The organism is Bradyrhizobium niftali (assembly GCF_004571025.1).
Lineage (GTDB): Bacteria > Pseudomonadota > Alphaproteobacteria > Rhizobiales > Xanthobacteraceae > Bradyrhizobium > Bradyrhizobium niftali.
The window spans coordinates 1-55,821 of sequence record NZ_SPQT01000033.1; the positions used below are offsets into that span (position 1 = coordinate 1).

55 protein-coding genes and 2 tRNA genes (1 of these 57 only partly in view) are annotated in these 55,821 nt (G+C 65.4%); 23 read left to right on the forward strand and 34 right to left on the reverse strand.

Annotated features, from left to right (window positions below; all coding sequences use genetic code 11):
- The coding region (locus E4K65_RS49095; RefSeq protein WP_235885918.1) for an OmpA family protein at positions 1-1,874 on the forward strand (1,874 nt) is incomplete at its 5' end.
- 67 nt (positions 1,875-1,941) lie between these two features.
- Here E4K65_RS49095 and E4K65_RS38550 read toward each other — a convergent pair.
- The 7 genes from E4K65_RS38550 to E4K65_RS38580 all read right to left on the reverse strand — a co-directional run bounded on the left by E4K65_RS38550 (position 1,942) and on the right by E4K65_RS38580 (position 9,814).
- Entirely contained in the window at positions 1,942-3,699 is a 1,758-nt protein-coding gene (locus E4K65_RS38550) for an alkaline phosphatase (protein WP_135178547.1), read from the reverse strand.
- A gap of 104 nt (positions 3,700-3,803) precedes the next feature.
- Positions 3,804-5,141 carry an argininosuccinate synthase gene (argG, locus tag E4K65_RS38555; RefSeq protein ID WP_135178548.1) on the reverse strand — a complete coding sequence of 446 codons (1,338 nt, stop codon included), beginning with the start codon at positions 5,139-5,141 and terminating at the stop codon, positions 3,804-3,806.
- A gap of 93 nt (positions 5,142-5,234) precedes the next feature.
- Positions 5,235-6,011, reverse strand: a complete 777-nt coding sequence (locus E4K65_RS38560; protein WP_167771497.1) for a phosphatase PAP2 family protein — start codon at positions 6,009-6,011, stop codon at positions 5,235-5,237.
- Positions 6,012-6,167: 156 nt separating this feature from the next.
- A complete protein-coding gene (locus E4K65_RS38565; protein WP_135178550.1) occupies positions 6,168-6,662 on the reverse strand; it encodes a hypothetical protein in 495 nt (164 codons plus the stop codon).
- A gap of 151 nt (positions 6,663-6,813) precedes the next feature.
- Positions 6,814-8,016 (reverse strand): dual-specificity RNA methyltransferase RlmN, encoded by a 1,203-nt coding sequence (rlmN, locus tag E4K65_RS38570; RefSeq protein ID WP_027543888.1) that lies wholly within the window; start codon positions 8,014-8,016, stop codon positions 6,814-6,816.
- Between the two features lie 179 nt (positions 8,017-8,195).
- Positions 8,196-8,858 (reverse strand): invasion associated locus B family protein, encoded by a 663-nt coding sequence (locus tag E4K65_RS38575; protein WP_135178551.1) that lies wholly within the window; start codon positions 8,856-8,858, stop codon positions 8,196-8,198.
- A 116-nt stretch (positions 8,859-8,974) separates the two neighbouring features.
- Positions 8,975-9,814 (reverse strand): SDR family oxidoreductase, encoded by an 840-nt coding sequence (locus tag E4K65_RS38580; RefSeq protein WP_135178552.1) that lies wholly within the window; start codon positions 9,812-9,814, stop codon positions 8,975-8,977.
- A gap of 219 nt (positions 9,815-10,033) precedes the next feature.
- Here E4K65_RS38580 and E4K65_RS38585 point away from each other — a divergent pair, with 219 nt between their 5' ends.
- From E4K65_RS38585 to E4K65_RS38595, 3 genes are all read left to right on the forward strand, one after another.
- On the forward strand, positions 10,034-11,008 hold the full coding sequence (locus E4K65_RS38585) for an NADPH:quinone oxidoreductase family protein (protein WP_135178553.1): 975 nt from the start codon (positions 10,034-10,036) through the stop codon (positions 11,006-11,008).
- Positions 11,009-11,583: 575 nt separating this feature from the next.
- A complete protein-coding gene (locus E4K65_RS38590) occupies positions 11,584-12,306 on the forward strand; it encodes a hypothetical protein (protein WP_235885919.1) in 723 nt (240 codons plus the stop codon).
- A gap of 18 nt (positions 12,307-12,324) precedes the next feature.
- Entirely contained in the window at positions 12,325-13,485 is a 1,161-nt protein-coding gene (locus E4K65_RS38595) for a TAXI family TRAP transporter solute-binding subunit (protein ID WP_135178554.1), read from the forward strand.
- 208 nt (positions 13,486-13,693) lie between these two features.
- Here E4K65_RS38595 and E4K65_RS38600 read toward each other — a convergent pair whose 3' ends face one another.
- Positions 13,694-14,083 carry a YkvA family protein gene (locus tag E4K65_RS38600; protein WP_135178555.1) on the reverse strand — a complete coding sequence of 130 codons (390 nt, stop codon included), beginning with the start codon at positions 14,081-14,083 and terminating at the stop codon, positions 13,694-13,696.
- Between the two features lie 90 nt (positions 14,084-14,173).
- On the reverse strand, positions 14,174-14,476 hold the full coding sequence (locus tag E4K65_RS38605; RefSeq protein WP_011083363.1) for a 4a-hydroxytetrahydrobiopterin dehydratase: 303 nt from the start codon (positions 14,474-14,476) through the stop codon (positions 14,174-14,176).
- Between the two features lie 151 nt (positions 14,477-14,627).
- Between E4K65_RS38605 and E4K65_RS38610 the strand changes: the two genes are divergently transcribed.
- Positions 14,628-16,073, forward strand: a complete 1,446-nt coding sequence (locus tag E4K65_RS38610; protein WP_135178556.1) for a TAXI family TRAP transporter solute-binding subunit — start codon at positions 14,628-14,630, stop codon at positions 16,071-16,073.
- A gap of 165 nt (positions 16,074-16,238) precedes the next feature.
- Entirely contained in the window at positions 16,239-17,780 is a 1,542-nt protein-coding gene (locus tag E4K65_RS38615; RefSeq protein WP_167771507.1) for an alkaline phosphatase D family protein, read from the forward strand.
- 24 nt (positions 17,781-17,804) lie between these two features.
- Here the strand turns inward: E4K65_RS38615 and E4K65_RS38620 are convergent, their stop codons facing one another.
- Positions 17,805-18,188 carry a response regulator gene (locus E4K65_RS38620; RefSeq protein ID WP_235885921.1) on the reverse strand — a complete coding sequence of 128 codons (384 nt, stop codon included), beginning with the start codon at positions 18,186-18,188 and terminating at the stop codon, positions 17,805-17,807.
- A gap of 187 nt (positions 18,189-18,375) precedes the next feature.
- Between E4K65_RS38620 and E4K65_RS38625 the strand changes: the two genes are divergently transcribed.
- The 7 genes from E4K65_RS38625 to E4K65_RS38655 all read left to right on the forward strand — a co-directional run bounded on the left by E4K65_RS38625 (position 18,376) and on the right by E4K65_RS38655 (position 25,409).
- Complete coding sequence (locus E4K65_RS38625) at positions 18,376-19,143, forward strand: Crp/Fnr family transcriptional regulator (protein ID WP_135178559.1); 768 nt, start codon at positions 18,376-18,378, stop codon at positions 19,141-19,143.
- Between the two features lie 89 nt (positions 19,144-19,232).
- Positions 19,233-19,949 carry a prolipoprotein diacylglyceryl transferase gene (locus E4K65_RS38630; protein WP_167771509.1) on the forward strand — a complete coding sequence of 239 codons (717 nt, stop codon included), beginning with the start codon at positions 19,233-19,235 and terminating at the stop codon, positions 19,947-19,949.
- Entirely contained in the window at positions 19,930-21,375 is a 1,446-nt protein-coding gene (locus E4K65_RS38635) for a radical SAM protein (RefSeq protein ID WP_135178561.1), read from the forward strand. The genes E4K65_RS38630 and E4K65_RS38635 overlap by 20 nt, the downstream gene beginning before the upstream one ends.
- A 98-nt stretch (positions 21,376-21,473) precedes the next feature.
- The gene (locus E4K65_RS49865; RefSeq protein ID WP_347340982.1) at positions 21,474-21,629 is read left to right on the forward strand and encodes a hypothetical protein; all 156 of its coding nucleotides are present in this window, start codon (positions 21,474-21,476) and stop codon (positions 21,627-21,629) included.
- A 12-nt stretch (positions 21,630-21,641) separates the two neighbouring features.
- Positions 21,642-21,917 carry a hypothetical protein gene (locus tag E4K65_RS38645; RefSeq protein WP_135178563.1) on the forward strand — a complete coding sequence of 92 codons (276 nt, stop codon included), beginning with the start codon at positions 21,642-21,644 and terminating at the stop codon, positions 21,915-21,917.
- A 245-nt stretch (positions 21,918-22,162) separates the two neighbouring features.
- On the forward strand, positions 22,163-23,989 hold the full coding sequence (gene typA / locus E4K65_RS38650) for a translational GTPase TypA (protein WP_135178564.1): 1,827 nt from the start codon (positions 22,163-22,165) through the stop codon (positions 23,987-23,989).
- Positions 23,990-24,161: 172 nt separating this feature from the next.
- On the forward strand, positions 24,162-25,409 hold the full coding sequence (locus E4K65_RS38655; RefSeq protein WP_135178565.1) for a flavin monoamine oxidase family protein: 1,248 nt from the start codon (positions 24,162-24,164) through the stop codon (positions 25,407-25,409).
- Here the strand turns inward: E4K65_RS38655 and E4K65_RS38660 are convergent.
- The 5 genes from E4K65_RS38660 to E4K65_RS38680 form a co-directional block, all read right to left on the reverse strand.
- Positions 25,406-26,104: an HNH endonuclease gene (locus E4K65_RS38660; protein WP_235885922.1), complete on the reverse strand. Its 699-nt coding sequence runs from the start codon at positions 26,102-26,104 to the stop codon at positions 25,406-25,408. The genes E4K65_RS38655 and E4K65_RS38660 overlap by 4 nt on opposite strands.
- Positions 26,105-26,375: 271 nt before the next feature.
- Positions 26,376-26,783: a thiol-disulfide oxidoreductase DCC family protein gene (locus tag E4K65_RS38665; protein ID WP_135178567.1), complete on the reverse strand. Its 408-nt coding sequence runs from the start codon at positions 26,781-26,783 to the stop codon at positions 26,376-26,378.
- Positions 26,783-28,102: an SDR family oxidoreductase gene (locus E4K65_RS38670; protein WP_167771499.1), complete on the reverse strand. Its 1,320-nt coding sequence runs from the start codon at positions 28,100-28,102 to the stop codon at positions 26,783-26,785. The genes E4K65_RS38665 and E4K65_RS38670 overlap by 1 nt, the downstream gene beginning before the upstream one ends.
- 7 nt (positions 28,103-28,109) lie before the next feature.
- On the reverse strand, positions 28,110-28,577 hold the full coding sequence (locus tag E4K65_RS38675) for a DUF2269 family protein (RefSeq protein ID WP_135178569.1): 468 nt from the start codon (positions 28,575-28,577) through the stop codon (positions 28,110-28,112).
- Positions 28,574-29,464 carry a dienelactone hydrolase family protein gene (locus tag E4K65_RS38680; RefSeq protein WP_135178570.1) on the reverse strand — a complete coding sequence of 297 codons (891 nt, stop codon included), beginning with the start codon at positions 29,462-29,464 and terminating at the stop codon, positions 28,574-28,576. The genes E4K65_RS38675 and E4K65_RS38680 overlap by 4 nt, the downstream gene beginning before the upstream one ends.
- Before the next feature lie 266 nt (positions 29,465-29,730).
- On the opposite strand from E4K65_RS38680, the gene E4K65_RS38685 reads away from it, so the two are divergent.
- Together E4K65_RS38685 and ppa are read left to right on the forward strand one after the other, a co-directional pair.
- On the forward strand, positions 29,731-30,240 hold the full coding sequence (locus tag E4K65_RS38685) for a GNAT family N-acetyltransferase (protein WP_008136728.1): 510 nt from the start codon (positions 29,731-29,733) through the stop codon (positions 30,238-30,240).
- Between the two features lie 179 nt (positions 30,241-30,419).
- The gene (ppa, locus tag E4K65_RS38690; RefSeq protein ID WP_092189393.1) at positions 30,420-30,956 is read left to right on the forward strand and encodes an inorganic diphosphatase; all 537 of its coding nucleotides are present in this window, start codon (positions 30,420-30,422) and stop codon (positions 30,954-30,956) included.
- Positions 30,957-31,044: 88 nt separating this feature from the next.
- Here ppa and folD read toward each other — a convergent pair whose 3' ends face one another.
- The 3 genes from folD to E4K65_RS38705 are packed head-to-tail and all read right to left on the reverse strand — an operon-like array spanning position 31,045 to position 32,590.
- A complete protein-coding gene (gene folD, locus E4K65_RS38695; RefSeq protein ID WP_135178571.1) occupies positions 31,045-31,929 on the reverse strand; it encodes a bifunctional methylenetetrahydrofolate dehydrogenase/methenyltetrahydrofolate cyclohydrolase FolD in 885 nt (294 codons plus the stop codon).
- Between the two features lies 1 nt (position 31,930).
- Positions 31,931-32,284, reverse strand: a complete 354-nt coding sequence (locus tag E4K65_RS38700) for a DUF167 domain-containing protein (protein WP_135178572.1) — start codon at positions 32,282-32,284, stop codon at positions 31,931-31,933.
- Positions 32,285-32,299: 15 nt separating this feature from the next.
- Complete coding sequence (locus tag E4K65_RS38705; protein WP_008539240.1) at positions 32,300-32,590, reverse strand: YggT family protein; 291 nt, start codon at positions 32,588-32,590, stop codon at positions 32,300-32,302.
- A 206-nt stretch (positions 32,591-32,796) separates the two neighbouring features.
- On the opposite strand from E4K65_RS38705, the gene E4K65_RS38710 reads away from it, so the two are divergent.
- A tRNA-Ala gene (locus E4K65_RS38710) sits at positions 32,797-32,872 on the forward strand.
- Between the two features lie 339 nt (positions 32,873-33,211).
- Here the strand turns inward: E4K65_RS38710 and E4K65_RS38715 are convergent.
- From E4K65_RS38715 to E4K65_RS38745, 7 genes are all read right to left on the reverse strand, one after another.
- Entirely contained in the window at positions 33,212-34,024 is an 813-nt protein-coding gene (locus E4K65_RS38715; RefSeq protein WP_135178573.1) for an enoyl-CoA hydratase, read from the reverse strand.
- Between the two features lie 101 nt (positions 34,025-34,125).
- The gene (locus E4K65_RS38720; protein WP_135178574.1) at positions 34,126-34,929 is read right to left on the reverse strand and encodes a glutamine amidotransferase; all 804 of its coding nucleotides are present in this window, start codon (positions 34,927-34,929) and stop codon (positions 34,126-34,128) included.
- Positions 34,930-35,061: 132 nt separating this feature from the next.
- Positions 35,062-35,841: an SDR family NAD(P)-dependent oxidoreductase gene (locus E4K65_RS38725; RefSeq protein ID WP_027543863.1), complete on the reverse strand. Its 780-nt coding sequence runs from the start codon at positions 35,839-35,841 to the stop codon at positions 35,062-35,064.
- Positions 35,842-36,068: 227 nt separating this feature from the next.
- Positions 36,069-36,557 carry a tellurite resistance TerB family protein gene (locus tag E4K65_RS38730; RefSeq protein WP_135178575.1) on the reverse strand — a complete coding sequence of 163 codons (489 nt, stop codon included), beginning with the start codon at positions 36,555-36,557 and terminating at the stop codon, positions 36,069-36,071.
- 292 nt (positions 36,558-36,849) lie between these two features.
- Positions 36,850-38,259, reverse strand: coding sequence for an adenylate/guanylate cyclase domain-containing protein (locus tag E4K65_RS38735; protein ID WP_135178576.1), 1,410 nt, complete (start codon positions 38,257-38,259; stop codon positions 36,850-36,852).
- A 50-nt stretch (positions 38,260-38,309) separates the two neighbouring features.
- Entirely contained in the window at positions 38,310-39,677 is a 1,368-nt protein-coding gene (locus E4K65_RS38740) for a cytochrome P450 (protein WP_135178577.1), read from the reverse strand.
- 34 nt (positions 39,678-39,711) lie between these two features.
- Positions 39,712-41,082 carry a hydrolase gene (locus tag E4K65_RS38745; RefSeq protein ID WP_167771500.1) on the reverse strand — a complete coding sequence of 457 codons (1,371 nt, stop codon included), beginning with the start codon at positions 41,080-41,082 and terminating at the stop codon, positions 39,712-39,714.
- Positions 41,083-41,218: 136 nt separating this feature from the next.
- Here E4K65_RS38745 and E4K65_RS38750 point away from each other — a divergent pair, with 136 nt between their 5' ends.
- Positions 41,219-42,901 carry an MFS transporter gene (locus E4K65_RS38750; RefSeq protein WP_135178579.1) on the forward strand — a complete coding sequence of 561 codons (1,683 nt, stop codon included), beginning with the start codon at positions 41,219-41,221 and terminating at the stop codon, positions 42,899-42,901.
- A gap of 109 nt (positions 42,902-43,010) precedes the next feature.
- On the opposite strand, the gene E4K65_RS38755 is transcribed toward E4K65_RS38750, so the two are convergent.
- Both E4K65_RS38755 and E4K65_RS38760 read right to left on the reverse strand, forming a co-directional pair.
- Positions 43,011-43,226, reverse strand: a complete 216-nt coding sequence (locus E4K65_RS38755; RefSeq protein WP_027543857.1) for a hypothetical protein — start codon at positions 43,224-43,226, stop codon at positions 43,011-43,013.
- 168 nt (positions 43,227-43,394) lie between these two features.
- Positions 43,395-43,703 carry a hypothetical protein gene (locus tag E4K65_RS38760; RefSeq protein WP_135178580.1) on the reverse strand — a complete coding sequence of 103 codons (309 nt, stop codon included), beginning with the start codon at positions 43,701-43,703 and terminating at the stop codon, positions 43,395-43,397.
- 252 nt (positions 43,704-43,955) lie between these two features.
- On the opposite strand from E4K65_RS38760, the gene E4K65_RS38765 reads away from it, so the two are divergent.
- Complete coding sequence (locus E4K65_RS38765; RefSeq protein ID WP_135178581.1) at positions 43,956-45,005, forward strand: polysaccharide deacetylase family protein; 1,050 nt, start codon at positions 43,956-43,958, stop codon at positions 45,003-45,005.
- Positions 45,006-45,168: 163 nt separating this feature from the next.
- On the opposite strand, the gene E4K65_RS38770 is transcribed toward E4K65_RS38765, so the two are convergent.
- From E4K65_RS38770 to E4K65_RS38790, 5 genes are all read right to left on the reverse strand, one after another.
- Positions 45,169-45,540, reverse strand: a complete 372-nt coding sequence (locus E4K65_RS38770; protein WP_135178582.1) for a hypothetical protein — start codon at positions 45,538-45,540, stop codon at positions 45,169-45,171.
- Between the two features lie 169 nt (positions 45,541-45,709).
- Positions 45,710-45,785, reverse strand: a tRNA-Thr gene (locus E4K65_RS38775).
- 100 nt (positions 45,786-45,885) lie between these two features.
- A complete protein-coding gene (locus E4K65_RS38780; protein ID WP_135178583.1) occupies positions 45,886-47,628 on the reverse strand; it encodes a heme biosynthesis protein HemY in 1,743 nt (580 codons plus the stop codon).
- A gap of 36 nt (positions 47,629-47,664) precedes the next feature.
- Complete coding sequence (locus E4K65_RS38785) at positions 47,665-48,870, reverse strand: COG4223 family protein (protein ID WP_135178584.1); 1,206 nt, start codon at positions 48,868-48,870, stop codon at positions 47,665-47,667.
- 90 nt (positions 48,871-48,960) lie between these two features.
- Positions 48,961-49,707: a uroporphyrinogen-III synthase gene (locus E4K65_RS38790; protein WP_135178585.1), complete on the reverse strand. Its 747-nt coding sequence runs from the start codon at positions 49,705-49,707 to the stop codon at positions 48,961-48,963.
- Between the two features lie 151 nt (positions 49,708-49,858).
- Here E4K65_RS38790 and tsaD point away from each other — a divergent pair, with 151 nt between their 5' ends.
- The 3 genes from tsaD (at position 49,859) to E4K65_RS38805 (ending at position 52,480) form a co-directional block, all read left to right on the forward strand.
- Entirely contained in the window at positions 49,859-50,932 is a 1,074-nt protein-coding gene (gene tsaD / locus E4K65_RS38795) for a tRNA (adenosine(37)-N6)-threonylcarbamoyltransferase complex transferase subunit TsaD (RefSeq protein ID WP_135178586.1), read from the forward strand.
- A 2-nt stretch (positions 50,933-50,934) separates the two neighbouring features.
- The gene (locus tag E4K65_RS38800) at positions 50,935-51,915 is read left to right on the forward strand and encodes an NAD(P)H-dependent glycerol-3-phosphate dehydrogenase (RefSeq protein ID WP_135178587.1); all 981 of its coding nucleotides are present in this window, start codon (positions 50,935-50,937) and stop codon (positions 51,913-51,915) included.
- Between the two features lie 151 nt (positions 51,916-52,066).
- A complete protein-coding gene (locus E4K65_RS38805; RefSeq protein WP_167771510.1) occupies positions 52,067-52,480 on the forward strand; it encodes an EVE domain-containing protein in 414 nt (137 codons plus the stop codon).
- 102 nt (positions 52,481-52,582) lie between these two features.
- On the opposite strand, the gene E4K65_RS38810 is transcribed toward E4K65_RS38805, so the two are convergent.
- Entirely contained in the window at positions 52,583-53,662 is a 1,080-nt protein-coding gene (locus tag E4K65_RS38810) for an adenylate/guanylate cyclase domain-containing protein (protein ID WP_167771501.1), read from the reverse strand.
- A 103-nt stretch (positions 53,663-53,765) separates the two neighbouring features.
- On the opposite strand from E4K65_RS38810, the gene E4K65_RS38815 reads away from it, so the two are divergent.
- Positions 53,766-54,221, forward strand: a complete 456-nt coding sequence (locus E4K65_RS38815) for an SRPBCC family protein (protein ID WP_135178590.1) — start codon at positions 53,766-53,768, stop codon at positions 54,219-54,221.
- Between the two features lie 11 nt (positions 54,222-54,232).
- Here the strand turns inward: E4K65_RS38815 and E4K65_RS38820 are convergent, their stop codons facing one another.
- Positions 54,233-55,402 carry a DNA topoisomerase IB gene (locus tag E4K65_RS38820; protein WP_135178591.1) on the reverse strand — a complete coding sequence of 390 codons (1,170 nt, stop codon included), beginning with the start codon at positions 55,400-55,402 and terminating at the stop codon, positions 54,233-54,235.
- Positions 55,403-55,804: 402 nt separating this feature from the next.
- Between E4K65_RS38820 and acs the strand changes: the two genes are divergently transcribed.
- Positions 55,805-55,821, forward strand: partial view of an acetate--CoA ligase gene (acs, locus tag E4K65_RS38825; protein ID WP_135178592.1) — the 5' portion only. Its footprint extends 1,930 nt past the window's final position; the window shows 17 of its 1,947 coding nt (coding positions 1-17); the start codon lies at positions 55,805-55,807; its stop codon lies beyond the right edge, outside the window.

Here is a 55,821-nt window from a genome sequence, read left to right on the forward strand (position 1 = left end):
CCCCTGCGGCACGCCCCGCGCCGCCGCCGCCACCGCCGCCGCCTGCTGCTCCGAAGCAGCCGTCGCCGCCTCCGGCTGCGGCCCCGCAGCAGCACGCCCCGACACCGCCGCCTCCCGCACCACCTGCGGCACGTCCGGCGCCGACTCCGCCTCCTCCCGCGGCACGTCCGACTCCGACGCCTCCGCCGCCGCCTCCTGCGGGCCCCGCGGCGCGGCCCGCGCCTGCGCCCACGGCGACGCCCGCGGCTCCTCCGCCCGCAGCGCCGACGGCCCGCCCCGGCTCGCCTGCGCCGGCAGCCACTCCCGCTCCGACGCCGACACCCGCACCGACAGCAACACCTGCGCCGACCGCGACGCCGGCTCCGGGCAGCACACCCGGCGCTCCGCCGGTTGGACGCCCCGGTGCACCGCCGCCCGGCGTACGTCCCGGTTCGCCTCCGGCGGCAGGATCGCCGCCAGCTCCAGGCGCTACGCCGGCTCCAACGACCACGCCGGCACCCGGTGGCGCGACGCCGCCATCCGGACGTCCGGGTCCTGCACCGACGCCCGCGCCCGGCGCGGCGACCCCGGCTCCGACGGCAACGCCGGCCCCCGGCGGCGCTCTGACACCGCCGCCCGGACGTCCCGGTGCAGGACCGACGCCCGGACCCCAGGGTGGAACGCCTCCTGCTGGCGCGCCCGCGGCCGGAACTCCGGCTGCCCCGCCCCAGGCCGGCGGCCTCCCGGCCCGGCCCGCGGCCGGTGCCGCAACGCCGAGCACAGTGCCGGGTTCGGCGGCCGCAACGCCGCCACCCAACAGGGCGCAATTCGCAGCACCGACGGTTACGCCTGCCTTCCAGGCCGCGCCGACAGTCGTCGCACCGCTGCCACCTCCGCCGCGGCCGCCGCAGCGTGACCTGACACCGCTCGCGATCGGTGCAGGCGTCGTGGCTGGCGCCGTGATCGGCGCGACCATCGCCGACTACCGCAACCAGCGACACGAGAGCATCGAGGGTGGCCGCACCATCTACACCGAACCGGATCGCATCATCATCCGCGATCCGGGCGGGCAGGCCTACGTCCGCGGCAACGATCTCTATCGCTTCCGCTACGGCGCCCGAGATATCCGCACCGACACCATCGGCGGCGATACCCGCACCGTCGTGATCCGTCCCGATGGCAGCGAGATCATCACGGTGGTCGGTCCGGACGGTCGGTTGCTGCGACGAATCCGCCGGGACCCCGCCGGGCGCGAGATCATCATCATCGACAACAGCTACCGCGATCCGCGGTCGGTTGGCGGTTTCTATGTCGATGCGCCGCCGCCGGTCGTGAACATTCCCTACGATCGCTACATCGTCGACGCCCAGGAAGCGTCGCCGGACGTGATCTACCAGACGATGGTGGCACCGCCGGTGCAACGGATCGATCGTCGCTACACGCTCGACGAGATCCGCTACAGCCCCAATGTTCGCATGCAAATGCCGAGCATCGACGTCAACACGATCAACTTCGAAACGGGATCGTGGACGATCCCACCGGATCAGGCGGAGAAGCTGCAGGCGATCGCCGACGGTCTCAACCGTGCGATCCAGGCCAACCCGCGCGTGGTATTCCTGATCGAAGGTCACACCGACGCGGTCGGCAACGAGGTCGACAATCTGTCATTGTCGGACCGTCGTGCGCAGTCCGCGGCCGAATTGCTGACCCAGCAGTTCAGCGTGCCATCGGAGAACCTGACGTCGCAGGGCTATGGCGAGCAGTATCTGAAGGAGCAGACGCAAGGGCCGAGCCTGATCAACCGGCGCGTCACCATCCGCAACATCACGCCGCTGCTCAACGGCGGGCAGGCCTCGCTGCCGCCGCCCCCGCCCGGCACCGCGCCGCCGCGGTAAGGCGACCCACAAATGCAAAATGGCCGGGAGCAATCCCGGCCATTTTTGTTTGAGTCGCGCGGGGCGGCTACTGCCCGGCGGCCAGACCGAGCGCTTCGACCATGACGCGAAAGACTTCGGTATTATCCATCGAGCCGTGCACGCGCTCGCTGCCCGGCCCGGTCGCCGTCAGGATGACATCCTCGCCCGAATGCACGCTGGCGCCGATCATCGCCGACAGATTGCCGGGACGCAGCACTGCTCCCGGGACATCCTTGTATTTGTCGTTGGCCTTGAAGGTCCCGTCGTCGCCGGCCTTGACGGTCGGCTCGTTGGGATTGTCGAGCTTGGGGCGGAAGGTCTCATAGTGATCCGGCAGGCTGGCCGAGAAGATGGCGAGCCGGCGGCTCACATCGACGCGTGACGGATAGCCCTCGGCATCCGGAGCCGGATAATTCGGGAATCCGGCCTGCTCGTAGACGCCGACGCGCTCGCGCAGCGGCACGTTGGGCGTCGTGCCCATGTCGTCGTTGACCGTTCCGACAAGGCTGTTGGGGTGATTGTGGTCCGCCAGCACCAGGATGAGGGTGTCGTCGCCGCGCGCACGCGCCCATTCGCGCGTCTGGCGCACTGCATTATCCAGCATGATCGTGTCGTAGACCGCCCGCTCCATGTCGAGCAGATGCGCGTATTTGTCGATCAGCCCGGATTCGACCATCAGGAAGAAGCCGGTGTCGTTTCTCGAGAGGATGTTCAGCGCGGCCTGCACCTGCTCGGTCAGGTCGGGCTGCTCCGGAAACTTCTTCACGCCGCCGCCCTTGAGGAATTTGCGGTCGAGCACGCCGTCCATGTTTCCGGTGGCGAACAGCCCGAGCAGCCTGCTCGTCTCCGGCTTTGCGGCGGAAACGCCGAGCTCGCTTGCGGTCGTCGCGACCTGATAGCCTGCGTCGCGAAACTTCGCGATGTAGTCGGCCTCGTCCTTGCGTTTGGAGCCGGCGGCCGACTTCGGCAGGAAATTCGCACTGCCGCCGCCCATCAGCACATCCGGCTTGGCAGCGAAAAACTGCTCGACGATCTCGTCATAGGCGGCGCGCCGGCGCGTGTGCGCAACCATCGCAGCCGGCGTCGCGTCTTCGATCTCGGTGTTGGTGACGATGCCGATCGCCATGCCGTTGCGTCTCCGGGCAAGGCTGGTGATGGTTTCGACCCTGGGATCGTCGAACGGGCTTGCGGTGCGGTCCGCATAGACGCCCAGCGCGTTGACGGCGCTCTTGTGGCCGGTCGCATAGGCACTGGCCGAGTTTGCGGAATCGGTGATGATGGAGTCCGAGCCAGCGGTCGCCACCAGCGCCATATGGGGCATGTCGTCAATCGCGAGCTTGCCGCGGCTCTTGCCCTCCGCAATGCCCTTGGACAGGATTCGCGCTGCGACCCGATGCGCCGGCGACATGCCGTCGCCGATGAACAGGATGACGTTCTTCGCCTTGCGCGGACCGGTCTCGTAAACCGTCCACGCGATGCTGCGCTGATGCGTGCCGTCGCTCACGTCCACCGTAACGGTGCCGGGCTTGGCCAGTGTGACGTCGCGCAGGATCAGCGCCGACTGGTCCTTGCCGTCCTCGCGCTCGACGAAGGTCCCGGCGCGGCCGAACATTTCGGCATAGTCCGCACCGTTCACCGTCACCTTCAGCCTGGCCGGATCGACCGGCCCGGGAAATTCAACCTTGAAGTCGAATTTGGCGCCGGCCAGAATCTCGGCGCGATCGATCGGATAGATCGTCTGCGCCGACAATGACGACGTCCAACAGAGGACGATGAGAGAGGCTAGTGCCGATCCCTTGACCATGCTCGATGCTCCGCGATTCCGTTCCGGGAAGGAACGGGAAGCCTAGCGATCGCGCATGACACCGTCATTAAGCCGTGCGTCGCCCGGTCGGGCGACCATAGGCCTCAGCCCTTGTCGTTCTCGAGCCGGAAGATCTGCGAGCCTTCGCTGCCCGAGAGCAGGCCAGTGTCGCTGTAGAGCTTCAGCTTGGTGCGCGTGTCGGCGATGTCGAGGTTGCGCATGGTGAGCTGACCGATGCGGTCGGCCGGCGAGAAGGCGGCGTCCTCGACCTTCTCCATGCTGAGCCGCTCCGGCGCATAGGTGAGGTTCGGGCTCTCGGTGTTGAGGATCGAGTAGTCGTTGCCGCGGCGCAGCTCCAGCGTCACCTCGCCGGTGACGGCACGCGCGACCCAGCGCTGCGCGGTCTCGCGCAGCATCAGGGCCTGCGAATCGAACCAGCGGCCCTGGTAGAGCAGGCGACCGAGACGCATGCCGCTGATGCGGTACTGCTCGATCGTGTCCTCGTTGTGGATCCCGGTGACGAGGCGCTCATAGGCGATGTGCAGCAGCGCCATGCCGGGCGCCTCATAGATGCCGCGGCTCTTGGCCTCGATGATGCGGTTCTCGATCTGGTCGCTCATGCCGAGGCCGTGGCGGCCGCCGATGGCATTGGCTTCGAGGAACAGCGCGACGGGATCGCTGAAGGTCTGGCCGTTCAGCGCCGTCGGCTGGCCTTCCTCGAAGCGCACCACGACCTTCTCGGCCTTGACGGCGCAATCGTCGCGCCAGAACGGCACGCCCATGATCGGGTTGACGATCTTGATGCCGCTGTCGAGGCTCTCGAGATCCTTGGCTTCATGCGTGGCGCCGAGCAGATTGCTGTCGGTCGAATATGCCTTCTCGGCGCTCATCTTGTAGGCGAAACCCTGGGCGGTCATGAACGCCGACATCTCGGCGCGGCCGCCGAGCTCGTCGATGAACTGCTGGTCGAGCCAGGGCTTGTAGATGCGCAGGCTCGGATTGGTGAGCAGGCCGTAGCGATAGAAGCGCTCGATGTCGTTGCCCTTGAAGGTCGAGCCGTCGCCCCAGATGTTGACGCCGTCCTCCTTCATCGCCGCGACCAGCATCGTGCCGGTGACGGCGCGCCCCAGAGGCGTGGTGTTGAAATAGGTGATGCCGCCGGTCGAGATGTGGAAGGCGCCGGACTGAATCGCGGCGATGCCTTCATGGACGAGCTGCGTGCGGCAATCGACGAGTACGGCCTTCTCGGCACCGAATTCCTGCGCCTTGCGCGGGATCTCGTTGTAATCGGCTTCATCGGGCTGGCCGAGATTGGCGGTATAGGCGTAGCAGCGCGCGCCCTTCTGCTTCATCCAGAGCAGTGCCGCGCTGGTGTCGAGACCGCCCGAAAATGCGATGCCGACTTTCTCACCCTTGGGCAGGCTTTTCAGGATCGTGGTCATGGGGCTTCCAATCGGGTCTCAAGGGGCTGATGGCGGTTGCGGGTCGACCGGGCGAATATCAAATTTCGCAGGGCTCGGCACGCATTTAATGGCTCAAACTGACGGCTCGGGACCCGTCTTGCGGCCGAACAGGCGCTGGCGGAGCCGGTAGCCGGGCGAGGCCAGCCGCGTCAGGGCGGCATCGACCGCTGCGTCGGAGAACCGGGTCCGCGGCCAGCGGTAGATCATGGCGTAGGCGAACCAGATCACGACGAAGGTGACGAGGCCGGCGATCGAGACATCGGTGAAGAAGTGCCCGCCGAAGGCCATGCGCAGCCCTGACGTCACAAGACCGAACACCACGGCGCCGGCATAGGCGAGCGGCCGCCATGCCGGCGGGGCCAGCGCGGCAGGGGCCAGCGTCCAGAACGCGGTCGCGCCCTCGCCCGAGAAGAACGAGCAATTGCGCGCGCAGCCGCCGCGCGGATCCCACCATGGCACAAACTGCTGATCGCCGGCAAACTGCGTCACCACCACCGGGCGCGGCCGGCCCCAATAGGTCTTGAAGGTGAGGTTGGTGAGGATTCCGGCCGACAGCGTGATCGTCACCAGCAGGAAGATCACCGCGCGCCCCGACACGATCAGCGGCCGGTCCGGGCGGAACAGCTTGACCACGAGCGCCACCAGGGAGGGCAGCACGAACGCCCAGGCGATCCACATCGCCGCATCACGCGCGACGCCGGCCCAGCCGCTCGATTTGAGCGGAAAGGTCCTGGTTGCGGGATCGAAGAACAGCGCGGCGAACTTGAGATCGAGTTCGGGATAGAGGCCGAAAACGACGCCGATCACGAGCCACAGCGCCAGGGCGATGAAGAGTCCGGTCCGGTTCATGCCGCGCGGTTTAGCGGAGTGGGGAGGGGATGAAAACCCTTTCACCGTCATTCCGGGGCGGCTCGCAGAGCCGAACTCCGGTGCGCCCTTGCGCACCTGAGAATCTCGAGATTCCGGGTTCAGTCCGACGGACTGCCCCGGAATGACAGCGCCAAACTATCGCGCATCCGGCCTTGAATGCGACGGCAACGGCGGAGGCGGCTTGTGCGGGGGCGGCGGATTGCGCCAGGCGCCGGCGTTGCGGCCGGCGATCAGCCAGTAGACCACGCCGGCGACGATGCCGGCGCCGGTCATGATCTCGAGGTGACGCCGCACGACGCCCTCGAACTGGAACGTGTCGGAGTGAAAGGGAACGAGGCCGAGGTAGCAGGCGAGCCCCACGAGCCCGCCGCCGACGGCGTAGGCCAGCGCGCTGCGGATGTAGAGCGCTTCAGTTATCGCGACGATCACCGCCGCCGGCACCAGCGCAAAGCCGGAGACGAAGATGAAACCGAAGCCGAGCAGGATGTCGATCGTGCCTTGATCGACGGGACCTGCGCCGAGATCGGCGAACTCCGGAAACAGCAGCGCGACGACCACGATCATGCCGCCGACGAAGCAGGCGGCGAGAAAGCCGATGAAGATGACGACGAGGCGGCCGATCAGGGACATGAGATAAGCAAGTTGCCGATCAACGACATCGCCACGCTCTCAACCGTCATGCCCGGGCTTGACCCTGGCATCCACGACTTTCTCACTTGCGGCTCGACGTGGATGGCCGGGTCAAGCCCGGCCATGACGGGCGCTGAGAACGCCGCCATCATCAATCCGTCATCGCCATGGCGCGCAACGTCTGGCGTTCGCGGGCCGAGAGCTTTTCGGTCTCCGACTTGAGCTGGCCGCAGGCGGCGAGGATGTCGCGGCCGCGCGGGGTGCGCACCGGCGAGGAATAGCCGGCGTTGAAGATGTATTCGGAGAATTTTTCGATCTGATCCCAGTCCGAGCATTCATAGGCGGTGCCGGGCCAGGGATTGAACGGGATCAGGTTGATCTTGGCGTGAATGCCCTTGAGCAGCTTCACCAGCAGCTTCGCATCGTCGAGCGAATCGTTGACGCCCTTGAGCATCACATATTCGAAGGTGATGCGGCGTGCGTTCGAGGCGCCGGGATAGTCGCGGCAGGCCTGGAGCAGCTCCTTGATGGGATATTTGCGGTTGAGCGGCACGAGCTCGTTGCGCAGCTCGTCGCGCACCGCGTGCAGCGAGATCGCAAGCATGACGCCGATCTCCTCGCCCGCGCGCACGATGTTCGGCACCACGCCCGAGGTCGACAGCGTGATGCGGCGGCGGGAGATGCCGATGCCTTCGTTGTCGCCGACGATCAGCAGCGCATCGCGCACGGCGTCGAAATTGTAGAGCGGCTCGCCCATGCCCATCATCACGATGTTGGTGACGCGGCGCGTGCCGTCCTCGCGATCGGCCCAGTCATTCAGGCGATCACGCGCAACCATGATCTGACCAACGATCTCGCCGGCGGTGAGGTTGCGCACCAGGCGCTGCGTGCCGGTGTGGCAGAACGAGCAATTCAGCGTGCAACCGACCTGCGAGGAGACGCAGAGCGTGCCGCGGTCGGTCTCGGGGATGTAGACGCACTCGACTTCATGCGCCTTCTCGACATTGTCACCGCTCGGCAGCCGCAGCAGCCATTTGCGGGTGCCGTCGTTGGAGATCTGCTCGGCCACGACTTCGGGCCGGTCCACCGTGAAGTGCTGTGCGAGCTCGGCGCGAATGCCCTTCGAGATCGACGTCATCTCGTCGAAATTCTGGGCGCCACGGAAATACATCCAGTGCCACAGCTGCTGCACGCGCATCTTGCGCTGCGCAGGTGCGACGCCGATCTCACCGAGCCGGTCGGCAAGCTCGTTGCGCGACAGGCCGATGAGCGAGGGCCTCGCCGGCGGCACATAGGTTTCGAGCGGAGTCTTCTCCACCAATGTTGCGTTGTGCGGCTCGGTCGTCGTTTGCATCAGATGGGCCTAATTGCTTGGTCGTTCCGGGATGGTCCGAAGGACCAGACCCGGAACCTCGAGATTCCGGGTTCGATGCTGCGCATCGCCCCGGAATGACGGAAAAACTTGGAACCGGCCCTATATAGCAACCGCAGCCGCCGATTACGACCGTAGAGCTACTGTCGGCAGATAAAGCCTTAACGCCGGCAATCCTGAGAGATCTTGTCGAGCGCCTGGGCGAGGCCCTTCAGCGAAAACGTGTCGGTCGTCTCCGTTCCCTTGGCCGAGACGCCTTTGACCACGAGATCGGCGGATTTGCGCATGGCTTCGACCATCCGCTCCTCCTCGGCCGCGTTCTTGATCCAGAGGCCGTCGCCCTGCGTGTACATGGCGAAAGCGGCGCCGCCGACCTCGACCGAGGATTCCGATCCCGGCTTCAGCGCGTAGCCGATCATCACCGAGACTTCGTTGTTCACCTTCTCGGCCGGCCGGGTCGAGACGAAGGCATAGGCGGGATCACGCGGCCGGTTCGGCGGATTGGTCTTCGACGACGAAGGCTTGGCCAGTGCAAAGCAGACCTTCTTGCCGTTGGGCGTGGCCGAATAGGCGCCCCAGGTGCCGAACTGGCCGATCAGGGTCGGCTCCGCGCCGCCCGCAACCGCCGCCGCCGGGGCCACCGGCTTGCTCTCGGGTTTCGTTGCGGTCTTTGCGGCCGTATTGGGCGCCGGCGCAGCCGCTTTCGGTGCAGACTCTTTCGGTGCAGACTTGGGCGCCGGTTGCGCCGTCTGTGCCCGCGCGGAATCAGTGATCCCCCACGCCGTCACGCCGGCCATCAAAGCCAAAAATAGCACCCGCCACATGCTGGAGTGGTTCCCTCAATATTGTGACTGGAAGATGGCCCGGCCGCGCATTGTCCCCGCGGCAGGGATAGCCGGGAAAGTCCAATTTGGGAAGGCAGTTAGCGGGTTAGCAACAGCTAGCCTCGGGATCGCGCGGCGCGCTGGTCGGCCCATTGCGCGTCGGTCCAGCCGAGCAGGTCCTCGGCGCCCGAACTGCGCAAATGGGCGCCACCGTCGATCACCACCATCTCGCCGTTGATGTAGCCGGCGCGGTCGGAGACCAGGAAGCAGGCGAGATCGGCGAGCTCGCTGTGGTCCCCGGTCCGGCCAAGCGGGTTCCGCGCGGTCCAGCCGTCGTCGCGGCCCTCGGGGCGGAGCTGACCGGATGCTCCGGCGGTCGGGAACGGACCCGGCGCGATTGCGACAGTGCGGATGCCCTTCGGGCCCCACTCCACTGCCAGGCTCTTGGTCATCGCCAGCACCGCCGACTTCGCCATCGCGGACGGCACGGTGAAGGCGCGGCCGGTGATGGTCGAGGTCGAGAGGATCGAGAGCACGACGCCGCCGCGCTTGCCGTCGATCCAGCGTTTGCCGGCAGCGAGCGTGCAATACATCGCGCCATGCAGCGTCGGCGCCAGAATCGCATCCGCGGCGCGGAAGGAGAGATGTTCGCTCTGGGCAATGAAGGTCGCTGCGGCATTGTTGACGAGAATGTCGAGCGGCGCCTCGCGCCAGATCGCGTCCATCATGCTCTCGACGGCGGCTCCGTCGCGGATATCGCAGGCGATGGTCGTGACCTTGCCGCTGGTCTGCGCGCGCATCTCGGCTGCGGTTGCCTCGAGCCGGTCGAGCTTGCGGCCGCAGATCACGAGCTCGGCGCCGAGCGCGAGGAAGCGGCGTCCCATCGCGGCACCGAGGCCCGAGCCGCCACCGGTGACGAGAATGCACTTGCCCCTCAGCAGACCCGTTTCAAACATCGTTTGAATCCTTCTTCTTTCTTTTTCGTCATTGCGAGCGAAGGGAAGCAATCCAGACTATTTCCGCAGGACGGATTCTGGATTGCTTCGCTGCGCGCGCAATGACGCAAGGATAGGCCTGCGCGCTCCCTTAGACAAAGAATCCGGATTGTAGGCCTGCGCTAAATCCGGCAGAAACGAGCCAACTATAATTCCACCTCGAAACGCCTGGGTGCCGCCATGAAAGCCATTCTCTGCTCGCAATATTGCCAGCCCGACGATCTCGTGCTCGCCGAGGTGCCGGATCCGGTGGCAGGTCCCGGCGAGGCCGTGATCGCGATCAAGGCGGCGGCGCTGAACTTCTTCGACATCCTGATGATTCAGGGCAAGTACCAGATCAAGCCGCCGTTCCCGTTCTCGCCGGCCGCGGAAGTCGCCGGCGTGATCGAGAGCATCGGCCCCGGCGTGACCGACCTGAAGGTCGGCGATCGCGTGGTCGCCTCCTGCGGCCATAACGGCGCGCGCGAGAAGATCGCGCTGCCGGCGGCATCGATCGTGAAGATCCCGGACAATCTCGATTACGACCGCGCGGCCGGCATCATCATCATCTACGGCACTGCGCTGCATGCGCTGGAAGATCGCGCCAGCCCCAAGCCCGGTGAGACGCTCGCGGTGCTCGGCGCGGCCGGCGGCACGGGCCTCGCCGCCTGCGAGCTCGGCAAGCTGATGGGCCTCAAGGTGATCGCCTGCGCCTCGTCGGACGAGAAGCTCGAATTCGCGAAAGCCCATGGCGCCGAGCTCACGCTGAACTACGGCAAGGAAGATTTGAAGGAAGGCCTGCGCAGGCTCACGGATGGCAAGGGCGTCGACATCATCTTCGATCCGGTTGGTGGCGCGTATGCCGAGCAGGCGCTGCGCTCGATCGCCTGGGAAGGCCGCTTCCTCGTGATCGGCTTTGCCGCCGGCGACATTCCGAAGATGCCGCTGAACCTCGCGCTTCTGAAGGGCTGCGACATCCGCGGCGTGTTCTGGGGCGCCTGGACTCGGCTCAATCCCGCCAAGAACCGCGCCAATCTCGAGAAGCTCGTGAAGTGGACGGCCGAAGGCAAGATCTCATCGCATGTCGATCGCACCTTCCCGCTGGCACAGACCGCGGACGCGCTGAAGGTGCTCGCGGGACGCCAGGCCATGGGCAAGGTGATCCTGCATCCGTGAGATGATGCGGGCGACGGCGCGACGCTGTCGCTACGCACACACCTGTCATCGCCCGCCTTGGGCGCTCTTGCGCACCGGGGCGGGCGATCCAGCATTCCAGAGGCGGTCGCGATTGAACCGAGAGGCCGCAGCGTCCCGGATGCCGCGGTCAAGCCGGGGCGGCGGAGTGCGCGGCAGCGTGAACAACGCTGACTTCGCGCAGAATTGCGCGCAACCGCCTGGTAGCGCCTTCTCAACCATCATCGCCAAAATTGCGGTGCACTCCCCCGCGCCGCCCGAATCAAACCCAAATTTTTCCCGATTCGCCCCAACCGTTGTCGCTTTTTAGGCTGATTCAAATTGCGATTTACCGGTTCCAGTCTGCAGGGCGCTCCTGGACAAAAACAAGAAAACTAAAACCGGCATTGCCCCGCGTTGTGTCAGTATTTGGGGGAAGCATCACCATGGAGACGACGGCATTCCGTCCGTCCTGGGGGTCGAGGGCGCTCGACTCCGAACAAGCGGCATCACATCCGTCCACCGCATCCTACATTCGTGCGCGCGCTGAACGGATCGATCCTTCATCGCACGATCCCATGCCACTGTTCTTGTCCGATCCGCTCAGCGCGCCGGATCCACGGGAATTCGCGCCATTGGCCGTGCGCACCAGGGCCAGAAGCGTCCGGCGCATTCTCGCTGCCGTGCTCGCTGCGTCGGTCATCGCGGTCCCGATCGCGCTGTTTTGGTCCGACATCAACCGGCTGCTCACCATCGACAGCACGTCGTGGATCGGCGCGGCCGCGAACGAGGCCGCGGCTCCCGCCAATCCGCCCGCCGCACGGCAGGGTCCGGTCAAGGATGCCGCGCGTGTGACCAACACGATGCTGGCGAGCGCTGAGGCGCAGGATGTTCCTGCACCGGCGGCGCCGAGCCGCGAGGCGATCGCAACCGCCTATCAGAGCGCGCTCCAGGCTCAGGCACCCGCGTCTATACCGGCACCGGTCGCCGCACAGCCCGCGCCACCGCCGCCAGCCAGGAGCCTCGACGCCGACACCTTGGCCGGCTTGATGGCGCGCGCCAAGAGCCTGTTGACCATCGGCGACATCGCCGCGGCGCGGCTGCTGCTTGAGCGCGCGGCGAATGCGCAGGATGCGACGGCGGCGTTCCTGCTGGCGCAGACCTACGATCCAGCCGTCCTGGGCACCAAGGACACGCGGAGCATCACCGCCGACGCCGTCGCCGCACGCGACTGGTACCAGCGGGCCGCCAGCCTCGGATCGGCGGAAGCGCGAAAGCGCCTCACCCAACTCTCGAACTAGAACTCTTCAGAGGATATCATGCGTAACGCTTTGGGAATGGCGCTTGCCGCCATCATGACGATCTGCGCGTTCGCGGCACGCGCCGATCAGACCGAATACGATCCAGCCAAGGTCTCGGACAGCCTGAAGGCGATCTTCCAGTTCGGCTCGACCTCGACCAAGCAGTCGCTGAACGCCAACACCGTCACGCTGATAACAGGCACGATCGGCGGCACCTATGTGCAGTTCGGCGCCGACCTCGCCTCGGTGCTCGACGACGGCAACAAGATCCGCGTGCTGCCGATCGTCGGCCGCGGCTCGGTGCAGAGCGTCGCCGACATCCTGTTCCTGCAAGGCGTCGATCTCGGCATCGTGCGCGCCGACACGCTCGACTATCTCGAGCGCAAGGGCTTTGCGAAGGACATCAAGAAACAGTTCACCTATGTGACCAAGCTCTACAATGAAGAGATGCAGGTCATCGCGCCGAAGTCGATCGCGACGCTGAAGGATCTCGAGGGCAAGAAGGTCAGCGTCGATCTGCCCAATGGCGGGACCTTCGTCACCGCGCTGACAGTGTTCGAGCGGCTCGGGATCAAGGCGAACTTCGTCTATGTCGAGCAACGCATCGCGATGGAGAAGCTGAAGGCCGGCGAGATCGACGCCGTCATCGTGGTCGGCGGCAAGCCGTACAAATCGGTCTCGACCTTCGGCAATGACGGCCGCTTCCATCTTGCGAAGGTCGACTATGCAAAGCCGCTCCAGAGCGACTATCTGCCGGCGACGCTGACCGCAAAGGACTATCCGAACCTGATCAAGGAGGGCGAGAGCGTGGACACGATCGCGGTGCCTGCGGTGCTGGCGGCCTATAACTGGGCGCCCAACACCGAGCGCTATCGCAAGCTCGCGCTGTTCGTGGACGCGTTCTTCACGAAATTCCCCGCGCTCCAGAACCCACCCTTCCATCCCAAGTGGAAGGAGGTCTCGCTCGCGGCGCCCCTGTCCGGCTGGAACAGATTGCCGGTGGCGCAGCAATGGCTCGACAAGCACGGCGTCGAGCCGGTGACCCGCCAGCGCTTCGAGGCGTTCCTGAAGCAGAGTCCGACGGCAGCGAACGTTTCTGATGCGGACAAGGAAAAGCTGTTCAGACAGTTCCAGGCATGGGACGCGGAGAAGGCGCGAGCGCAGGCGGAGAAGAAGTAGCGGTTGTCGTTGCGACCAGTAGTGTCGCAGGCGCTAGCCACGCACTCACTGTCATCGCCCGGCTCGACCGGGCGATCCAGTACTCCGAAGCGCCAGTGATTGAACCGAGAGGCCGCGGCGTACTGGATTCCCCGCCGGAGCCTGTCATCGGGCTCGCCGAAGGCGAGACCCGGTGGCGGGGAATGACAGCGGAGTGTGTGGCGCCACGCTACTGCGCGGCTCTCGCTTCCGCCTCGTCCACGCCCCGCTTCAGCGCGGCGCGGGCGGCTTCGCGGTGCTCCGTCGTGATGTGGCTGGCGACCATGCGGATGGCGGTGGCGAGCACGGCGGCATCATCGGTGAAGCCGAGGATCGGCATCACGTCGGGGACGAAATCGAACGGCAGGATGAAATAGGCGATCGCCCCCAGCAACGACGCCTGGACATGGCGCGGAGTCTGCCGGTCGAACGCGCAGTAGTAGGCTGCGAGCAGGTCTTCGGCGAACGGCAGATGCGCGGCGACACGCTTCAGCTTGCGCCAGAAGCGGCGGCGAACGCCTTCACGATCTTCCGCGAGCCGATCGGCCGGCTCAAAGCCGACGCTGTGTTCGGCAGCCATGCTCCAGAACTCCCCGTTCCGCCGGGAGCGGCGGATCGCCGCATCCCCTGCTGATCACAAGATGGGGATGCAGCCGGTCGCTGCAAGACGTCAGCCCGGTGTAAGCTTGGCGATGGCGTTCATCGCCCTGGCGAGCTCGATGTCGAGCGCCGTGACGCCGCCGGCGTCATGGGTCGACAGCACCACCTCCACGGTCTTGTAGACGTTGCGCCATTCGGGGTGATGATCCATCTTCTCGGCGACCAGCGCCGCGCGGGTCATGAAGCCGAAGGCTTCGTTGAAATCCTTGAAGACAAAGGTTTTCCCGATGGCGTCGCGGCCCGAAACTTCGGTCCAATCAGGTATTCCGCCCAGCGCCTGCTTGCGCGCCTCCGTCGTCAGCCGTTCTGCCATGATCGTCTCCGTGCTTCAGGGGAACTTTACCCTAACACCGTGCTTACGCCCGGGTTCATGCGGGATTTGCCCCATCCGCTAACCATGACGGAGAAGTAACCCCGCCGGACAAGAAATTTGCTACAATTGCGGGCGTAAATCGCCGGCCAAGATGAAACTGAGCCTCAAGCGCCTGTTTGGGAGATCGATGACCGGGGGATTGGACCTGGCCGAAGCGCCCACCCCGCCTTCGCCGCGATCATCGGCGCGGAAGACGGCACTCGTGTCTCTGGCGCTGGTGCTTGCGATCATCGGCGCGCTTGTCGGCGGCTACTATTTCGCGATGCGCCCTGTGACGCTGAAGATCGCGGTCGGTCCGGCCAATAGCGACGACCTCAAGGTCGTGCAGGCGCTGACGCAGGCTTTCGCGCAGCACAAGAACTATGTGCGGCTACGCCCGATCCAGACCGACGGCGCCACCGCCAGCGCCGATGCGCTCGCGGAAAACAAGGTCGATCTCGCCATCGTGCGCGGCGACGTCGACGTGCCGAAGAATGCGCAAGCCGTCGCGACCCTGCGCAAGAACGTCGTGGTGCTGTGGTCCGTGCCCGGCAAGGGCAAGAAGAAGGGCGCCAAGATCACCAAGATCGCGCAGCTCGCCGGCCATCGCGTCGGCGTGGTCGGCCGCACCCAGGCCAACGTCAACCTGCTCAAGGTGATCCTCCAGCAATACGGCGTCGATCCCGCCAAGGTCGAGATCGTGCAGTACCCGGCCAACGAAGCCGCCGAGGCGATCAAGACCCAGAAGGCCGATGCCTATCTCGCGGCCGGCCCGGTCAACAGCAAGATCACGTCGGACGTAATCGCGGCTTCCGCCAAGGACAGCGGCACGCCGACCTTCCTTGCGATCGATTCCGCGGATGCGATTGCGCAGAACCATCCGGTCTATGAAGCGTCGGAGATTCCCGCCGGCACCTATGGCGGCTCGCCCGATCGTCCCGACGACGAGGTCAAGACCATCAGCTTCTCGCACCACATCGTGGCGCGCAAAGCCGTGTCCGACACCACCATCGCGGCGTTCACGCGCCAGCTCTTCGCCGTGCGCCAGCAACTGGTGGCGGAATTCCCGATGGCGGCGAAGATCGAGACGCCCGACACCGACAAGGATGCGGTGATTCCCGTGCATCCGGGCGCAGCCGCCTTCGTCGACGGCGAGGAAAAGACCTTCCTCGACAAATACAGCGATTACATCTGGTGGACCCTGATGGCGCTCTCGGCGATGGGCTCGCTCGGCGCCTGGTTCGCGGGCTACCTGAAGAAGGACGAACGCGACAACAACAGCCACTTGCGCGACCGCTTGTTCGACATGATCGCGGCGGCGCGCAAGAGCGAGACGACGGAAGAGCTCGACCAGATGCAAACCGAGGCTGACGAAATCTTGCGCGACACGCTGCGCTGCTTCGATCACGGCGCAATCGAAGAGGGCGGGCTCACCGCCATCAACATCGTGCTCGACCAGTTCCACGCCGCCGTCGCCGACCGCAAGGCCGTGCTGTTTGCCATGCCGCAAAGCCTGCAGCGCGCAGGTGCGCAATTCAGGGCCGCCGGCAACGCGTAAACGCTTGCCCGCGTAATCGCTGCGTCACATTGTCTCAATATAGACTTTACCGTCATTCCGGAGCGCGCGTAGCGCGAATCCGGAATCTCGAGATTCCGGGTCCGGTCCTTCGGACGGCCCGGAATGACGACGCGAGATGCGCACGAGACAACCAGCGAAGCCGCCATGAACATCAAATTCTCCCGCCGCCGTTTTCTCACCACCGGGGCCGGTGCGCTCGGCGCGATCGCGATGCCGCACCTGTCGCGCGCGGCCGACCGGCCGGCGGTTACGCATGGCGTTCAGTCCGGCGACGTCACGGTCGACGGTGGCGTGGTCTGGGCGCGCACTGACCGGCCATCGCAGATGCTGGTCGAGGTGGCCACGACCGAGTCCTTCAAGGACGCGCGTGCGCTGCCGCCGATCGCGGCGCTGCCGGAGAGCGACTTCACAGCGAAGATGCTGATCGAGAACCTGCCGGGCGGACAGGACATCTTCTACCGCGTCCGCTTCCGCGACCTCTCGCACAGCGCGATCGAGGGCGAAGCCGTCATCGGCCGCTTCCGCACCGCTCCGGCCGACCGTCGCGACGTCAGCTTCGTCTGGGGCGGCGACGTCGCAGGGCAAGGCTGGGGCATCAATCCTGATGACGGCGGCATGTTCACCTTCTCCGCGATGCGCAAGCATCGCCCGGATTTTTTCCTGCACTCCGGCGACACCATCTACGCCGACGGCCCTATTCAATCCGAAGTCAAACTCGCCGACGGCAAGACCTGGAAGAACGTCACCATCCCCGAAAAGGCCAAGGTCGCGGAGACGCTGGACGAGTACCGCGCCGCGCACAAATACAATCTCACCGACGACAACGTCCGCGCCTTCAATGCCGAAGTGCCGATCTTCGTGCAGTGGGACGACCACGAGGTGACCAACAACTGGTCACTGTCGAAGGAGTTGCCGGCGTCCTACAAGGTGCGCGACATCTCGCTGCTCGCAGCCCGCGCCGGCCGCGCCTTTCACGAGATGTATCCGATGCGCGAGAGCATCGTTGAGCCGGGCCGCGTCTATCGCCGGATCTCCTACGGCCCGCATCTCGACGTGTTCGTGCTCGACGAGCGCAGCTATCGCGGCCCGAACGGCGCCAATCTCGAAACCGCCTACGGCCCCGCCAGCTACTTCCTCGGCCCGGACCAGATCACCTGGCTCAAGCGCGGCCTCCTCAACTCGCGTGCGACCTGGAAGGTGATCGCCTCCGACATGCCGCTCAGCCTCGTCGTCTCGGACACGCCGAAGGGCGGATCGGAGGCGATTGCGCAGAGCGACGGCCCGGTGCGTGGCCGCGAGTTCGAGATCGCCGACATCCTGCGCTTCATCAAGATGGCACCGATCAGCAACACGGTATGGCTGACCGCGGACGTGCACTATGCCGCCGCGCATTACTACGACCCGAACAAGGCGCAATTCCAGGATTTCGAGCCGTTCTGGGAATTCGTCTCGGGCCCGCTGCACGCAGGCACCTTCGGTCCGAACGAGCTCGACAACACGTTTGGGCCGGAGGTGCGCTTCGTCAAGGCGCCCGGCAAGGACAGCCAGAACCTGCCGCCGTCGGCCGGCATGCAGTTCTTCGGTCACGTCAAGATCGACGGCGCCTCCGGCCAGATGACGGTGACCTTGCGCGACCGCGCCGACGTCGCGCTGTGGTCGACGACGCTGGATCCGAAGCTCGCCTGAAGCCGCCTCAGCCAGAGCGGAGCGTCATGAACCGCGCGACCGCAGCGCGGCCTCGAGCGCATCGCTCGAGCACGGCTTTTGCAAACGCGGCCGGTTGACGAAATCGGGAGCGATCCGCGTCTCGTCGCCATAGCCGGTGACGAAGACGAAGGGAATTTCCAGGGCCGCCAGCCGCTCGGCGACGGCAAAGCTTTTCTCGCGGCTGAGCTCGACGTCGAGCAGTGCGAAGTCGGGCGCGCGCGCCGCGATCGCGGCCAGCGCCTGCGCCACCGATCCCACGGTGCGCACGCTCGTCACGCCAAATCCGAGCAGGCGATCCTCGAAATCGATCGCAATGATCGGATCGTCCTCGACGATCAGGACATCGGGGGGGACGTCGGACGAGCCGTCCGGGGAAGCAGGTATCATGATCCTGGCTATTGAGGGCTGCATGTTCTTACCGATCAAGGACAGCCTCATCCCGACGCCTGCGCCCAGCGCACCGGAGGGTTCCCGGAACGAAACCCACCACAGAACAGTTCTTACGTCTGTCCACTTGTGCACACAGCCGGTGATCGAGACTGGCTAGTGTTGAAAGGAGAGCAGGGGATTTACAATGGACGCGCGTATCGGGAAGGCGACGGAGGTCGGCAGCCGGCCAGCCAACAATCTGCTGCGACGCTTGAGTCCGGCCGACTATGCGCTGCTCGCGCCACACGTCATCGTTAACGATGCCGCGGCCAACGAGCTGCTCTACAGTCCCGGCGACGATGTCCAGGTCGTGCACTTTCCCTGCGGGCCGTCGCTCGCGACCTTTCTCGTTCCCAACGAAGACGGCCGCGACGTCGAGACCATCCTGGTCGGCCGCGAAGGCGCGGTCGGCGGCATCGTCAGCGAGGGATTTCTGCCGGCCTACACCCGCATCTGCGTGAAATTCGGCGGGCCGTTTGCGCGCATCCACGTCGGCAAGCTGGAGGCGGCCAAGCTGCGCTCGCCCTCGCTGCGCAACATCTTCGCCCGCTATGCCGACTGCATGCTGGCGCAGATCTTCCAGTCGACCGCCTGCAACGCGATCCACTCGATCGAGCAGCGCACGGCGAAATGGATCCTGGCGGCGATGGAGCGCACCGGCGACGAGAGCAGCGTGCCGCTGACGCATGAGCAGCTCGCGACGCTGCTCGGGGTCGGACGCAGCTATGCGAGCCGCGTGCTCCAATCGTTCAGGGCCGAAGACATCCTCGACACGCGGCGCGGCTCGATCCTGGTCCGCAACCGCGACGGCCTGCGCCAGCGCGCCTGCCTCTGCAACGAGGCGGTGAAAACCCATTTCGAGGAAGTGCTGCGCGGCGTCTACCCGACGGAGGAGGCGAGCAGCACCGGCTAACCTCTCCGGCGTGCTCCCCCTGAGCTGCCGCTCTGCGGGAGGATGCCGGCGTGCGACACCGCACGTCCGCCGTGCTATACCCGCTCCGCATGAGCGGGGCATTCCTTCACACTGTCTTCGATGTTGCGGCGTGGCTGGCGGCGGGGGCGGCGGTCTACTGGCTGTCGCGACAGGGCCTGCGGTTTCCGGCGCAATCCTTCGAGCTGCCCTACATCGCCGCGCTGGTGTTCGGCGCCGGCCTTGGCGCCTATCTGTTCGGGTCCGCCAATCTGTGGCTGTCGGGCGAGGGCGGCCTTGCGCGCTCGGTCGAGGGCGCGCTTGCCGGCGGCATCGTGGCGGTCGAGCTCTACAAATGGACCGCCGGCATCGCCTTGCGCACAGGCGCCCGGTTTGCGCTGCCGCTGGCCCTCGGCATCGCGATCGGACGGGTCGGCTGCTATTTTGCGGGCCTCGACGATTTCACCTACGGCACGCCGACGGCATTGCCCTGGGGCCATGATTTCGGCGACGGCGTTCTCCGCCATCCCGTGCAGCTCTACGAGAGCGCCGCGATGGGCGTGTTCGCGCTGCTCTACGTGCTGGCGGTCTTGAACCGGAGCGCGTTCGCGATCACCAATGGTTTCTACCTGGTTCTGCTCTACTATGGAGCGCAGCGCTTCCTGTGGGAATTCCTCAAGCCCTATGGCACGCTGATCGGCCCCCTCACGCTGTTTCACCTGCTGTCGCTGTCCATCCTGCTCTACGCCGCAATCATGCTGGCGACGGCGCCCAAAGCGAGACCTGTGCATGAACGCGCCGTTGCGTAAGTCGCGCCCCTACGTCTTCTGGGGCCAGACCCAATCCCTTTGCGAAATCTGCCTGAAGCTGGTGCCGACCAAGATCCAGATCCTCGACAACGAGGTCTGGTACGAAAAGCGGTGCAGGGAGCACGGCGTCCAGTCGACGCTCGTGTCCACCGACGCGGCCTATTGGCGTCTGTGCAAGGACTTCATCAAGCCGGGCGACCGCCCGCTGCAATTCCAGCACCGCACCGAATTCGGCTGCCCCTATGATTGCGGCCTCTGCCCGGACCACGAGCAGCATTCCTGCCTCGCGCTGATCGAGATCACCGAGCACTGCAATCTCACCTGCCCGGTCTGCTTCGCCGAATCCGCGCCAACGCGAACCAAATTCACCCCGCTCGCGACGGTCGAGAAGATGCTCGACGCGCTGGTTGCCAGCGAGGGCGAACCCGACCTCGTGCAGATTTCCGGCGGCGAGCCGACATTGCACCCGGACTTCTTCGAGATCCTGGACGCCGTGCGTGCCCGCCCGATCCGCCATGTCATGATCAACACCAACGGCCTGCGCATCGCCCGCGAAAAGGATTTCGTGGCGCGGCTCGCCGAGAACAAGCGCGGGCTCGAGGTCTATCTCCAGTTCGATTCGCTGCAGCGCGATGCACTGGTCAATCTGCGCGGCGCGGACCTGCGCAAGATCCGCCAGCAGGCGCTGGAGAATCTCGAGCATTTCGGCGTGTCGACCACGCTGGTGGCGACCATCAAGCGCGGCGTCAATGATGCCGAGATCGGCGACATCGTGCGTCACGCGCTGACATGGAAATGCGTTCGCGGCGTCACGCTCCAGCCGGTGCAGGATGCCGGCCGCAACGAGAATTTCGACAAGACCACCGATCGCATCATGCTGTCGGAGATTCGCAAGCGCGTCGTCGAGACCGGCGTTTTCGGCGACAAGGACATGATCCCGCTGCCCTGCAACCCCGAGAGCATCTCGATCGGCTACGGCCTGCGCAACGGCGAGAAGGTGCTGCCGCTGACGTCGCTGATTCCGCAGGAGCAGCTGGTTGCGGTGATGCCCAACACCATCAGCCCGGAGAAATATCCGGTGCTGCGGGAAAAATTCGTCGACCTGTTCTCGCTGTCGTCGGGGCCGCTCAACACCTCCGAACGGGTCTGCGAATTGCTGTGCTGCCTGCCGAGCTTCGAGGTGCCGGAAGGACTTTCTTACGAGAACGTGTTCCGCGTCACCATCGTGCAGTTTCTCGACCGCTTCAATTTCTGCGTCGGCAACGTCAAACGAAGCTGCATCCATTTCGTGACGGAGCAGGGTGCGATCATTCCGTTCGACACCTACAATCTGTTCTACCGCGACGGAAAGATCGACGGCATCCGCGCGGCGCTGGCCGGGCAGACGTATCGGGACGTGAGGCAGGGCGAAGAGGTGCCGCGGTGAGCGATACCGGTGCGCCTCCTCCGACTCCGAAGCCGCCGCTTCAAGCGGACGCGCCTCCGCTAGCGCCGCCACGGCGCGACGGTTGCCTGACCGCTTTCATGGTGGTCGCCGGCGTGGTGCTGCTTTTCCCCGGCCTGTGCTTCCTGGCATTCGGCGGCCAAGGCGCCCCCTTTGTCCTGATTGGGTTTGTCCTGATCGGAATTGCGATCTTCCTCTTCATCCGCGCGGCGACCCCACCCAAGCCCCGGCAGTAGCGTCGCATCATCATGAGCAACATCGAACCCCCGCCTCCGCTTTCGCTGCCGCCGCCGAACCAGCGCGGCGGCTGCCTGACCGCCCTGATGACAGGCTTCGGCGTCCTCATGCTGCTGCCGGGCCTCTGCGCGCTCCTGTTTGGCGGAATGTCGGTGTTTGAGGACGGCAGGATCGCCTCCGACATCGCGCCACTGGTCTTCCTGGGACTGGTCGTCGGCATCGGAGGCGTCGCCCTGATCTGGGCGGCCATCAAGGGGCGGAACGCCCCCACCCATCCCGGAACCTAGCCTTAAGCCCCGGGAATCCCCGGACAAAATTCAGTCAACCAACCAGCAAAGAACACATTGTTTTTTGGCGGTTTTTGCATATATTGCGCCGCAAACGCGTAGGGTGCCCGGTCGAGCTGACCGGGCTTCCTTTTTGGGCGAAACAGGCCCCGTTTTCCACGTTTCCAGCGTTGTCCGTGAAGAGGTCCCGGTCTGACCGGCGAGATCGCGCTTAACCCATTGTTCGAACGTAAAGAAGCTCACTCATGAACCTCCGCAACGTCGCCATCATCGCCCACGTCGACCACGGCAAGACGACCCTGGTCGACAAACTCCTCCAGCAGTCCGGCACGTTCCGCGAGAACCAGAAGGTGACCGATCGCGCCATGGACTCCAACGACCTGGAGCGTGAGCGCGGCATCACCATCCTGGCCAAGGCGGCCTCGGTGCAGTGGAAGGACACCCGCGTCAACATCGTCGACACCCCCGGCCACGCCGATTTCGGCGGCGAGGTCGAGCGCATCCTCAACATGGTGGACGGTGCGCTGGTGCTGGTGGACGCCGCCGAAGGTCCGCTGCCGCAGACCAAGTTCGTGGTCTCCAAGGCGCTCAAGGTCGGCCTGAAGCCGATCGTCGTCATCAACAAGGTCGACCGCCCCGACGCGCGCCCGACCGAAGTCATCAATGAGGTGTTCGACCTGTTCGCGGCGCTCGATGCCAGCGAGGAGCAGCTCGACTTCCCGATCCTCTACGGGTCGGCCAAGCAGGGCTGGATGGCCGAGAGCCCCGAGGGTCCGCAGGACAAGGGCATGGAGCCGCTTTTCGACCTGATCCTGCGCCACGTCGCGCCGCCGACGGTCGAGGAAGGTCCGTTCCGGATGATCGGCACCATCCTGGAGGCCAATCCCTATCTCGGCCGCATCATCACCGGCCGCATCTCCTCCGGCGTGCTCAAGCCGAACCAGCAGGTCAAGGTGCTGCATGCCGACGGCAAGCTGGTCGAGACCGGGCGTATCACCAAGATTCTCGCGTTCCGCGGTCTCGAGCGCACGCCGCTCGAGGAAGCCGAAGCCGGTGACATCGTCGCCATCGCGGGCCTGACCAAGGGTACGGTCGCCGACACCTTCTGCGATCCGAGCGTCGAGGTGCCGCTGCCGGCACAGCCGATCGACCCGCCGACCGTGTCGATGTCGTTCATCGTCAACAACTCCCCGCTCGCCGGCACTGAAGGCGACAAGGTGACGAGCCGCATGATCCGCGACCGTCTGCTGCGCGAAGCCGAAGGCAACGTCGCGCTGCGCGTCGTCGAAGCCGCCGACAAGGACGCGATGGAAGTCTCGGGCCGCGGCGAATTGCAGCTCGCGATCCTGATCGAGACCATGCGCCGCGAGGGCTTCGAGCTCTCGGTGTCGCGCCCGCGCGTCGTGTACCAGAAGGACGAAGCCACCGGCGCCGCCATGGAGCCGATCGAGGAAGTCGTGATCGACGTCGACGAGGAGCATTCCGGCGTCGTCGTGCAGAAGATGAGCGAGCGCAAGTCCGAGCTGGTCGAGATGAAGCCGTCCGGCGGCAACCGCCTGCGCCTGGTGTTCTACGCGCCGACCCGCGGCCTGATCGGCTACCAGGGCGAGCTGCTCACCGACACCCGCGGCACCGCGATCATGAACCGCCTGTTCCACGGCTACGCGCCGTACAAGGGCGAGATCCAGGGCCGCCGCAACGGCGTGCTGATCTCCAACGACCAGGGCGAGGCCGTGGCCTACGCCATGTTCAAGCTGGAGGATCGCGGCCCGATGATGATCGAGCCGGGCTGGAAGGTCTACAAGGGCATGATCGTCGGCGAGCACACCCGCGACAACGATCTCGAGATCAACGTGCTCAAGGGCAAGCAGCTCACCAACATCCGCACGACGTCGAAGGACGAAGCCGTGCGCCTGACCCCGCCGATCCGCATGACGCTGGAAAAGGCGCTCGCCTATATCGAGGACGACGAGCTCGTCGAGGTCACCCCGAAGTCGATCCGCCTGCGCAAGAAGCACCTCGACCCGAACGAGCGCAAGCGCGCGGAGAAGTCCAAGGAAGCGGTGGCGTAAGCTACGCTCTTAATGACTGTCGTGCCCCGGCTTGACCGGGGCACCCAGTACGCCGCGACTTCTCAGTAGACGACTACTGTCTCTGGAATACTGGATCACCCGCTTTCGCGGGTGATGACAGCTGTGCACGTGACGGCTTCAGCACCCCCAGCGAACGTGCTAGAGCCCGCCCATGAGCTCCCTTCCCTCCTCCGTTGATGTCGCGATCATCGGCGCCGGTGCCGCCGGGCTTGGCGCGGCGCACGCGCTGGCGGGCTCAGGCCTCTCCGCCATCGTGCTGGAGGCGCGGGACCGGCTCGGCGGCCGCGCCTGGACCGTGCAGGCCTCGCCCGAGGTGACGTTCGACGTCGGCTGCGGCTGGCTGCATTCGGCGGATCAAAACTCCTTCGTCGCAATCGCAAAGCAGCTCGATTTCGAGGTCAACAAGGACCTGCCGCCCTGGCGCGAGCGCGCCTTCGGTAACGCGTTTCCGCAGAGCCAGCGCGACGAATTCATGCGCGCGATGGACGCGTTCTATGAGCGCCTCTGGCAGGCCGCGCAAAAGGGCAAGGACGAGCCCGCGAGCCTGAGCCTCGAGCCCGGCAATCGCTGGAACCCGATGATCGACGCGATCTCGACCTACATCAACGGCTGCGAGCTGAAGGACATGTCGACGCTCGACTGGGATGCCTATGAGGACACCAACTTCAACTGGCGCATCCGCCGCGGCTACGGCACGCTGGTTGCGGCCTATGGCGCGCCCTGCCCGGTGGCGCTGAACTGCATGGTCACGCTGATCGATCATTCCGGCCAGCACGTCCGCCTCGAGACGTCGCAGGGCACGCTGACCGCCGGCAAGGTGATCGTCACCGTGCCGACCAATCTGATCGCCGATGAGGCGATCCGCTTCTCGCCACAGCTCCCGGCCAAGGTCGATGCCGCAGCCGGCCTGCCGCTCGGCGTCGACGACAAGGTGACACTGGCGCTTAGCGATGCCGACGCCTTCCCTAGGGAAGGCAATTTGCGCGGCGCCACTATGCGCACCGCGATGGGCACCTACCACATCCGCCCGTTCGGCCAGCCCTGCATCGAAGGCTTTTTCGGCGGCAGTTTTGCAAGGGAGCTTGAGGACGCCGGCGAAGGCGCGATTGCCGCGCAGAGCATCAACGAGATCGCGGGCTTTCTCGGCAACGACATCCGCCGCAAGCTGAAGCCGCTGTATGAGTCGCGCTGGGCGCGTGATCCCTTTGCCCGAGGCTCGTATTCACATGCGCTCCCGGGGCATGCAGGGGATCGGGCGGTCCTGGCGGCGCCGGTGGATGGCCGACTGTTCTTTGCCGGAGAAGCGACGTCGCCGAACTTCTTCACCACGGCGCATGGGGCGCGGGATTCAGGAGAGCGGGCGGCGACGGAAGTGCTGGCGGCGATTGGGAATCGCTAGCCCTTGAATATTTTGTCTCTATGAAATTTTAGAAAGAGTGCGTTCGGGTAGAACGCTGGATCATTTGGCAGATTAATCGTGCGGCTTTGATTGAGGAGCCGCAGGGCGTCGCCCGGCACATGATTTTCCGCGGTTAGGATTTTGTAGTCATCTCCTATCGAGACAAGACCTCGGTCAAACATCCAGTGTACCGTTCCGGAAAGCGCTAGCCCATTGCGAACCGAGTCGGGCCCCTTCTCTGCTACGGGCTGAATGTGCGCCGCCTGAACTTCAGGGCGGCCGCCTCCATTGATAAGTCGGAGTCCGGTCATCGCACATCGATTCTCGTACGCAGCGCGAACGTTGTACATGAATGACTTTTCGCGGAATGGACGCGAAATTGTCATCTCGATGATTGGGCGTTCGAAGGGAGTGTTCGGCTCAGATATTTCGAATTGACGCGACTGATGGCGCGGCGGCCCCTCTCCGAGGATCGGCGCGAATCCGGCTTTCAAAATCTGATCGAACTCCGTATCCGGTATCAACCTAACAGCCCGACCAAAAGCACCCTTGTTAGTACTTCCATCTGACTTTCTTAGGGCGCTTTCGTAGTAATGGCTGCCCTCAGCGAAGGGCACCGGTCGGTCGAAATCCAGATAGTCATCTACGAGAGCGTAGTAGTGATCTGCTTTGTTCTTGTCTTCGATGAGGTTCACTATGCGAGCGACTCCGAAGTACGATTGCCGCCCACCGAAGCTCGATAGCTCTACTGTCGTGCGCCTGGGCTCATAATAGAGAACATAGTCTCCGACCGCCTGCTGAACCTGATTGAGATAGGTACGAGGAAAATGGTAGCGGACCTCTGGCAGGTCTTTGTACCCCGGAGTTACTTTCGTTGTGAGAACTGCCTTCGACATTCCCTAGACTTTATAGCTCCCGAGGTTTGTCTCCTTATAGACTAACAGCAGATTCTCAGCACAACCAAAATCATTCGATCACCCTCGCCCGCGACTCCGCATCAGGCACGAAGCAGGAATCATACTTCCCGAAGATGCGATAGCGGTTGCGGGCGATGAGGCTGTACACCGCATCGCGCAGTGGCTTGGGCACGGCGAATAGCATGCGCACCCAACCCCATCCCGGCAATTGCGACAGCACCGTCAGCGCTGCATCCGACTTCATGAACGCCTCGCCGCCGTGGATCACGGCGTTGGTGTCGGGATCATCAGGATCGATGCCGAACGTTCGTGCGAGCCGCGTTCCATAGTCCGACTGGATCGGCGTGAAACGAAACCTCTTCGCCTTATCGCGCTTTGCCACGAAGCGGACCCAGCGCGAGCAGAAGATGCAGACGCCGTCGAACAGGATCACGTCGTCGTCGGGCCATTTTGGCATCAGCGATTATCCAACATCAAGAGCGCGACGAACATCAAAACGATCGCCGGTCCCGTCTTGACCAGCGCACCGAGCGGCTCGATCCAGAGATCCGGCGTGAGGATCGCCGCGCCGAACATATAGCCGAGCGAGGCGGCGATGCCTGCACCCAGGCCGATCGCCGCGGTGCGGCGGAAGGCGATCAGCACGCCGATGCTCATGTCCATCAGGCTGGTGCCGATGGTGATGGGATCGACCAGCGCAGGCGGAAAATTGTGCGCGCTCAGAATGCCGGCGGCGGCGCGGTAGGAGACGAACAGCGCGATGAAGCCGGAGACGAGCCAGAACGCGACCAGGCTCGCGAAGATCAGCGCCTTGACCAGGAACAGCCGCGCGAACCATTTGTCCTGGATGGTGGCGGGGTGGCGCCCGATCGTCTCGGTCAGCGTCTTCGGCACGATGCCCGTGGCGGCAATCCACGCCGAGGGATCACCTCGCACGCCGCGGCGCAGCTCGGCGATGGCGGTGGAGCGCATCGGCGGCATCCAGCCGAGATGACTGGCGAAATCGCCGATTTTCGCGCCGAGATCGAGCATGAAGGACGGCATCGTGACGCGTGGCCAACCAGCCGTGCCGAACGCGAGCCGAAAATGCTTGATGACGCCAGCCATGGTGACCGGCTCTGATAGCATCAGGTCCCAGCTCACTGATTTCACGGATGCATCGTCGCTGTCGCGCGCGGCGAGCCAGGCGATGGTGGCAGCGATGTCCTCGACGGCGACGGGCTGGAACGGCATCGCCATCTCCGCGCGCGGCAAGTCGAGTGGAAAGGCCGCGAGCGCGCGCAGCATGGCGCTGCCGCCATAGGCTGACGGTGCGACCACGAAGCCGGGCCGCAGGATGGCGTGGTCAATTCCGGAGGCCGCGATCAACCGTTCGGCTTCGCGCTTGGTCGTGGCGAAAGCGGTGCGGTCGGCTTCGGCCATTCCCGGAATCGAGATGTGCACGAGGCGGATCGCGCGGCCGCTGCCGCCGATCGCCTGAAGCAGACGCGCGACGAAATCGCGATGCACCGCGCCTGTGTCGCTGCCCGGCCCATCCTGCAGCACGCCAAGACAATTCACGACGACATCCACGGCCTGCTCGCGCAGCAGGCGCGTCAGCGCGCCTGCATCGAGCGAGAGGATCGGCAGCTCAATGTCCAGCGCGCTCATCTTCTGCGCGGGCGACAGGCTGCGCGCCACGCCGACGACGCGAATGCCTCGCGCGCGCAGATCGTCGGTGACGAAGCGGCCGATCAGGCCGGAGGCGCCGAGCACCAGGATGGTTCGCTGGTTCATCATTCCCTCAAAACGGCTTGGCGACCATCAGCCAGAGGATCAACATCGTCGCGCCGAAGCCGGGGAAACCGAACGCGAACCAGCGGCGGAACAAGACGAAGTAACGCTCCGGCAGGACGGTGCGCTGCTCGGAAGCCTTGCGCGCGAGATCGCGCATCTCGATCTGCATGAAGACGACGGGGATCCAGAACAGGCCTGCGACGGCATAGAGCGCGAGCGAAACGAGCAGCCAACGCTCCGTGAACGACGTGGCCGAGAGCATCATCAGCAGGCCGCCGCTGACCGGCTGCAAGATCACCGCTGACAGCGTGAAGATGGCGTCCGCAATCACCACCACCGAAGCGGTGCGCGCAATGAAGTCCACATCGTTCGTGCGATGCGCCATCAGCATGAAGAAGGCGATGCCGGTGCCGGTGCCGAGGATGACGATGGCGCCAAGCACGTGCAGGTATTTGACCAGGAAATACAGCGTCATGGTTTCTTCGCCAACGCCGGCTTCAGCGCGCGCTCGAGTTCGCTGCTGGCGGCTTTGACGCCGGCTTCGGTTTCGATCATCCAGTGCCCCTCGCTGCCCGCCGCGGGCAGTGCGCGGAAATCGACCTTGCCGCCACCGCCGCGAAATGCATCTGCCAGCGACTTCGAAAATGCCGGCGGGAAATAGCTGTCATTGCCCGCAACGAGCCATGTAACGGGAATGCGCGCCGCCTTGCCGAATTCAGCGGCAGCCGCGAGAAGCGTGTGTGGCGCACAGATCCGGTTCGGTTCGTCATCGGCATGGCCGCCGCGCCCCGGCGCAAACACTGTGATCGCGGAGATCGCCTTCGGATCGGCATTGGCGAGGCCCAGCGCGCCCCAGCCACCGGCGGAATGGCCGACCACGATCGCGCCATCCCGGCGGATGAAATCCTGCTTTCGCAAATGGTCCAGTGCCAGCGAAATTTCTCCGGCCGTCGCACGACCCGAGCGCGCGTAGTCCGCTTCGTCGCAGCCGCCCTGGTCCTCGACATAGCGACCACCGGTTGCACCATGGCCGAGCCGTTCCGGCACCAGCACGGCAAAGCCGCGCGCGACAAGGAAGGCTGCGAGCGCGCGGTATTCCGGCTGCGGCATTTGTGCGCGACGCAACACATTCTGCGTCGAGGCATGCGCGATGACCGCAAGTCGGAATGGGCCGGCTCCGAACGGGCGAAACAGCAGCGCATGCGCGGCAATGTCGCTATCCGGCGACGGCACACGCCATTCCTGCCGGCGAAACGGCTCGCCTTCCTCGCCCGATGCACCGAACGTGACCTGAGCGCACAGAGGCGGCGCGGTCAGCAGGGCCAGCAGAGAAAGGAGCGCAAGGATGTTGAAGAGCCGCATGAATTGCCGGAGGCGAACACGGACAGCGAGGGCCACACTAACGGGAACGAATCATCCTGGGCGGACTTTCTGCGTTGCCATCGCCGTTCATTGGTTGCCGCAACGGAGTTTTGCACCGACACATGGCAGTTCGTTGCCGTTCAAGGCAGCGCCTTGTCCTCTTTCGGTACAACAACCGTTAAATACTGATGCAGAAAGTCCACAGGTTAACCGATAATTAACGTTAGGTCTTGCCGCCGACGCGGCGACTTGATTTGATCGTGTCCATGAGCACAACCCTGATCGAGGTCCGGCCGGCCAAAGCCGCAGATGCAACTGCGGTGGCGTCAACCCATGACGAAGCCTGGCGCTCGGCCTATCAGGGCATCATTCCCGGCGCCGAGCTGGAGAAGCTGATCAACCGCCGCGGTCCGCAGTGGTGGGACAGCGCGATCCGCAAGGGCAGCCGCGTCAGCGTATTGGTGTTCGGCGACAAGATTGCGGGCTATGCCAATTACGGCCGTAACCGTGCCCGCAGTCTGCACTTCGACGGCGAGATCTACGAGCTCTATCTGCGGCCGGAATTCCAGGGCCTCGGCTTTGGCCGTCGCCTGTTCGCCGCCGCCCGCCGCGATCTGATGCAGAGCGGGCTGAAGAGCATGGTTGTGTGGGCGCTCTCGGACAACGATCCGGCGACCGAGTTCTACCGGGCCCTGGGCGGCCGCATGGTGGCGCGTTCTTCGGAACGATTCGGGCCGAAGTCGCTCGACAAGGTTGCCTTCGCTTGGACCAATTGAGCTGCTGAAAGTCTAGCCGGCAGCGTTTCCCATCCGTCGATACCGTTTGCCGCTTGTGCCGGTGATCGCTGGATTCATTATTTCACAAAAACACGATGGATTGGGGGGCCAAGCCCGCGTATGACAGCGCCCAAATCGCTGCCGGGCGCGATTTAACCTCGGCAACAACGGAGCCTTGAATGCGTATCGATGCGGTCTCGATCGGGAAGAACGTCCCACAGGACGTCAATGTCATCATCGAAGTCCCCGTGGGCGGTGAACCGATCAAATACGAGATGGACAAGGAGGCCGGCACGCTGGTGGTCGACCGCTTCCTCTACACGCCGATGCGTTACCCCGGTAACTACGGCTTCATTCCGCACACGCTGTCGGACGACGGCGATCCCTGCGACGTCCTGATCGTCAACACCCGCGCCATCATCCCCGGCGCCGTCATGAGCGTGCGCCCGGTCGGCGTGCTGTTCATGGAAGACGAAGCCGGTGGCGACGAGAAGATTCTCGCCGTGCCGTCGTCGAAGCTGACGCAGCGCTACGACAAGGTGAAGACCTATTCCGACCTGCCGGACATCACGCTGCAGCAGATCCAGCACTTCTTCGAGCACTACAAGGATCTCGAGAAGGGCAAATGGGTGAAGATCTTGCGCTGGGGCGGCCCGGAGGACGCGCACAAGCTGATCCTCGAAGGCATGGACCGCGAGAAGAAGAAGAAGGGCTGATCGCCATTCCGGGGCGCCTCGAAGAGGCGAACCCGGAACCTCGAGATTCCGGGTTCGATGCTGCGCATCGCCCCGGAATGACGAACAGCTACACCGCCGGCTTCGCCAGCCCCGCGATCGCGCAAGCGGCCCGCAGCGTATTCACCAGCAAGCACGCGACCGTCATCTGGCCGACGCCGCCCGGCACGGGCGTGATGGCGCCGGCCACCGCGAGCGCTTCCTGATAGGCGACGTCACCGACGAGGCGCGTCTTGCCGTCGTCCTTCGGGATCCGGTTGATGCCGACGTCGATCACGGTCGCGCCGGGCTTCAGCCAGTCGCCGCGCACCATCTCGGCTCTGCCGACCGCGGCGTAGACGAGATCGGCGCGCCTCACGAGGCCGGGCAAATCGCGCGAGCGCGAATGCGCGATCGTCACCGTGGCGTTCTCGTTCAGCAGCAACTGCACCAGCGGGCGGCCGACCAGGTTGGAACGGCCGATGACGATAGCGTTCATGCCCTCGAGCGAGGCGTGAACGCTCTTGGTCAGGATGATGCAGCCGAGCGGCGTGCAAGGTGACAGCGCCTCCAAGCCGCCGGCAAGCCGGCCGGCATTGTTCGGATGCAGGCCATCGACGTCCTTGGCGGGATCGATGGCGTTGACGACGGCCTCGGTGTTCAGACCCTTCGGTAGTGGCAGCTGCACCAGAATGCCGTGCACGGCCGGATCGCGATTGAGTTTTGCGACCAGCGCCAGCAGATCGCCTTGCGACACGTCGGCCGGCAGCTTGTGCTCGAACGACGCCATGCCGGCGGCCTGGGTCTGGGTCTGCTTGGAGCGGACATAGACCTCGCTCGCCGGGTCGTTGCCGACCAGGACCACCGCAAGGCCCGGCACCAGATTGTGCTCGCGCTTGACGCGGGCGACCTCGTCGGCCACGCGCGCCCGGAGGTCCGCGGCAATGACTTTTCCATCGATGATCTTGGCCGTCATGTCAGTTCCCTTGGTCTGTCGATTTGGCCGAAGCAAGCCGGCGCAGGGCTTCGCCAAGCCGCGCCGGATCGCCGTCGACCGCGATCTGCTTCAGCCGCGAGGTCGCTCCGGACAGGAGTTTTACGCTGGCCTTGGGGACGCCAAGCGATTTCGCCAGCAGGACCAAGACGGCCTTGTTGGCCTCGCCACCATCGGCGATCGCGCGCACCCGCACCTTGAGCACGCTGCGGCCATCGGCCAGCCGCTCGATCCCGTCGATGTCGTCGCGGCCGCCGCGCGGCGTCACCCGCAACGCGATGCTGATGCCCGCGGCCGAGTAACGCCAGGGTTCCTTGCAAGCGTCGTTGGCAACCAAGGCGCTCCAGCCTGCCTAGATCACGTTCGGGTAGATGTAATACAGGATCACCCGCTCGATGAACATGATGAGCAGGATCAGGATGATCGGCGAAATATCGAGCCCGCCGAGGCTGGGCAGGAAATTGCGAATCGGCGCCAGCAGCGGCTCGGTGATCCGGTAGAGGAACTCCGCCACCGCCGAAACGAACTGGTTGCGGGTGTTCACCACGTTGAAAGCGATCAGCCAGGACAGGATCGCGGAGGCGATCAGCAGCCAGACGTAGAGGTCGAGCACGATGATGACGATGTCGAGAACGGCACGCATGGCTTTTGAAGACTCTGGCTTTTGAAAACACTGGCTGCGGTCGGGATTGACGCCTTTTGCTAGATATCGGTTCCCCCCGGCCCAAACAAGGGAAGTTCGGGCGCCGGAATGGCTAAAACCGCGTTACGCCCGTCCTTGACTTGACCTTGGCAGGGACTTAAATGGCGCCCGGTTGTCGGCCGCGTTTACCAGAGCGGCCAGCAAACGGGGCCATAGCTCAGCTGGGAGAGCGCGTCGTTCGCAATGACGAGGTCGGCGGTTCGATCCCGCCTGGCTCCACCACGCTTCGCCCTTCGGGCTACGCGTGGCGCAGCCACGAGGAGCCCGAAGGGTGAAGCGTGGTGTCCGGCGAAGCCCAAAGGGCGAAGACGGACCATTTCAGCAAGTCAACAAACTTGGCCAAGACCGCTCGGGCTACGCGTGGCGCAGCCACGAGGAGCCCGAAGGGTGAAGCGTGGTGTCCGGCGAAGCCCAAAGGGCGAAGACGGACCATTTCAGCAAGTCAACAAACTTGGCCAAGACCGCTCGGGCTACGCGTGGCGCAGCCACGGGGAGCCCAAAGGGTGAAGCGTGGTGTCCGGCGAAGCCCAAAGGGCGAAGACGGACTGTTAGAATCTCCCCCTACCTCCCCGTAAACCGCGGCGGCCGCTTCTCCATGAAGCTCGCGACGCCCTCCCGGAAATCGCTGCCGCCCAGCGCCACCATCATCTCCCGGTTGGCGTCGATCGTGGCCTCGGCCAGCGTCTGGAACGGCACCTCGTAGAGCTGGCGCTTGATCACGGCCATCGCGCTCGGCGAGACGAAATCGGCGAGGTCGCGCGCATAGGCGTAGGTTTCCTCGCGGAGCTTCTCCGGCGAGCAGAGACGGTTGACCAGCCCGATCCGCAGCGCCTCGTCGCTCGAAACACGGCGCGCCGAGAGCAACAGATCCATCGCGTTGGCATGGCCGACGATGCGCGGCAGCATCCAGCTGATGCCGTGCTCGGCAATCAGGCCGCGCCGCGCGAAGGCGGTCGTGAACACGGTATTGTCGGCGGCGAAGCGCAGGTCGCAATAGAGCGCGTGCACGAGGCCGATGCCCGCGGTCGCGCCGTTGAGCATGGCGATGACGGGCTTTCCGATCGACGGATAGAAGCCGTAACGCGTCTGCCAGTCCGGACGGCGATTCATGTCGAAGGGCGGCAGGTTCGATGCGCGCCTGACGTCGTCGGGGTCGAGCCCTTTCAACGCATCCATGTCGGCGCCGGCGCAGAAGGCGCGGCCCGCGCCGGTGAGCACGATGACGCGGACATTGTCGTCGGCGCTCGATGCTTCCATCGCATGGCGCACGTCGCGCTCCATCGTCGGCGTCCACGCGTTCATGCGGTCCGGGCGGTTGAGCGTGATGGTTGCGACCTTGTCGCTCACCTCATAGAGAATGTGTTCATAGGCCATGACGCTCTCCCTTGTCTGCCGGCGCAATTTCGCGCGCGCTCGTTGGGAGCGAGCCTAGCATATCCAGGGATGAAGCAAGGGCCGGCGCGCTGTTTGCGCGATCACTCGGCGGCTTGCGCCAGCAGCGGCCGGCGCGTCAGCCAGCCATTGATGAAGTGATCGAGCCAGGCGCGTTCTGCGACATCGTACACGGCACGGTCCGCGAAATGATGATGCCGCTCGCGCGCACCGGGCGCGCTGAACCCGTCATAGCCGCGCGTGGTCCAGCGATGCATCATGGCGTAGGTCACGTCAGGATGAAACTGCACGCCGAAGGCGTTGCCGGCGCGGAACGCCTGCACCGGAAAATCATCGCCTTCCGCAAGCAGCTCAGTGCCGGCCGGCAGTTCGAATCCCTCGCGGTGCCAGTGATAGACCTGCGCCGGCCAGGCCGGGCAGAGCGCGTGGCCCGCGGCCGTCGGGCGGATCGGGTAGTAGCCGATCTGGGTCAGGGCCTCCGCATGCGGCGCGACGCGGGCCCCGAGCTGCATCGCCAGCATCTGCGCACCGAGGCAGATGCCGAGGAACGGCCGCTGTTCGCGGAGCGGAATTTCGATCCAGTCGATCTCGCGGCGGATGTAGTCGTCGGGATCGTTGGCGCTCATGGGGCCGCCGAAAACCACGGCGCCGGCATGCTGATCGAGCGTCTGTGGAAGGGGATCGCCAAAGCGGGGACGGCGGATGTCGAGGCGATGGCCGAGCGCGCGCAGCGCATTGCCGACACGGCCGGGCGTCGAGGATTCCTGGTGCAGGACAATCAGAACCGGCAACCGGGCTTCAGGACGAGCAGCAGATGCGCCAGGGGCCCTTCTCTTCGGGAAGGGCACCAATTCCGCGCCACCAAACCTGTCCGTCCGGAACGACATTGCCTTTCCAAATGCTAATCGGTTCAGACCGCCAGCATAGCTAAGCGATGGTTAACATCGTGTGAGTTCGCGCACACACGACACCGATTAAGGAAGCAAGCTCCGGGCCACGACGGGCGCTTCGAGCGTTCTCTAGTGCCTCTGCCGCTGGAAGCGACTGGTGGCGGACAAAATGAAGCCGCGCGGAAAGAAACGCAGCGCGAATGGAACAATCTTGATGCCGAGACCGGGCAGCACTGCCCGTTTATTTGCCATCAGCCCACGATAGGCCTCCCGTGCAACGTCGGAGGCAGGAACATTGAGAAGGGCCGTATTATGTCCGGATCCAACGCCGGCGCGCGCCTGGAATTCGGTAGGCACCGGACCCGGGCAAAGTACGGTGACGCGGACGCCGCGCGGCGCGAGCTCCGCCCGCAAGGCCTCGGTGAGAGAAATCACATAGGCCTTGGACGCGTAATAGACCGCCATGCCGGGGCCGGGCAGGAAGCCGGCGATCGAGCCGACATTGAGAAGACCGCCCTTGTTCCTGACGAGCTGATCGGCAAATCGCAGCGACAGATCCGTCAGAGCCCGGACGTTGACATCGACGATGCCAACCTGCTCGTCGCGATCGCACTCGATTGCATCGCCGAACACGCCGAAGCCGGCATTGTTGACGAGATGGTCGAGCTCGACACCTTCGGCGGCGAGCGCTGCCGCGATCTTTTCTCCGGCGTCTGCTTCCTGAAGATCGCAGGCGATGACGATCGGCTTCTTGCCGCCCTTGGCGGCGAGCTCGTTCGCGAGCGCCTCGAGCCGGTCCGCACGCCGCGCCGTCAGCGCGAGACGGTGTCCATTCGCGGCGAACACCCGCGCCAGCTCCGTGCCGATGCCCGCCGAGGCACCGGTGATCAACGTTACCCGCTCAGTCACGATCGAAGTCTCTTGAATTGAAGTTTTTTAGGCCTGCAATGACGGAACGAGAGCATAGGCCGTACGTGACAGGCAAGCGGCGCTGACAGCATGGCCGCTTGAGTGGGCACCAGAGAGGGCAGAAAACCCACAGATTTGCCGGCAAACCCGGGACAAGGCGGCCGGGGGCTACATTAAAGTTTCGTCATGTGATCTGCACAACCGGCCACCCGCCGTGTTGGACGCAATCAGCCGCCGACGGCGCCGTCCTTCACCTGGCTACCGGCGCGGTCCGCCACGGCGTGCTTCAGGTCGATCCGGTCGCGCTGGGCAATCCCGAGCAGGTCGGAGGCGCGCCAGACCACGTTGTCCTCGAACTCGGAGACCTGGCCGTCGGCATAGACCAGCTCCCACATCATCTGGACGATGCGCTTACGGCCCGCTTCGTCGAGCGAGCGCATGATGACGCTGGTAAAGTGATAGAGGTCGACCGCCTCGCCCTCGACCTGGGTTGCATCGGCGATCAAACGATCGGCGGTGCCGCGATCAAGCCCGAAATGGCTTTCGATCAGGCTGTGCAGCTTGCGCTGCTCGGCCGCCGTCGGTTGGCCGTCGAGCGAGACCACATGGACCAGCAACGCGGTCGCCGCCAGCCGATAATCGCTGTCGCCGAATGCGCGGTCCTGGGCTTGGGGAGCCACAATGTCGGCGATGAATTGGCGCAAGCCGTCGAGCATGAAGTCCTACCGAAATCGATGACGCCGCGGGGGCGCGGCGTCTACCAGCCTTATATGAGCGGGAAACTCAACCGGCGCAACGTGTGTCAGCTCCGGGCGCGGCATTACGTTTCGGCAATCTAGAGGGCTGTGATTTTGGCGTAGAGCAAGCCAAGTCCTCAGATGTCGTCCCGGCGAAGGCCGGGACTCATAACCACAGGCTGTGGTTTGGCGAAGACTTTGGCGACGACCAGCCTGCCCACTTCAGAAATCACGCGGTATGGGTCCCGGCCTTCGCCGGGACGACACCAACTCACGGTATCTCGTACACCACCATCTTGTCGGCGATGCCGCGCAATGCGGCCTGCTTCTGGATCGGCTTGATCGCGCGCTGCTCCAGCACTTCCGCCACGGCCGGCGCATCCAGCACTGGCCCCGTGATGTGGATCTCCTGTGCGGTCGACAGGCTCTGCACGCGCGCGGCGATGTTGACGGTCTGGCCGAAATAATCCTGACGCTCGTTGAGCATCACCGCGAGGCACGGCCCCTCATGGATGCCGATCTTGACGATGAGGTCAGCGGTGCCGCGCTGCTTGTTGAGCTCGTCCATCGCCGCGCGCATCCGCAGGCCCGCGACGATCGCGTGCTCGGGACGGATGAAGGTCGCCATCACGGCATCGCCGATGGTCTTCACCACCGCGCCCTTCTCGGAGGAGATGATCTCGAGCAGCGCATGGAAATGCGCGCGCACGAGATCGAAGGCGGCGAGATCGCCCACCCGCTCGTAGAGCGCGGTCGATCCCTTCAGATCCGTGAACAGAAATGTCAGGGACGTGATCTGGAGCCGCTGGTCGACACTGAGATTGTCCGCCTTGAACACATCGCGGAACGTCTGGTTCGACAACATCCGCTTGGCGGTGAGGAACGGCTTGCGCTTGCCGATGAGGTGATGAAGCGCCTCGGCCGCGATGAAGACCGACGGCAGCACACGCACGCCGGCCTGGTTCTCCAGCGACAGCCGCAGCGGGCCCGGCCGCATGGTCGTGGTGCCCGTTGGCGCCTGCACCCTGTTGTACATGATCGCGAACTGCTGGCGATCCTTGGTCGGCTCGCCCTGCACGTCGATGAAATGAGCGGAGTGCGTCACCGGCTCGAAGATGATGATGAAGTCGTTCGGCAGCTGCAGCGACATGGTCGCCTTCTCGCCGGCCGGCAGCTCCATCGTATCCAGCGTCACCTCGTTGGCCAGCGTCGCAAACGATTCCTTGTTGAAGTCGACGCCGGAGCTCCAGAACACCTGCTTGAAGTACTCCCACACCGGAAGCGTATCCGGGTCGTGCGCCGCGATGCGCCGGACGCGTGGATTCACGGTGAAGGAAACCTCGACCTGGTCGTCCACGGAGGCCTTGTAGCCGCAGGCACAGAGTGCGCAGTGGTAATCGTCCGGCTTGAGCGCCTTCAGCGTCGCGTGAGCACCGAGCACGCCACCGCAGCCCGGACACAGCACGTTCCAGCCGAGATCAAACAGCCCGAGCCGCGCCGCATGCAGGAAGGCGGAGATCGCGCGCTCTTCGTCGACACCATGCTGCCTGGCGAAATCGAGGACATTGACGCGGTTGAGCTCATGATCCTCGCCGTCCTCGATGAGGCGCGCAATTTCATCGACCGCCTTCGGATCGGCGGTCTGCTTCAGAACGGAAAACTGGGCCTGGATGTCGCTCATGGCGTAACTCTATCTAGGGTCGATCACGCCATTGGCCAGGCGATTGCCTGTCACCGACGCGTGATGCGGAACATGGGTGAACGGTCCGGCTGGGTCGTGACGACGCCATGCGGGATCACGGGAGCCGTATCGACCAGCTCGACGCGGAACGCACCGATCAGCCGGGCCAGCGCCAGCACGGATTCGGCTTGCGCAAACGGCGCGCCGACGCACACGCGCGGACCCGCGCCGAACGGCAAATAAGCGAAACGGTCGGGTGCTTCAGTCGACATGAAGCGCTTTGGAACGAACGCGTCCGGCTGATCCCACAGCTTTTCGTGCCGGTGCAGCAGCCAGGGCGCGATCATGATGATGTCGCCCCTGCCGATCTCGATTCCGGCCACACTGTCCTTCTCGCGCGCGGCACGCGCGATGAGGAAGGCGGGCGGATAGAGCCGCATGGTTTCCTCGATCACCGCACGGGTGAATTTCTGGCGATCGATGTCGGCCATGCTGTCGAGATGTTCGCCGCGAGTCTCGGACGCCACCTCCTCCTGCGTATCAGGATCGAGCGCGAGCAGATAGAGCGCCCAGAACAGCGCGGTCGCCGTGGTTTCGTGACCGGCGAGAATCATGGTCGCGACTTCGTCGATGAGCTGCGCGTCGGAAAAGCCCTTGCCCGTTTCAGGATCGCGCGCCTCGTCCATGAGGTCGAACAGGTCGCGCGGCGGCGCGCCGTCCTTTTTCCCGGCGGCGCGCCGCTCGGCGATCAGCATCGCGACGAATTCGGTCCAGCGCTTGCGGAATCGGGCGCGGGCAAAATCCATCGGGCTCGGCCAGGACACCGGCAGCAGCATGTCGAGGAAATAGGGCCGTCCCAGCCGCTCGCCATATTCCATGACGAAGTTGCGCAAGGTGGGGCCATGCCGGTCCATGCCGAACGAGAACATCGTGCGCCCGGCGATCTCGAGCGTCATGCGCTGCATGGCCTCGCGCAGATCAACGGTCTCGCCGTTGCGCGCATCCAGCTTCGCGATGGTCTCGTCGAGCACCGCCGTCATGTGCGGAACGAGATTTGCGGTGGCGCGCGGCGTGAAGGCCGGCGCGAGCGTGCGGCGCTGAAACGTCCAGGCATGACCTTCCGCAATCAGAAGGCCTTCGCCGAGCACGGGACGCAGCATGCGGATGCCGGCCGGCGTGCGCGTGTAGTTCTCGTAATTGCTGAGCAGGACATGCCGGATCGCGTCCGGACGGTTCAGGATGAAGCTCTTATGGAGGAAGAAGCGGCCCTCGAGAACGTCCTCCTCATAGGCGCGCTGCCCCCAGGTTGCGATCATGTTCTGCCTGATCACCGCGACCCGGCCGAAGAACGACATGTCGTCCGGCGCACGCGGCGGCGTCGGAGGGACGATGGGCCGACGCACGCTGGCGATATTCATGGCTCTCTCCCGCAGATGTGACGCAGGCAAATAGCTAGTAAGTCAGCTCGGCGACCGCAATCCTGTTCTCGGAGGCAGGCCAGAGGCGTGCCACAATCCGTTCTTCGCCGAACTGGGCCACGATGTTACGCCCGATCTCGCTGGCCGGAAGCCGCAATGTTGCTGCCGAATCCGTGGGTACGCCCGGCTTGACGTCGGCCGGCTCCTTGCCGTCGAGCAGAACGACATCCCGCGGCAGGCCGAAATAGCCGCGCGGACGTGACATGATCACGACAGCGCCGGCGTCCTTGTCCGCCGGCCCGAGCGGACGCGCGGCGCGCAGGTGGACGACGTCGGACGAGCGCGGAAAGGGCGAGCGATAGAAGTGCGTGGTCGGCGCATCCGGCGACGCGAGGGCGAATTCGAGCGACCAGGAGGATTCGACCTGCGCCGGCCCCCAGCGGCCATCGGCGCCGGTCTTCGAGCTGTGCACCGCATTGCCCTTGCGCTCACCGGTATCAGGATCGACGCGGAAGATATCGACGGTTGCGCCCGCTACTGGGCGATTGGTCGGCACGCCGCCCGGCGTTCCCGTGACGAGGCCACTCAGCCTGACGCTCGGTTCCGGCACAATCGCGATGCGCGCGGGCTCGCGGCCGGCGATGAACTTGTAGATCTCGCGGAAGGCGCGCGGGTGAAACGCCACCTCGCGATGATCGAGCGCTCCGAGCACGAGGTTGGTAGCCCCCTGCAGCTCCGGCCCCTCGGTGGTGACACCGGTCGGCGTGCCGGGCTTGCCGATGAAGCGGCCGTCGGCTTGCGCGTATTTGTCCATGCCATCGCTGCGCAAGGTGAGGAAAGCCGTGCCCGGCGTCACCTCGCTCTCGCCCCCGTTCATCCCGCGCAGGAACGCGCCGCGGCCGTTGAACTCGCTGTTGGGCTGGTCGTCGGTCGCGAACACGCCGTGATTGGGCGTGCCGCACAGGACGGCGTGGCTGACGTCGGCCGTACCGCCGTTCCTGATGACATTGCGGATCGCATAGCCTCCGCGCGAGCTGCCGACCAGCGCCACGCGAGGTGCGCCGGTGCGGCGCTTCAGCTCGGCGATGGCGGCAATGAGCTCGCGGCGCTGGTCCTCGGTCGAGGAGCGGTTGGCCTGTTCGACCTTGTCGTCGTTCCGCGCCAGGGGATCGGTGAAGTTGATCGCCAGCATGCGATCGCGCGCAACGCCATTGGATTCCATCCGCCACATCGTGGTCATCCAGAGCGCGCCGTAATCGCCATTGCCGTGGACGAACAGGATCGGCGGCACTTCGGCGCCCTGCGCCGCGGGCGCAGTTTGAGCGAAAGCGTCCATCCGGATGCTCGCAAGCGCAAAAGACAACGTGCCGGCACCCTGCAAGATCGTCCGTCGCGACAGCTTCATCTGTTCCTCCCCGGCAAAACCGCCTCTTTGCACCGCTTATAGCGTCCTAAACACTGGACAGCGAAGGACTTTCGCGGGCATCACTGAATTTGCCGGAATCACCAGGACCACTTCTGCCAGCCCTTTGGAAGGGGATATGACCGAGCAGCCGAACCGTCAGAAAATCGCGGCCGACGGCATCGCCGCGCCGCTGCGGTACACCGTTTTCCGCCGCATCTGGCTCGCCAGCCTGCTCTCCAATCTCGGCCTGCTGATCCAGGGCGTGGGCGCCGCCTGGGCGATGACGCAGATGGCGGCCTCGGCCGACAAGGTGGCGCTGGTGCAGACCGCGCTGATGCTGCCGATCATGCTGATTTCGATGCCGGCCGGCGCCATCGCCGACATGTATGACCGCCGCATCGTCACCCTGGTCTCGCTCATGATCGCGCTGACCGGCGCGACCGCGCTCACGATCCTGGCCGGGCTCAAGCTGATCACGCCGGAAACGCTGCTCGCCTTCTGCTTCGTCGTGGGCAGCGGCAACGCGCTGTTCGGCCCGGCCTGGCAATCCTCGGTCAGCGAGCAGGTGCCGCCCGAAGCATTGCCGTCGGCCGTCGCGCTGAACGGCATCAGCTACAACATCGCGCGCAGCTTCGGTCCCGCGGTCGGCGGTGTCATCGTCGCCGCGCTCGGCGCGGTGGCGGCGTTCGCCTGCAACGCGATCCTCTATCTGCCGCTGCTGGTCGTGCTGCTGCTGTGGCGGCGCAGCACCGAGCCATCGCGACTGCCCCGGGAGAAGCTCAACCGCGCCATGGTCTCGGGCTTCCGCTACATCACCAATTCGCCGCCGATCAAGATCGTGCTGCTGCGCACGCTGGTGATGGGCCTGATCGGCGGCGCCGTGATGGCGCTGATGCCGCTGGTCGCGCGCGACCTGCTGCATGGCGGTGCGCAGACCTACGGCATCATGCTCGGCGCCTTCGGCATGGGCGCGGTCGTCGGCGCACTCAACATCCACGAATTGCGCAAGCGCATGAGCGGCGAGTCCGCGATCCGGGCCTGCACCATCTCGATGGCCTTTGCGATGGCCGCCCTTGCCGTGAGCACAGAACCGGTGCTGACGGCGGCCGCGCTGGTGCTGGCCGGCGCGGTCTGGATGGCCGCCGTCGCGCTGTTCAATATCGGCGTGCAGCTCTCGGCACCGCGCTGGGTCGCAGGCCGGTCGCTGGCGGCGTTCCAGGCCTCGATCTCCGGCGGCATCGCGATCGGCGCCTGGGGCTGGGGCCATCTCACCGACTATGCCGGCGTCGAGGTCGCGCTTCTGGTCGCGGCAGGCCTGATGCTGGTTTCGCCGCTGCTGGGAATCTGGCTCACCATGCCGCGCGTCGGCGCCCGCAACGAGGACGCCGAGGTGCTGGCCGATCCCGAGGTCAGGCTGTCGCTCACCGGCCGCAGCGGACCACTGGTGGTCGAGATCGAATACCGGGTCGCCCAGGAGAACGCGCGCGCCTTCCACAATGTGATGCAGGACGTGCAGCTCTCCAGGCAGCGCAACGGCGCCTATGGCTGGTCGATCGCGCGCGACATCGCCGATCCCGAATTGTGGACCGAGCGCTATCACTGCCCGACCTGGTTCGACTATCTGCGCCAGCGCAACCGCTCGACCCTATCGGAGCGCGCGCTGCATCAGCAGGCGATCGATTTCCACGTCGGCCCCGAGCCGGTGCGCGTCCGCCGCATGCTGGAGCGCCCGTTCGGCTCGGTGCGCTGGAAGGAAGAGACGCCGGACCGCGCAAGCGACGAGGTGCTGCCCGTCGTCGCAGCGGGGAGCAGCACGTAACTCTCGTCATTCCGGGGCGCGCCGTCAGGCGCGAGCCCGGAATCCATTTCTCGGGAGATTGCCGCTCGATGGATTCCGGGTTCGCGCTTCACGCGCCCCGGAATGACGATCACTGCCCGTGATCCGTCAGCACCTTGTCGCAGCCTTTGCTCAGCCGCGTGCGATTCTGCTTGAGGCAGGCGAGCACAGCCTGGTCGCCATTGTTCATCACGGCGCGGCAAAAGCGCGTGACGTCGCGCGCGCAGGCGTCGTGTCCGGGCTGCTGTTGCGCTGATGCGCCAGATGCGCACAGGAGAAAAGGAACGATCAAAAGAAATCTGGTCATCGCGTAATGCCTCTTACCCGGAAGAAAGTGCGGGGGAAGCTAGTGCGACGATCCCGGAGCCGCAACGGCTTTATTGGCAGGAGGCGTCTTCGACGCCGCGTGGCCCCGGCTTGACGCCGGGGCACTGCACGAAGGGAGCTAACCGACGCAACGATCGCTGTGTTGCTCTTACTGCTTGTCCTGGGCGTCAGCGACCTTGCGTGAGGCGCCCCTGGCGAGGTCCTTGTCCATCACCGCGCGGCAGCCGGCGCTCAGGTCCGAGCGATGCTTCATCATGCATGCGGTGATCTTCGGGATGTTGGGGATTTCCGACGAGCACAGGCGGAAGGCATCGCCGGTGCACATCTGCTGCGCTTCGGACGAGAAGGCGAAGCTCGACGTCGTCGAAACGATCGAGACGATGGCGGCCAAGCCCAGAGCGAGGCTGGTGTCGCGGATCTTGCTACTCGAGGACTTGGCGGTAAACGACGTGGTCATTTGAAGCTCCCATTGGCACCGCAGGAAGCGGGCCTGTTGTTGATGGGAACTACGATGCTCCAGCAAAACAGTTTCCACTGTGATGATGGTCACGGGCGGGCCCCAACTGTGACTTCGGTCACATTGGCACACCTCGCTGAAAATCCGGCGCAAACGCCGTCGTGTTGGTGTCACGTTAACTGTTCCTTCGCATTAATGGCTCGTCGCGCGGGAAATTCCGCAGGTTTGGTTGCGTAATTGGAAAGAGTAGCGATGCGTAATGCGTTGGGCCTGATGCTGGCCAGTGTAGTTGCGGCGGTCGTGATTGCCGCCGGAGGTTGGTTTTATTATTCCTCGCGCGCCGATCAGGCCGCTCCCAAGACAATGGCCGCCCGTGCCGCCGATCAGTTGCCGGCACAGGCGAAGCTCGCCGCCAGGGATGACGTCGAGACCACCGCGGCACTCGCGGGCAAGCCGGCGGCAGCCGCCCCGGCGCCAGCGCCCGCTCCGGCCATGCCGGTTCAGCAGAGATCGACCTGCGCCAATCCGAACGCCCTCGGCGTTTCCCGCGTGGTCGAGATCGACACCACCGGCGGTCCCGGCTTCGGCTTCGAGCACTTCAAGCAGTTCGATTTCCTCACCGACAAGGAGGTCGTGCTGACCTTCGATGACGGTCCGTGGCCGGTCAACACGCCCGCGGTGCTGAAGGCGCTCGCGGATGAATGCACCAAGGGCCTGTTCTTCTCGGTCGGCAAGCACGCGACCTACCACCCGGAGATCCTGCGCCAGGTTCTGGCCCAGGGCCACACGGTCGGCACGCACACCTGGTCGCATGTCAACCTGAACAGCAAGAAGATGACGGAGCAACAGGTCAAGGACGAGGTCGAGAAGGGCTTTAGCGCAGTGAGGTTCGCGCTCGGCACCAACCCGGCGCCGTTCTTCCGCTTCCCGCAGCTTCAGCACAATCCGGCGATGGTGACCTATTTCGGCACCCGCAACGTCGCGATGTTCTCGACCGACATCGATTCCTTCGACTTCAGGAAGGGCGCCACGCCGGAGAAGATCGTCGAGACCGTGATGGGCAGGCTCGACAAGCTCGGCAAGGGCATCATCCTGATGCACGACTTCCAGAAGCACACCGGCGAAGCGATGCCGGCGCTGCTCGCGCGGCTCAAGGCCGGCGGCTACAAGATCGTGCAGATGAAGGCCAAGACCACCTTCCAGACGCTGCCGGAATATGACGAGGCGCTGCTGAAGGACCTGAAGGTGCCGACCTCGAGCGCGCGTCCGATCGGAAGCGTGGTGCAGACGGTTTCGCAGTAACGCGGAAGATCAATCCGGAACGTTTGCGTCATGGCCGGGCTTGTCCCGGCCATCCACGTTCTTGGAGTGAAGAAGAAGACGTGGATGCCCGGGTCATCTGGCGCGAAGACGCGCTTCGCGCTGTTGCCCGGGCATGACGGCGAGAGTGGAGCATGCGGGCCGCTTACCAGTAGATGCCGTGGCGATGCAGCTCGCCGATGATGCGGCGTTCGGTCCAGCTATGCTTCGGCTTGTTGGCTTTCGCCGTGGTCTTCGGCGCAGGCTGAGTTGCGGTCGCGGCGGGCGCTGAAGTCGTCGTGGTGACGGCGGGAGCCGGTGCCGCGGCAGGGGCAGGGGCCGAGATCGCCGGCGGACGGTCGACATATTTCGGAGCTTCAGTGACGGGTGCGACTTCGCTCACCCGCGTGGCCGTGGTTGTCGCTTGTGGAGCCGAGGCCTGTTCGCTCGCCGTGGCCAGCGAGAGGCTGCGTGGGCCACCGGCCTGGGCAGATGCGGAAGCCAGGACCATGGCGGCAACCAGAATGATCTTGCGCATGTGAAATCTCCCCGTGTTGGCGTGACGGGGACGCTACGCGAGAGACGCGCAGCATTATGTGATCGCAATCACGCAGGCGACCGGACGATCTTGAACCCGCGCACGCTCACGCCAGCTGGATGCATCGATGAGGACGCTTGTCTGCGACGATCGAATGAATTCGGGGCGCTGGTGCCGCAAGAGGGATTCGAACCCCCGACCCCGTCATTACGAATGACGTGCTCTACCGACTGAGCTATTGCGGCGAACCTTGCCGGGGCCCGGGCGGTGCCGGCCCCGATACGCGCGCTCCTGATATCGGGCATGGCCCGAATTGGCAAGAACAAGCGGGATGCGAAATGCGGCTTAGGCGCCCCAACGGGACCAGAATCCGCGCCAGCCGCCGGCCTGGGCCTTGGGCGTGCCGATTTGTTCCGTAAATTCATCGCTTGGGCCCTCGTCATCGATGCCGGGATCATCCGGGGCACGGACGATCGGGATGACAGCGGGAATCGGGGCGGGTGCGGGCTTGCCGAGGTCGGCGCGGGTCCGGAACACGGGCGTTTCCGCCACCGGCGCTGATTCGGCCGGCTCGGGGGCCGGTTCAACCGGCTCGGTGGGCGTGACGACGGGCTCTGCCTTTGGCTCTTCCTTGGCCGCCGGAGGTGAATTGTCCTGCTCGGCCGGGGCCGATGCAGCCGGAGCGGGTTCCATCGGGGTGTCATTCGCAGGCGCCGTGACCCGTTTCGGCGGCGGGGCCGCCAGCATGGCTTCCTCGAAGGCCGAGGACTCGATCAAGTCGCCCTTGTCGGAAGGAAGGCTCGCGACCGGCGTCTGCCACTGGAAGGCGTCGAGGCGGCCGGTGACCGGGGAGACCGGGCGCCAGCGATCACTGACATAGCCGTCGGCGGTCCAGGCCGGATCGTGGCGAGCGCGCACCGCGCGCAAGGTCCAGGCGCGGGCGCGGCCGCCGTCGCCGTGCTCGGTGCGCTCGATCTCGGCCATCAGCAGTGCGACGCGCTGGGTCGGATCGTTGACGTAGGGCGCCAGCACCGCACGCGCGCGGGCAAACTCGGAGGCATCGATCGCGGCACGTGCGAGCGCGAGCTGGCCTTCAATATGGCCGGCTCTGTCGGCAGGCGTCTTGGCCGCAAGCGTCTCGATCCGCTGCAAGCGCTGCCGTGCGGAATCGCCGATCCTCACATGTGCATAGGCCTCGGCCAGATCGGGATGCGGATTGGCGAGCCAGGCGGCCTCGACCAGCTTCATGGCGCGGCGCACCTGATGCGCCTCGCTCTCGAATTTTGCGGCGAGCACCGCGGCCGGCACCAGGGTCGGTGCGAGCTTGATCGCCTCCATCACGCTCTCGCGTGCGACGTCGCGGTCCATCGTTTGCAATTCCAGCGCGCGTGCGGTGAGCAGCACGCCGCGCTGGCGGCGATAGGCCGGCTTGTCGATCAGGCCCGCGGACAGGTTCGAATCGAGGATCGCGAGCGCGCCGCTCCAGTCGCCGCGCGCGCAGCGGAAGCCGAGCACGGCATGCGAGGCCCAGGTCGAGGACGGCGACAGCTTGATCGCTTCCTCCGCGATCATGACGGCGCCGACCGCATCGTCGGCGCGCTGCGCCTCGATGAACAGGCCGCGCAGGCCGAGCAGCCGCGTATCCTCGCGCTCGGCCATGGCGCGGAAGGCGCGCTGCGCCTCGCCGCGATTGCCTTCGAGCTGCGCCGACTGGGCGTGCAGCAGCAGCGCGAGCGGATCGTTCGGCGCATGCCGCCGCGCCGTCTCGGCGTGACGGCGGGCAAGCGCGGTATCGCCATGACCGATCGCGAGCAGGCCGTGGGTGATGGCGTGGCGGCCGCGGGCGTGACGCTTTTCATGGCGGCGGCGGCGCAAACGCCCCGGCGTCCGCCAGATCGTCGTCAGGATGCTCCAGACGAGCACGACGGCCGCGGCAAAGAGGCCCAGCAGGAACACGAACCTCGGCAACGTCGTTGAGGCGCGGAAACCGCCCGCGGTCAGGACGAGATCACCGGGCTGATCGGCAACCCAGGCCGCGCCGGCCGCCGCCAGCGCAATCAAGACGAGGAAAAGGACGATGCGAAGCATGACGATCCCTATACGCGCTGATTATTGCGCGAAGCTTTATTGAGCAGGCTTGACGAGATCCGCCATGGCATCGTCGGCGAACTTGCGGGACGCGGCGAGCGCGGCATCGCGGGCATTGGCCTTGTCGAGCCAGGCCTGCGCCGGCGCGCGATCGGCATCGGGCAGCGTCTTCAACTCGCGCCGCGCCTCGACGAAATCATTGCGGAGCGCAGCAGCCGTCACCCGCGCCACGATGGCGCCGCGGTCATTGCCGACCCCGTCGGTCCGCTCGATGCGGACGAGTTTTGACGCTCCCGCCTGGAGACGCTCGACGATGCCGGTGCCGCTGGACTGGGCATCCGCCGGCGGCGACAGCTTTGGCACGATGTTGAGGAGCTCGCGGCTCAGCGCAACCGGTGTCGGGATGCCCGACGATGCAAAGGTGTCGAGTGGCTTCAGCATGTCGGGCTTGGCCGCCAGCGACCGCGCCGCGGCGAGCTGCGCCTCATAGGGATCGCCATGGCGCACGGCGACGTCGAGCAGGGCCGCCGCCACCACATGGCGCAGCGGCTTGTCGTCCATCGTCTTGGCATCAGCGATCTTCTCGCCCTGCTGCGCGAGCTCGGCCCGCTCCGTCTTGCTGGCGCGCTCGAGCTGCGCGATGCGGTCGTTGAGCGCGGCAAGATCAGGCGAAGCGGCGCCCGGCGAAGATTTCGCATCGTTCAGAGCGCTCGCGGTTTTGTCGGACTGCGCGCGCAGATTGGCGATGTCGCTGCGCAGGCTGCCTGCGGATTTTTCCAGCGCATCGATCCGCGCCACCATGGCCGGATCGGCGGCGGGCTTGCCAGCCCTGGCTTCGACCGCGGCAACGCGACCATTCAGGGCGTCGACCGTCGCGCTTGTCACTTGTGGCGCGGCCGGCGGCGCCTGCACGGCGGGCCAGCCCAGCATCCAGCCGACCCCGATCACGACGGCCGCCGCCACCGCACCGGAGAGCGGTGCAATGACCCAGGGCGAAACCGGAGGCGACGCGGGAGCGGCCGCAGCCTGCGCCTCGGGGCGCTCCGGCTCGGCGTCGGCCTGCTCGGATTTTGCCTGCTCGGGCTCGATGTGCTCGCTCGCCGGCGAAGCCTCGGGCTCGCCCGCCACCTCCTGCGGCTGGGTCGAGACTTCGGTCGCCTCGAGGTCGATGGTGGTCGGGGTACGCTTGGCACGACCGGACTCGGGGGCCAATCCTGCGTCTTCAGGCTTGTCGTCGGCCATCGTGACGGTTCCTCACACTTCCATACCTCGCGCGGATCCTTGGCAAAGGTCCTTGGATGGACCCGATCGCGTTGGATTCGGCCCGACCTCTTACGCCAAACGGGTGCGCAAAGCACGCTCCAAGGTGTCAAATAAGGCATTTTCGTCCGACTTCGCGGCCACCAGAACCTGCGACGCACCGGCATCGCGCAGCACGCTGGCGACCGTCTCGGACAGGCAGCATTGCGGTATGGCCAGCGCCGAGATTTCGACGCCTTCGTCCCGCGCTGCATCCAGGAAGGCCCGCGCGCTGCGCCGGGAGTAGTGCAGCACAGCCTCGATCCCATGCGCGGCGAAGCCCTCGCAGACATCGCGCGGGAGAATCTTGACCGGTGCCATGCGATAGGTGGTCTGCGTAACCACGTTGAAGCCTTCGGTGCCGAGTTCGCCGCCGAGATCGCGCGACAGATCCGCGCCGGCGAGATAAAGCAGCGTGCTTTTCTTCTTCAGCACCTTGTCGCGCGCACTTTGTATGACCTTGTCGCGCAGGGCCGCGGAATCGCCGCCGGCAATGATCACCTCGGCAAAGCCGGCGTCGAGCGCGGCAGTCGCGGTGTGCTCGCCGACCGCGAACAGCGGCAGCTTCAACAGGCCGAGATCCTGCAATTGCGGCGCGACGGCACGGATAGCATTGGCCGATGTGACGATGATGGCGCTATAGTTCGCCTCGCTCTCGTCGTGGAAAGCGACCGGCTCGAACTTGAGCACGGGCGCGAGCAGCACCACATGACCCCGCGCGCGCAAATTGTCCGCCGTCGCCTCATTTTCGGGATGCGGCCGTGTGACAAGAATGGACATCGCTTGTGTTCCCGAACCGCGTGACGGTGACGCATTCGCAAGGACGGCTGCGCGTGACGATTGCGCAAGCCGACCCCGGAATGCTACCGGACGTACCAGAACTCTGCTTTCCGGATGAGCGCAAGGGCGCAAATTGGATAACAATTCGCCAATGCTGGTATTGGGCATCGAAACCACCTGCGACGAGACCGCCGCGGCCGTGATCGAGCGCGCGCCTGACGGCAGCGGCAAGATCCTGTCCAACATCGTGCGGTCGCAGGTCGAGGAGCATGCCCGTTTCGGCGGCGTGGTGCCGGAGATTGCCGCCCGCGCGCATGTCGACCTGCTCGACGGCATCATAGACCGCGCCATGCGCGAGGCCGGCATCGACTTCGCCCAGCTCAATGGCGTCGCGGCGGCCGCGGGACCGGGCCTGATCGGCGGCGTCATCGTCGGGCTCACCACCGCGAAGGCGATCGCGTTGGTGCACGACACGCCGCTGGTCGCGGTGAACCATCTGGAGGCGCACGCGCTGACGCCGCGCCTCACCGACGGAATCGAATTTCCGTACTGCCTGTTCCTCGCCTCCGGCGGCCATACCCAGATCGTCGCGGTCACCGGCGTCGGCCAATATGTGCGACTCGGTACCACGGTCGACGACGCCATCGGCGAAGCCTTCGACAAGGTCGCGAAGATGCTGGGCCTGCCCTATCCCGGCGGACCGCAGGTCGAGCGCTCGGCGGCAAGCGGCGATGCCGCGCGCTTTGCCTTTCCGCGGCCGATGCAGGGCAGGCCGGATGCCAACTTCTCGCTGTCGGGATTGAAGACCGCGGTGCGCAACGAAGCGAGCCGTATCGCCGAGATCACGCCGCAGGACATCAGCGATCTCTGTGCAAGCTTCCAGGCCGCCGTGCTGGACTCGACGGCCGACCGGCTGAGTGTCGGCTTGAGACTTTTCCGCGAACAGTTCGGCGCGCCGCGTGCGCTCGTGGCCGCCGGCGGCGTCGCCGCCAATCAGGCGATCCGCGGCGCGCTGCACGACGTCGCGCGGCAGGCCGGGACGCAACTGATCATGCCGCCGCCCGCGCTCTGCACCGACAACGGCGCGATGATCGCCTGGGCCGGCGCCGAGCGGCTCGCGCTGGGAATGACCGACACGATGGAAGCCCAGCCCCGCGCACGCTGGCTGCTCGACGCGAATGCGACAGCGCCCGCGGGCTACGGCAAGACGCGAGCGGGATTCTAGCGATGACCGCGTTCCAATCCGTTGCGGTGATCGGAGCGGGCGCCTGGGGTACGGCGCTGGCGATGGTGGCAGCGCGGGCCGGGCGGAGCGTCACGCTCTGGGCCCGCAACGCCGAGCATGCGGCGCGGATTGCATCGACCCGCGACAATCCACGGCTGCCCGGCGTGCGCCTCGCGCAGGAAATTGTCGTGACGAGCGAGCTGGCGCTCGCCGCGCGCGCGGACATGCTTCTGATCGCAACGCCGGCGCAGCATCTGCGCGGCGCCGTCAACATGCTGGCCACGCATCTGACGACGCAGACGCCTGTCGTCGCCTGTGCCAAGGGCATCGAGCACGGCACCCACAAATTCATGACCGACGTGATCGCCGAAGCCGCACTGCACGCGCAGCCGGCGATCCTGTCGGGCCCGAGCTTTGCCGACGACGTCGCACGCGGCCTGCCGACGGCGGTGACGCTGGCGGCCAAGGAGGAAGAGCTGGCCAGCAGCCTGGTGCAGGCGCTGGGCTCGCCGACGTTCCGGCCCTATCACTCCACCGACGTCCGCGGCGTCGAGATCGGCGGCGCCGCCAAGAACGTGCTGGCGATCGCCGCCGGAATCGTGGTCGGCCGCAACCTCGGGGCCTCCGCGCTCGCCGCGCTGACCACGCGCGGCTTCAGCGAGCTGGCACGGCTCGGCCGCGCCTGCGGCGCGCGCACGGAAACGCTCTCGGGCCTCTCCGGCCTCGGCGATCTGCTGCTGAGCTGTTCGACCGCGCAATCGCGCAATTTCGCGCTCGGCATCGCGCTCGGCCGCGGCGAGGCGGCGCCGGCGGGCAAGCTTGCGGAAGGCGCATTCACCGCGCCGGTGCTGGTCGAGCTCGCGGCCGCACGGAACGTCGACATGCCGGTCTCGCAAGCGGTCGCTGCCATCCTCGACAACAAATTGACGATCGACGCCGCGATCGAAGGGCTGTTGACGCGGCCGTTCAAGGCCGAGGAATGACATCTTCCGTCATGCCCGCTCTTGTCTCGGGCATCCACGTCTTGATATTGAACACGGAAGCAGAGACGTGGATGGCCGGGCATAGGCGAGCGGAAGCGACGCCGTCCTTCGGACGGCTATGCCCAGCCATGATGAACGGATAGGGCGCGTGATGAACTACTGGCTGGTGAAATCCGAACCGTCGGTGTGGTCCTGGGATCAGCAGGTGGCGAAGGGCGCCAAGGGCGAAGCCTGGACGGGGGTGCGCAATTACACCGCGCGCCAGAACCTCGTCGCCATGAAGAAGGGCGACAAGGCGTTCTTCTATCATTCCAACGAGGGCAAGGAGATCGTCGGCATCGCGGAGGTCATCAAGGAGGCCTATCCCGATCCGACCGACAAGACCGAAAAATTCGTCTGCGTCGACATCAAGGCCGACAAGCCGCTGAAGACGCCGGTGACGATGGTCGCGATCAAGGCCGAGAAGAAGCTCGCCGACATGGCGCTGGTGAAATATTCGCGCCTGTCGGTGCAGCCGGTCACGGCGGAGGAGTGGAAGCTCGTCTGCAAGATGGGCGGGGTTTAGTTGCTGCCGTAGCCCGGATGGAGCGCAGCGCAATCCGGAAAAGTCTTCACGCCGCACGATCCCGGATTACGCTTCGCTCCATCCGGGCTACGATACCCGAGCTCACGTCTCCGGCAGCGCGAAGACCTCGCATGGCGCGGCAATGCCGCGCAGCGAATGCGATCCCAGCGCAACGAGAGCCGTGTCCGTCTCCGCGGCGAGCGCGCCCGACACCAGCACGGTCTCGCGAAGCGGCTTGCACAATCCCTCGAGCCGGCTGGCGAGATTGACGGCGGGACCGATCGCCGTGAAATCGAGCCGGTTGGCGGCGCCGATATTGCCCCACAGCATCTCGCCGAGATGGAGCGCGGCGCCAAACGCGAGCGGCGGCAGGCCCTGGTTGCGGCGCTCATTGTTGAGATGGGCCATCCCGGCCCTGGCCGCGCTGGCGGCGCGCAAGGCCGCATCGCACGCCCGGCGCGGTGATGCCTCGACTACCGGAAAAATCGCGAGCACGCCGTCGCCGATGAATTTCAGCACCTCGCCGCCAAAGGCGTGGACGGCACCGGCGATGCGGTCGAACCAGGCGTCGAGCGCCGCGATGACCTGGGCCGGCGGTGTGGTTTCCGACAGGATCGTGAAGTCGCGCAGGTCCGCATAGAGCAGCGCGGCCTGAATGGTTTCGCCGAGGTCGCGCCGCAGCGGTGCCGCCAGCACCCGCGCGGCGCTGCGCTTGCCAAGATAGGCATCCAGCGTCGCCCGCAACGTGTCGCGCGCAGCGAGCACGGCAAGGGGCGTCGCGGCAAAACGCGCGGCCTGGCGCAGTTGCTCGATTTCATCCGCGGTGAACGGACGCGGTCCGATCCAGCCGAGCAATGGCCCATCGGACCGCCCGACGACATCTTCGTGCACGGCACCGTCCGCAATGCCGCGGAGCCAGCGGCGACCGGCATCGTTGGGCGGGTCGGGTGCCAATCCGCCCGGTGCAAAGCCGAGCGCTTCGATCACCGTGCCGTTCTCGGCTCGCCACAGCCAGGTCCGCTTCGCGATCAGCGGGTGTGGCACCTCCAGCGTCAGGCTGCCTGCCGCAAGCGGCACGCCGTCGGCGACCAAGTGCGCGCCGAGTTCCGCAAGCAGGCGGTCGGCTCCGGGACTATCGGAGGCGGCGTCGACGAGCCAGGCGAGGGTCGGAGCGAGGTGCATGGCCCGATCATGGCGAAGGCAGGCCGTCTTTGTCACGAGGCAATCCTTGACGTACCGCTCGGCCGCCGCCATGTCCCAATGTCAGCCCCAGGGATGATCGCCGATGACCGAACCGTTCGTAGTGCGACGCGAGACCCAGATCGCAGCCCCACGTGCCACCGTCTTCGCCTATTTGACCGATCCCGAGAAGATCTTGAGCTGGATGGGCTCCGACGCGACCACGGAGCTGCATCCCGGCGGGCTCTATCTGCTCAAGGGCGTCGGCCCGCGCGGCGGCTCAGCCCGCGGCGCCTTCCGCGAGGTCGTGCCGGTGCATCGTCTGGCCTACACGTTTGGCTGGGAGGGCGGCCAGGAAGTGCAGCCCGGCTCGAGCCTGATCGAGATCGACCTGATCGAGCGCGACGGCGGCACGCTGCTGCGCATGACCCATAGCGGGCTGCCGACCGAGGAACAGGCCGCCGCACACGCGACGGGTTGGGCGCACTATCTGGAGCGACTCACCGCCGCAGCCGCAGGCAACGATCCCGGTCCCGACAAGGGTGTTTCAGACAAGATGTAGCGGCGGGCGGCTTAGACCGCCGCGGTCGCGACCACCTGCGCCAGAAGCTGCTCGCGCCTTGCCTGCGAGCGCTGGCCCTTCATGGTCGCGGCGAAACGCTCGAGGATGCCGTCCTCGAAGGCGGTGACGATGGTGTCGTGGACATAGCTCTTGCGGCAGATCGCCGGCGTGTTGGAGAGCTTGTCGGCCGCGGCACGGATCGCGTCCAGCACCTGCTTCTTGCGGCCGCGCTGGCTGGTCGCCGGCGTGATCCGCGACAGCGATTCCACCACAACGGCTGAGGCCATCAGCGTGCGAAAATCCTTCAGCGAAATCTTGATGCCGGCGATCTCGCGCAAGAACGCGTTCACCTGCGTGGTGTTGACCGCGCGCACGATGCCGTAGGCATCGCGATACTGGAACATGCGCTTGCCGGGAACGCCGCGCAGGATGCCGATGGCGCGCACCAGCTTGGCCGCGTCGCATTCCTTGCGCACTGCCTTGCCGCCCTTCGCCTTGAAGGTCAGCACGAAGCAATCGTCTTCCAGCGTCACGTTCGACTTCAGCAGCGTGGTGGCGCCGCGGGTGCCGTTGAGGCGGGCATAGGATTCGTTGCCGGGACGGATCGCGGTGCGCGCGATCAATTCGATCACGGCCGAGAGCGCGAACTCGCGCGTCGGCTCGTCGCCCGACAGGAACGCCGAGACCTTGCGCCGGATCTTTGGCAACGCGCCGACGAGCTTCTCCAGGCGATGCGCCTTGCGGTGCTCGCGGACCTTCTCCCAGTCGGCGTGATAGCGATATTGCAGCCGGCCCGCGGCATCGCGTCCCACGGCCTGGAGATGCGTGCTCGGATCGGCCGAGTAGCGCACCTCGCGATAGGCCGGCGGCACCGCCATGGCGTGCAGCCGGCGGATGGTGCGGGCGTCGCGGATATGAGCGCCGTTGGGGCGGACGAAGGAATAGCCCTTGCCGCGCTTGATGCGGCGGATGGTCAGCTCGTTCTGGTCGCCGAGCCGCAGGCCATGCTCCCTGGCGAGCGCCTCGACTGTCGCCGCGGGCGCCGCGTCGAAGACCTTTTTCGGGCTGAGGCGCGCTGATGCGGCCGGTTTCGGCCATTGTCCGAGGGCTTTGGCCAGCGCAATAGCGGAAGGATCGGCGGAAGCGGGCCGCATCGTCCCGAGATTCTGCTGATCCATCATAGTGTTACGCCTTAGCCCTGCCTGTTACCGGTCAATGCCGCTGTTCTGATGTTTGTTCCAAGGGGTCTCTTTGGACCCGGGTTGGCCATTTAGGGTGTTCCGAACCGTATTGCGAGTCCCGAATCAGTGAGAGACGGTTTCTAAATACCTCCGAACGCTGCATGGGGGCTCTGCGCCGGTCCGTTCCGGAGATTTCGGTAAAGAGCCGAAAGGCGCCTCATGGCCTGTTTCAGATTTGCGACAGCCGGCCTGCGCAGCTTGATCCTCCGCATGGTCGGCCGCTCGCCGAAGGTCCAGCTTGTGCACCTTGTCGGGTCCGGTTAGCCCGACGCATAATCGGTTCAACGATCAAGTCGGCTCGCCGGTCGCTTGTGTTCGGCTTGCCGCATCTGGAGGGAAACAATGTCCGAGAAGATTTA

Bases quoted from the DNA above. Each gene is read 5' to 3' on its own strand.
- E4K65_RS38585 (WP_135178553.1), top strand. From the start codon at position 10,034: ATGAAAGCCATTCTCTGCTCGCAATATTGCCAGCCCGACGATCTCGTG.
- E4K65_RS38565 (WP_135178550.1), bottom strand. From the start codon at position 6,662: ATGTCCCTGATCGGCCGCCTCGTCGTCATCTTCATCGGCTTTCTCGCC.
- E4K65_RS38745 (WP_167771500.1), bottom strand. From the start codon at position 41,082: ATGAAGCTGTCGCGACGGACGATCTTGCAGGGTGCCGGCACGTTGTCT.
- E4K65_RS38750 (WP_135178579.1), top strand. From the start codon at position 41,219: ATGACCGAGCAGCCGAACCGTCAGAAAATCGCGGCCGACGGCATCGCC.
- typA (WP_135178564.1), top strand. From the start codon at position 22,163: ATGAACCTCCGCAACGTCGCCATCATCGCCCACGTCGACCACGGCAAG.
- E4K65_RS38785 (WP_135178584.1), bottom strand. From the start codon at position 48,870: ATGGCCGACGACAAGCCTGAAGACGCAGGATTGGCCCCCGAGTCCGGT.
- E4K65_RS38635 (WP_135178561.1), top strand. From the start codon at position 19,930: ATGAACGCGCCGTTGCGTAAGTCGCGCCCCTACGTCTTCTGGGGCCAG.
- E4K65_RS38620 (WP_235885921.1), bottom strand. From the start codon at position 18,188: ATGATACCTGCTTCCCCGGACGGCTCGTCCGACGTCCCCCCCGATGTC.
- E4K65_RS38765 (WP_135178581.1), top strand. From the start codon at position 43,956: ATGCGTAATGCGTTGGGCCTGATGCTGGCCAGTGTAGTTGCGGCGGTC.
- E4K65_RS38575 (WP_135178551.1), bottom strand. From the start codon at position 8,858: ATGTGGCGGGTGCTATTTTTGGCTTTGATGGCCGGCGTGACGGCGTGG.
- E4K65_RS38655 (WP_135178565.1), top strand. From the start codon at position 24,162: ATGAGCTCCCTTCCCTCCTCCGTTGATGTCGCGATCATCGGCGCCGGT.
- E4K65_RS38800 (WP_135178587.1), top strand. From the start codon at position 50,935: ATGACCGCGTTCCAATCCGTTGCGGTGATCGGAGCGGGCGCCTGGGGT.
- E4K65_RS38815 (WP_135178590.1), top strand. From the start codon at position 53,766: ATGACCGAACCGTTCGTAGTGCGACGCGAGACCCAGATCGCAGCCCCA.
- E4K65_RS38610 (WP_135178556.1), top strand. From the start codon at position 14,628: ATGAAACTGAGCCTCAAGCGCCTGTTTGGGAGATCGATGACCGGGGGA.
- E4K65_RS38715 (WP_135178573.1), bottom strand. From the start codon at position 34,024: ATGGCCTATGAACACATTCTCTATGAGGTGAGCGACAAGGTCGCAACC.
- E4K65_RS38645 (WP_135178563.1), top strand. From the start codon at position 21,642: ATGAGCAACATCGAACCCCCGCCTCCGCTTTCGCTGCCGCCGCCGAAC.
- E4K65_RS38805 (WP_167771510.1), top strand. From the start codon at position 52,067: ATGAACTACTGGCTGGTGAAATCCGAACCGTCGGTGTGGTCCTGGGAT.
- E4K65_RS38675 (WP_135178569.1), bottom strand. From the start codon at position 28,577: ATGACGCTGTATTTCCTGGTCAAATACCTGCACGTGCTTGGCGCCATC.
- E4K65_RS38730 (WP_135178575.1), bottom strand. From the start codon at position 36,557: ATGCTCGACGGCTTGCGCCAATTCATCGCCGACATTGTGGCTCCCCAA.
- E4K65_RS38615 (WP_167771507.1), top strand. From the start codon at position 16,239: ATGAACATCAAATTCTCCCGCCGCCGTTTTCTCACCACCGGGGCCGGT.
- E4K65_RS38780 (WP_135178583.1), bottom strand. From the start codon at position 47,628: ATGCTTCGCATCGTCCTTTTCCTCGTCTTGATTGCGCTGGCGGCGGCC.
- E4K65_RS38600 (WP_135178555.1), bottom strand. From the start codon at position 14,083: ATGGCTGCCGAACACAGCGTCGGCTTTGAGCCGGCCGATCGGCTCGCG.
- E4K65_RS38550 (WP_135178547.1), bottom strand. From the start codon at position 3,699: ATGGTCAAGGGATCGGCACTAGCCTCTCTCATCGTCCTCTGTTGGACG.
- E4K65_RS38670 (WP_167771499.1), bottom strand. From the start codon at position 28,102: ATGAACCAGCGAACCATCCTGGTGCTCGGCGCCTCCGGCCTGATCGGC.
- E4K65_RS38755 (WP_027543857.1), bottom strand. From the start codon at position 43,226: ATGACCAGATTTCTTTTGATCGTTCCTTTTCTCCTGTGCGCATCTGGC.
- E4K65_RS38580 (WP_135178552.1), bottom strand. From the start codon at position 9,814: ATGTTTGAAACGGGTCTGCTGAGGGGCAAGTGCATTCTCGTCACCGGT.
- E4K65_RS49865 (WP_347340982.1), top strand. From the start codon at position 21,474: ATGGTGGTCGCCGGCGTGGTGCTGCTTTTCCCCGGCCTGTGCTTCCTG.
- E4K65_RS38760 (WP_135178580.1), bottom strand. From the start codon at position 43,703: ATGACCACGTCGTTTACCGCCAAGTCCTCGAGTAGCAAGATCCGCGAC.
- E4K65_RS38605 (WP_011083363.1), bottom strand. From the start codon at position 14,476: ATGGCAGAACGGCTGACGACGGAGGCGCGCAAGCAGGCGCTGGGCGGA.
- E4K65_RS38770 (WP_135178582.1), bottom strand. From the start codon at position 45,540: ATGCGCAAGATCATTCTGGTTGCCGCCATGGTCCTGGCTTCCGCATCT.
- E4K65_RS38705 (WP_008539240.1), bottom strand. From the start codon at position 32,590: ATGCGTGCCGTTCTCGACATCGTCATCATCGTGCTCGACCTCTACGTC.
- E4K65_RS38665 (WP_135178567.1), bottom strand. From the start codon at position 26,783: ATGCCAAAATGGCCCGACGACGACGTGATCCTGTTCGACGGCGTCTGC.
- rlmN (WP_027543888.1), bottom strand. From the start codon at position 8,016: ATGCAAACGACGACCGAGCCGCACAACGCAACATTGGTGGAGAAGACT.
- ppa (WP_092189393.1), top strand. From the start codon at position 30,420: ATGCGTATCGATGCGGTCTCGATCGGGAAGAACGTCCCACAGGACGTC.
- argG (WP_135178548.1), bottom strand. From the start codon at position 5,141: ATGACCACGATCCTGAAAAGCCTGCCCAAGGGTGAGAAAGTCGGCATC.
- E4K65_RS38595 (WP_135178554.1), top strand. From the start codon at position 12,325: ATGCGTAACGCTTTGGGAATGGCGCTTGCCGCCATCATGACGATCTGC.
- folD (WP_135178571.1), bottom strand. From the start codon at position 31,929: ATGACGGCCAAGATCATCGATGGAAAAGTCATTGCCGCGGACCTCCGG.
- E4K65_RS38720 (WP_135178574.1), bottom strand. From the start codon at position 34,929: ATGTCGTTCCGGACGGACAGGTTTGGTGGCGCGGAATTGGTGCCCTTC.
- E4K65_RS38560 (WP_167771497.1), bottom strand. From the start codon at position 6,011: ATGAACCGGACCGGACTCTTCATCGCCCTGGCGCTGTGGCTCGTGATC.
- E4K65_RS38820 (WP_135178591.1), bottom strand. From the start codon at position 55,402: ATGATGGATCAGCAGAATCTCGGGACGATGCGGCCCGCTTCCGCCGAT.
- tsaD (WP_135178586.1), top strand. From the start codon at position 49,859: ATGCTGGTATTGGGCATCGAAACCACCTGCGACGAGACCGCCGCGGCC.
- E4K65_RS38685 (WP_008136728.1), top strand. From the start codon at position 29,731: ATGAGCACAACCCTGATCGAGGTCCGGCCGGCCAAAGCCGCAGATGCA.
- E4K65_RS38630 (WP_167771509.1), top strand. From the start codon at position 19,233: ATGAGCGGGGCATTCCTTCACACTGTCTTCGATGTTGCGGCGTGGCTG.
- E4K65_RS38680 (WP_135178570.1), bottom strand. From the start codon at position 29,464: ATGCGGCTCTTCAACATCCTTGCGCTCCTTTCTCTGCTGGCCCTGCTG.
- E4K65_RS38735 (WP_135178576.1), bottom strand. From the start codon at position 38,259: ATGAGCGACATCCAGGCCCAGTTTTCCGTTCTGAAGCAGACCGCCGAT.
- E4K65_RS38590 (WP_235885919.1), top strand. From the start codon at position 11,584: ATGCCACTGTTCTTGTCCGATCCGCTCAGCGCGCCGGATCCACGGGAA.
- E4K65_RS38810 (WP_167771501.1), bottom strand. From the start codon at position 53,662: ATGCACCTCGCTCCGACCCTCGCCTGGCTCGTCGACGCCGCCTCCGAT.
- E4K65_RS38790 (WP_135178585.1), bottom strand. From the start codon at position 49,707: ATGTCCATTCTTGTCACACGGCCGCATCCCGAAAATGAGGCGACGGCG.
- E4K65_RS38625 (WP_135178559.1), top strand. From the start codon at position 18,376: ATGGACGCGCGTATCGGGAAGGCGACGGAGGTCGGCAGCCGGCCAGCC.
- E4K65_RS38740 (WP_135178577.1), bottom strand. From the start codon at position 39,677: ATGAATATCGCCAGCGTGCGTCGGCCCATCGTCCCTCCGACGCCGCCG.